This is a genomic window from Microbacterium sp. MRS-1 (assembly GCF_000585455.1).
Lineage (GTDB): Bacteria > Actinomycetota > Actinomycetes > Actinomycetales > Microbacteriaceae > Microbacterium > Microbacterium laevaniformans.
Window position 1 is genome coordinate 57,348 of sequence record NZ_JAUF01000030.1, and the last position, 57,671, is coordinate 115,018.

Here is a 57,671-nt window from a genome sequence, read left to right on the forward strand (position 1 = left end):
CCTTCGTCTGCTGGTGTTCGTCGTGCCGTTCGCGATCATGATGCTCTTCCCGATCATGCGCGAGTACTACTGGCTGTCGGCGATCTTCGCCGCGCTCATCGGGCTCAGCCTCTCGGTGCTCTTCCTGCGCCGCCCGCTCGACGATCTGACCGCCGGTCTCGCCGCGCGGCGCCGCACCCGTCGCGACCGCGACGAGGACGCCGAGGATGCCGCGGCCGACCAGGTCACCTCGACGCCCTCGGAGTGAGCTCCTCGGCCGCCCCGCGAGGGCGTGTGCTCAGCCGGTGAAGGCCCAGTAGAGCAGCAGCGACAGGGCCAGCGAGGTCAGCGAGGTCAGCCCCAGCGCGACGACCAGCTCGCGCGGTGCGCGGTACGTCCAGACGATCAGCACGGCGCACGCCGCGGGGATCAGCGCGAGCATCGCCAGCCATGCCAGCGGGTAGAACACCGCGAGGATGGCGACGAGGGCGAAGGCGATGACGACGAGCACCGTGAACAGCACTTGCGTGGCGCGCCGACCGATGCGCACGGTGAGGGTGCGCTTGCCGGCGAGACGGTCCTGATCGATGTCCCGAAGGTTGTTCGCCAGCAGCACGGCGCAGGCCAGCAGGCCGGCGATCACGGCGCCGAACCAGCTCTCCTGCGGCACCGTGCCGATCTGCACGAACGTGGTACCCACCGTGGCGACGAGACCGAAGAACACGAAGACGAACAGCTCGCCCAGTCCCGCGTAGCCGTAGGGACGCTTGCCGCCGGTGTAGAACCACGCGGCGACCAGGCAGGCGGCGCCGATGAGCGCCATCCACCAGTAGCCGGTGCGGACGATGATGGCCGAGCCCGCTGCCGCGGCGATCGCGAAGAAGACGAGGGCGACCGTGAGCACCGTGCGCGGCTTCGCCCGGCGCGAGGCGGTGAGTCGGGCGGGACCGACCCGATGGTCGTCCGTGCCGCGGATGCCGTCGCTGTAGTCGTTCGCGTAGTTGACGCCGATCTGAATCGCCACCGCCACGACCAGGCAGCACAGGGCCAGCACCCAGCGCAGCGGCGTCCCGTCGAGACGAGCCGCCCCCGTGCCGATGACCACGGGCGCGACGGCGAGCGGGAGCGTCCGTAGGCGCGCGGCGCCGATCCAGTCGCGCGCGGTGGCCCGTGTCACGTGCGCGGGATCGCCCGACACACGCGCGCGCTGCGGATTGCCGCGCGGCTTCTGCTTCGCGTGATGCGCCGCGCGCGACTTCTTCTTCCGGGTGCTGCCTGCCACGCCAGAATCCTATGCCCGGATGGGCATAGATCCGCTGTGACGCCGGCGGCCCGCATCAGCGGCTGTCGCCGGAGCTCTCCGCCCACGTGCGCGCGAGCGCCGTGAGGGCGGCCCGGTCGGGCTTACCGCTGGGGAGCGTCGGCAGTCGCGGCACCCGAAGGATGGCACGCGGCCGCGCCGGGGCGCCGAGCTCATCGCCGACGAGGTCGCGGACGGCCGGCAGGTCGGCATCGACCGGTGCATCCGACGATGAGGCGCCGACCGCGACGACGATCGACGCCTCACCCCAGCGCTCGTCGGCGACCGGCACCACGACCGCGTCGACGAATCCGGGCAGGGTGCGGACGATCCGCTCGACACGGTCGAGCGAGACGTTGACTCCACCCGACACGATGACGTTGTCGCGGCGGCCGGTGACCGTCAGCCGACCGTCGAAGCGACCGGCGTCGCCGGTGCGGTACCAGCGCACACCCGCGTCGTCGCGCACGAACGCGGCGGAGGTGCGCTCCGGCTCGCCGAGGTAGCCGTCCGCGAGTGTCGGCCCCGACACGTGCACCTCCCCGTCGACGATGCGCACGCCCACGCCGTCGAGCGGGATGCCGTCGTACACGCAGCCGCCGGCCGTCTCACTCGATCCGTACGTGCGCACGATACGGATGCCGGCCTCGTTCGCGCGCGCGGCGAGCGCCGGCGGCAGGGCCTGCCCACCCACGAGCACCGCCGCGAAGCCGGCGAGCGCGCGGCATCCGGCGGGCTCGTCGAGAAGCGTCTGCAGCTGTGCGGGGACGAGCGAGGTGAACGTCGGCACCCGCTCGCCCCCGCGACTGGACGCCATCGAGGATGCCGCCGCCACGAACGACGCGGTACGAAACGGTCCCGCGACGACAGCAGGCTCGTTGCCTGCGACGAGCGCGCGCACCAGCACCTGCACACCGGCGATGTAGCCGGGAGCCAGCGCGAGCAGCCACGATCCGCTGCCGATGCGCGCGGCCGTCGCCATCGCCGACGCCGTCAGCGCCGACCGGCTGAGCGCGACGGCCTTCGGGTAGCCGCTGGAACCGGACGTGGTGACCACCACCGCCGTCCCGGCCGGCACCTCCCGAGGCAGGTCGTCCTCTCCGCCGAGCGCGATCGCGGGCCCGGCGCCGAGCACCGCCGAGCGCAGACCGCGCAGCACCGCGCGGGCATCCGTCGCGTCGACCCTCTCCAGGCGCACGTTCGTCTCCGGGGAGGTCAGTAGTGGTACGGGTACGGCGACCAGTCGGGATCGCGCTTCTGTAGAAAGGCATCGCGGCCTTCGACGGCTTCGTCGGTGCCGTACGCGAGTCGGGTCGCCTCCCCCGCGAACACCTGCTGACCCACCATCCCGTCATCGATCGCGTTGAACGCGAACTTCAGCATGCGGATCGCCGTCGGCGACTTGCCGAGGATCGTCCGCGCCATCGCGACCGCCTCGCGCTCGAGTTCCGCATGCGGCACGACGCGATTGACCGCACCCATCTCGTAGGCACGGGCGGCCGAGTACTCCTCGGCGAGGAAGAACACCTCACGGGCGATCTTCTGGCCGACCTGGCGGGCCATGTACGCCGAGCCGTAACCCGCGTCGAACGATCCGACATCGGCATCCGTCTGCTTGAAACGGCCGTGCTCGGCGCTCGCGATCGACAGGTCGCACACGATGTGCAGCGAGTGCCCTCCGCCCGCGGCCCACCCCGGGATCACCGCGATGACGACCTTCGGCATGAAACGGATGAGGCGCTGCACCTCGAGGATGTGGAGGCGACCGGCGCGTGCCGGGTCGGGAGCGGTCGCGTCGTCGGCGGCGTACGTGTAGCCATCGCGACCGCGGATGCGCTGGTCGCCACCCGAGCAGAACGCCCAGCCGCCGTCCTTCGGGCTCGGACCGTTGCCCGTCAGCAGCACGACCCCGATGCGCGGGTCCTGGCGGGCGATGTCGAGGGCGCGGTAGAGCTCGTCGACGGTGTGCGGGCGGAAGGCGTTTCGCACCTCGGGACGGTCGAACGCGATGCGCGCGATGCGACCGTCGCGCGAGACGTGCGCCGTGATGTCGGTGTACGCGTCCGCACCCGCAGCGAGCATCCACTCCGCGGGATCGAACAGCTCGGAGACGAAGGAGTCGGTCACCCGCCCAGCCTACGCGCGGGGGCCGTGATCCGGCCGGGACGCACCTGCCGCTCCCCTACGCTGGAGCGGTGACGTCGACTCCCCGCATCCTGACCCTGCTCGCCGCCGGCACCCTCGCGCTCGGCCTGTCCGCCTGTGCGTCGACCGGTGGTGCTGGCTCATCGCCCACGCCCACACCGACTCCGACCAGCACCGCCTGCACCGGATCGGAGGGTGTCACGCTGACGGTCGATTCGTCGGCACTCAAGGGCGGCTCGTCCGAGACCTGGTGCATCATCGGGACGGGTCCCGTGACGATCTCGAACGCGCTGACGTACGTCGGCACGACCATCGAGGGCACGAAGCAGTACGGCGACCAGGTCATCTGCCGCGTCAACGGGCTGCCCTCGGCATCCGAGCCGGTCGGCTCGACGAAGGACCCCGCGTACATCGAGAAGTGCGAATCGATGCCCGCGGCCTTCGCGTACTGGGCTCTGTGGACCAAGACCGACGGCGGCACCTGGGACTATGCGCAGGAGGGCCTGTCGACGCTGACGGCGCAACCGGGTGAGAGCGTCGAGCTGCTCTTCACCCTCGACGGTGTCCCCGCCTCACCGGCGGCGTGAACGCGACCGCCGCTGATCGCTGCCGACGCGCGTAATCTCGGCGCGTGAGCTTCCGCCCCGGTCCCCTGCGCGCCGCCCTCGCGCTGGCGGTCGGCTTCGTGGCGGTCCGGGTCGTGTACCGGGTGCTCTTCCACGGCGTGGACGGCAGCGGCACGGTGCTGCTGCCGCTGCCGGTGTGGCGGCTCGCGCCGCCTCTCGCCCACGTCCAGATGTTCGGCCCGGTCACGGCCGACGGGCTGGCGTCGGCCGTCGTCGGCGCGATGCCGATCGCGCTGACGATCATCGCCTTCGGGGTGCTCAGCGCACTGCTCGATCTGCCGCGACTGCTCGCGCGCGGGGCACGGCGCGGTCCCTTCCAGGGGCTCGCGCGGGCGCTGTCGATCGCGTGGGCCACGCTTCCGTCGCTCGCCGCCGCGGCACGCACGGCCCGGCGCGCGCAACGCCTGCGCGGCGAGCGCGGGTTCGGCGCGGGCATCCGCGCGCTGGCGCCGCTGCTCGAGGCGACGATCGAGCGGGCCACCGCCGTCGGAGCGTCGCTGGAGTTGCGCGGCTACGCCGGTCGCGGGCTCGAGGGCGACTGCCGCCGCCCGGTCGCCCTCGCACCTCTCACCCTCGGCTTCGCCGGCGACGCGGTCGTGTCCCTCGACGGGTGGAGCGTCGGGGCGGATCGGGCCGGCGACGGCATCCGCGCCGGCTCGCTGACGGTGATCACCGGCGCCACCGGATCGGGTAAGACCACGCTGCTGCGCGCCCTGAGCGGGCTGCACACCCACCTGGACGGCGGGTGGCTCGACGGCGTCCTGCAGATCGCGGGACACGACCGCGTCCACACGCCGCCGCGCGACCTGTCGCGGCTCGTCGGCGTGGTGCTGCAGAACCCCCGCGTCGGGTTCGTGACGACGAACGTACGCGATGAGATCGGGCTGGCGCTGGAGCTGCGCGGGCTCGCCCGCGTGCTCGTCGACGAGCGTGTTCGCGACGTCGCCGGGCGGGCGGGTGTCGCCGGACTGCTCGACCGGCCGCTGCGGGAGCTCTCGGCCGGCCAGGCGACGCTCGTCGCCATCGCCGCCGCCATCATCGAGCAGCCGGTGCTGCTGCTCGTGGATGAACCCCTCGCCGACCTCGACCGCACCGCGCGCTCCCGGATCGTGACGCTGCTGGGCGCGCTGGCACACGAGGCCGGCATGTGCGTCGTCGTCGCCGAACACCGCGGCGCCGAGCTCGCCGGCGTTGCCGACGTGTGGCTGCATCTCACCGCGGCATCCGCAGCGACGCCCGCGACCGTCACCACCCGACCCGCGCCGTTCACAACTCCGGATTTTCCGCCTCCCCTCCCCGCCGAAGGGCCGTCGCGGGCCGCGACCGTAGCGGATCTCCGGAGTTGTGAACCGGCGCTCTCGACGCGGGTGACCGTCCGCTACGGGCAGCGCCTGGCCGTCGACGATGTCGCCGTGACGCTACACCCGGGCGAGGTGGTGGCGCTGGTCGGGCCCAACGGAGCCGGCAAGTCGAGCCTTCTGGTCGCCCTCGCCACGGGCGCGCACGCTCGCGACGTGCGGCTGGTGCCCGACGACGCCGACGCGCTGTTCGTGCGCGACACGGTCGCCGCCGACTGCCGACGAGCCGACCGGCGCGCGCACATGTCGGTGGGAACGACCCTCACGCGCGTCGCCGCGCTGCTCGGACGCGGCGACGAGGACGGAGAGCTGGGGCGTCGGCATCCGCGCGACCTGTCCGCCGGCGAGCGGCGATGCCTGGCTCTCGCGATCCAGACCGCGACGCGCCCCTCCGTGCTGCTGGTCGACGAGCCGACCCGCGGACTCGACCCCGACGCACGGCGGATGGTCGATGCCGCCCTCGCACGCGTCGCGGATGCCGGGACCGCCGTGCTGGTCGCGACCCACGACGCCGCGGTCATCTCCCGCGCCGACCGCGTGCTCGGCATGGATGCCGGTCGCCTCTCCCCCACCGCCACCGCCCCCGCCACCGCGCCGGGTGAAGACCGCGGCGCGACGCATCGGCCGCGCACCGAACTCCTCCACTCCGCGAGCACGCCGCCCTCGGAGGCGGCGACGACCGTCGAGCCGGACGAGATCGGAGGAGTTCGGAACACACGAGCGCAGACCACCGCCCGGGCACCGCGGCCACGCCCCGCGCTGACCGTCGCGCTGGTCACGGCGAACGTCGTCGCCGCCGCCGCGTTCCTGTGGCCGCTCGCCGCGACCGCCCTCCCCGCACAGGCGCAGGCCGCCATCGGTCCGATCGCGCTGGCCCTCGCTCCCCTGGCCGTGCTCACGGTGCTCGCGGCGCTCGACACGACGGTCCGCTCCGCCCAGACGCTGGCGCTGCTGGCGGTGCTCGCCGCCATCGGCGCAGCCGTCCGCATCGCGAGCACCGGCGTCGGCGGCGTGGAGGCACTGTTCGTGCTCCTCATCCTCGCCGGCCGCGCCTACGGCGCCCGTTTCGGGCTGCTGCTGGGTGCGGCATCCGTGGGGCTGTCGGCGTTGCTGTGGGGAGGCGTCGGGCCGTGGCTGCCGTTCCAGATGTTCGCCTGCGCGTGGGTCGCGGCCGGCGCGGGGCTCCTGCCGCGGCGCGTGCGCGGTGGGGCGGAGATCGCGATGCTCGTGGGCTACGGCGCCGCCGCCGCGTACGCGTTCGGGCTGATCATGAACATGTGGTTCTGGCCGTTCGCCGTCGGCGCCGGAACATCGATCTCGTATGTTCCGGGGGCGCCACTGCCGCAGAATCTGGGCACCTTCCTCGTCTACTCGCTCGTGACCTCGACCCTCAGCTGGGACACGGTGCGCGCGCTCACCACCATCATCGGCATCTGTCTCGTCGGTCGCACCGTGCTGCGATCGCTGCGCCGGGCGAAGCCGGTGGCAGCCGCGTCACCACACGGCCCCGGCGCACGCCCTCGGAGTGCTCTCGCTACAGTCGAATCGTGACAGCAACGGTGCGGCGTTTGAAGGCCGAGGAGATCGACACAGACGGATTCCTCGCCCTGCTCGGGGAGGCTGCGGATCTCGACACCGACGCCCTCATCCGCATTCGCGACGTCGAGCTGCCCACGATGACCGTGGTCGGGACGGTCGACGGCAGCGTGCTCGGCTTCGCCGCGTTCGGTGCCGACACGCACGGCGAAGATCGCGCGGAGCTGCACTACATCGCCGTCGCACACGAGGCACGCGGAACGGGGCTCGGCTCTCGTCTCGTGGATGCCGCGCGCCGCGCCGACCCGACGCGACCCCTGTATGCGAGCACCGATGACGACGCCGTGGACTTCTACCGTCGCCTCGGCTTCGTCGTCTCCGACGCGCCCGACGACCCGCGCTGGCCGGCGCGGCAGCGCTACGACTGCCTCCTGGAACCCCTGGGCGACCCGGCCGAGGCTTTGACGACCACAGCGCGCAACGGAGGCCGCGACTGATGCTCACCGTCGGGTCGGTGGTGATCCGCGTCGATGATCTGGCGCGAGAGATCGCCTTCTGGACGGCGGCACTCGACTATGCGGCGCGCGAGCCCGTCGGCGACGACTTCGCACTGCTGCATCCGCGCGACGGCGACGGCGTCAACGTGTCGCTCGACGCCGTCGCGACTCCGCGCGTGCTGCCGCCGCGCATTCATCTCGATCTCTACGCGGATGATCAGGATGCCGAGGTGCGCCGACTCGAAGCGCTCGGGGCCCGTCGGGTGCACGGGGACACGCAACCGCCGGATGCCGACTACGTCATCATGGAGGACCCCGAAGGCAACCGCTTCTGCGTCGTCGCGGCCGGTGAGGCGGGGACGGGCGTCCACGCGGCGTGGGAGAATGGGGCACGGCGTGATCCACCCGAGGATGCCGCCGGAAGGACGAATCGTGCAGATCAGGAACTCCTCGGACTGGCGCGATGCCCTCCCCTTCGAGCTGCCCGTCGCCGCAGCCGAGGCCGTGCCCGGCGATGCCACGCGATGCTCCGGCTGCGGTCCCACGAGTGAGCCGTGGCCGCGCGAGGCATTGTGGGTGGTGAAGCACCGGCATCCGACCAACCCCGCCGGTTTCGTGCGCTTCTACTGCGCCGATCACAAGCCGGCCGCGAAAATGGCTCCGGCCGCCGCGGCGGCGCCCGAACGCGCTCGCCGCACGCGGGCTGCCGCCGGTTCTGATGCGCCGCGCAAGGCACCCGCCCCGATCATCCCCGAGCGCGAGACCGTGCTCTGCCCCGACTGCTTCGTACAGGTTCCCGCCACGGGCGTGTGCGGCATGTGCGGCGCTCGCGTCGGCTGACGCCTGGCCCTCATCCCCGGCTTCGCCGTCGGCGCCGGCAACGCGTCGCCGGCGCCAGCCGCTAGCATCGCGGCATGGTCGTCCTGCACCGCCTCACCCCGGCCATGGATGGCGCGCGCAGAGCCGCCCTGCTGCCCGGGCGCGGATACACGGCGCAGGCGCCCCTGCTCTCCTGGAGCGGATTGCTGCTCGCCGAGGAGGGGTGGGACGTCTACGCCGTCGAGTGGACGGATGCCGCGGCCGAAGATCCGGCGGTGTTCCTCCACGGAGCCTGGGCAGAGGTGACGGCAGTGCTCGACGGCGTCCCCGATCTCGTCGTCGCCAAGTCGCTGGGCACCTTCGCCGCACCGCTCGCGATCGCCGCCGGCATCCCGGGTGTCTGGCTCACCCCGTCGGTGCGTCACGACGTCGTCGCGGATGCGCTGGGTGCGGCATCCGAGGATCATCTCGTCGTGGCGGGAACCGCGGATGCCGCGTGGCGCCGAGACCTCATCGCCGGCACACGAGCTGCCGTCACCGAGATCGCCGACGCCGACCACGGCCTGCTGATCCCGGGCGATTGGCGCGCCTCGTACGCCGCTCATCAGGCGGTTTTCCGCCGCATCTCGGCCCACGTCGCCGCCCTACCGCCGATCTGAGCACCGACGGATGCCGCGGCCCGTTCAGACCGAGAAGTACTTCGCTTCGGGGTGGTGGAAGACGAACGCGTCGGTGGACTGCTCGGGGTGCAGCTGCAGCTCTTCGCTGAGCTCGACGCCCATCCGCTCCGGACGCAGCAGCTCGACGACCTTGCGGCGGTCCTCCATGTCGGGGCACGCCGGGTAGCCGAGCGAGAACCGCGCGCCGCGGTAGTCGAGCGTGAACAGACCGGCGGTGTCGGTGGGGTCCTCCGCGGCGAAGCCGAGCTCGGCGCGGATGCGGGCGTGCCAGAACTCGGCGAGCGCCTCGGTCAGCTGCATGACCAGGCCGTTGAGCTCGTAGTAGTCGCGGTAGCGGTCTTCGGCGAACATCTTCGCGGTCACGGCGTCGATCGCCCCGCCGGCGGTCACGAGCTGCACGGGCAGGACGTCGACCTGGCCCGACTCGCGCGCGCGCACGAAGTCGGCGAGGTTCAGGTGCCGGTCGCGGCGCTGGCGTGGAAAGTGGAAGCGCAGCCGGTCGGCTCCGAGCGGGCCGCCCGAGCCGCCGTCGGGTGCGAGCAGCCCCGGCACACCGAGCGCACCGGTCGGGTCATCCCCGTGGTGCAGCACCACGATGTCATCGCCTTCGGAGACGACCGGGAAGTACCCGTAGGCGACCGAGGCGTCGAGCATGCGCTCGGCGAGGATGCGGTCGCGCCAGTACCGCAGGCGCGGCCGGCCCTCGGTCTCGACGAGCTGCTCATATGACAGTCCGCCCTCGCCGCGGCCGGGCTTCAGCCCCCACTGCCCCATGAAGGTCGCCCGCTCGTCGAGGAACGCGGCGTAGTCGGCGAGCGCGATGCCGCGGACGATGCGGGTTCCCCAAAACGGCGGGGCGGGCACGGGATTGTCGGATGCCACGTCCGACCGCGCTGGCATCGCCTCGGGCTCGGTGAGGGTCAGACGCGACCCCGCGGCATGGATGCGCTTCTTCAGCGGCGGCAGGCCGACGGCATCCGGTGCTTCGCCGCGCGCGATCCGCACGAGCGGCTCCATGAGGGCGAGCCCCTCGAACGCATCCTTCGCGTAGCGCACTTCGCCCTCGAACAATTCGGCGAGGTCCTGCTCGACGTATGCGCGGGTGAGAGCCGCGCCGCCGAGGATCACCGGCCACCTCGAGCCGAGGCCTCGGGCCATGAGCTCCTCGAGGTTCTCCTTCATCACGACGGTAGACTTCACGAGCAGGCCGCTCATGCCGATGACGTCGGCATTGTGTTCCTCGACGGCGGCGATGATGTCGGCGATCGGCTGCTTGATGCCGAGGTTGATGACGGTGTAGCCGTTGTTGGTGAGGATGATGTCGACGAGGTTCTTGCCGATGTCGTGCACGTCGCCGCGCACGGTCGCCAGCACGATCGTGCCCTTGCCGGCCTCGTCGGTCTTCTCCATGTGCGGCTCGAGCAAGGCCACCGCGGTCTTCATGACCTCGGCGGACTGCAGCACGAACGGCAGCTGCATCTGACCCGACCCGAACCGTTCGCCGACGACCTTCATGCCCTCCAGGAGGTGGTCGTTGATGATCTGCAGCGGCGTGAGCGGGGCCGCGTCCGGGCCGCCCGCGCGCGCCAGATCGAGATCGGCCTCGAGACCCTTCAGCTCGCCGTCGATGATCCGGCGTTCCAGTCGCTCGCCGACCGGCAGGGCCGCGAGCTCCGCGGCCCGCTGATCGCGCAGGGCCGCCGTGTCGACCCCGGCGAACAGGTCGAGCATCGTCGCGAGCGGGTCGTAGGTGAGGGTGCCGTCGGCATCCCATTCGCGCCGGTCCCAGACGAGGTCGAGCGCGACCTTCCGCTGCTCGTCGGGGAGAGAGGCCAGCGGCACGATCTTCGCGGCGTCGATGATGCCGCTGGTCAGCCCCGCCTGCGTCGCCTCGTGCAGGAACACCGAGTTGAGCACCGAGCGGGCGGCGGGGTTGAGCCCGAACGAGACGTTCGAGACGCCGAGCGTCGTGTTGATGCCCGGGTATTTCGCGACCAGCCCGCGGATCGCCTCGATCGTCTCGATCGCGTCGCGACGGGTCTCCTCCTGGCCGGTCGCGATCGGGAAGGTGAGGCAGTCGACGATGATGTCCTCGACGCGCATCCCCCACGCGCCGACCAGCTCGTCGACGAGGCGCGACGCGATGCGCAGCTTGTCTTCGGCCGTTCGCGCCTGCCCCTGTTCGTCGATCGTCAGGGCGATGACCGCGGTGCCGTGCTCCTTGACGAGCGGCATGATGCGCCCGAAGCGGGATGCCGCGCCGTCGCCGTCCTCGTAGTTCACCGAGTTGACAACGGGCCGGCCGCCGATCAGCTCGAGGCCCGCCTGGATGACGGCCGGCTCGGTCGAGTCGATCACAAGAGGAAGAGTGGATGCCGAGGCGAACCGCGACACGACCTCGCGGATGTCCGCAACGCCGTCGCGGCCGACGTAGTCGACGCACACGTCGAGCAGGTGCGCACCGACGCGGATCTGCCGGCGTGCGATCTCGACGCAGTCGTCCCACCGAGCCTCGAGCATCGCTTCGCGGAAAGCCTTCGACCCGTTCGCGTTGGTCCGCTCCCCGATCGCGAGGTAGCTGGCATCCTGCCGGAACGGCACGTGCTGATACAGCGACGCGACGCCGGGCTCCGTCTCGATCGCCGGTGTCAGCGAGACACCGTTCTCGCGCCGAGACACCGGTGCACTCTCGGTGTCTCGGTGCCCCGGCGGTGTCTCGCGGTCAGGGGTGCGGGTCGCCACGGGGAGATGGCCGACCCGCTCCACGACGGCGGCCAGGTGCTCGGGCGTCGTGCCGCAGCATCCGCCGATGAGGCCGATCCCGAACTCGCGGACGAACTGCTCGTGCGCGGTCGCGAGCTCCGCCGGCGTCAAGGGATAGTGGGCGCCGTCGGCGGTCAGCACCGGCAGCCCGGCGTTGGGCATGCACGCGATCGTCACGGACGAGTGCTTCGAGAGGTGGCGCAGGTGCTCGCTCATCTCGGCCGGTCCCGTCGCACAGTTCAGGCCGATCGCGTCGACGCCCAGTGGCTCCAGCGCCGTGAGCGCCGCCCCGATCTCCGAGCCCATGAGCATGGTGCCCGTGGTCTCGACGGTCACCTCGACGAAGATCGGCAGCCGGATGCCGCGGGCCACGATCGCCTGCTTGCAGCCGTTGATCGCGGCTTTGGTCTGCAGCAGGTCCTGGCTCGTCTCGACCAGGAACGCGTCGGCGCCGCCGTCGATGAGGCCCTCGGCCTGCAGCGCGAACGTCTCCTTCAGATGGGCGTAGGTGGTGTGGCCGAGGCTCGGCAGCTTCGTCCCGGGCCCGATCGACCCGAGCACCCAGCGCATCCTCCCGTCGGCCGCTTCCGCCGCCTCCGCACGCTCGCGGGCGATCCGTGCCCCGGCGGCAGCGAGCTCCGTGATGCGGTCGTCGATGCCGTAGTCGGACAGGTTCGACCAGTTCGCGCCGAACGTGTTGGTCTCCACGGCATCCACGCCGACGGCGAAGTAGGCGTCGTGGATCGCACCGACCACATCGGGACGTGTGACGTTGAGGATCTCATTGCAGCCCTCGAGGCCCTGAAAGTCCGTGTCGATCTGCAGATCGTGGCGCTGCAGCATGGTTCCCATCGCACCGTCGGCGATGACGACCCGCTCCGACAGGGCGTCCAGCAGCGCCTGCGCGCGGGCGGTGCGGGGCACCCCGTCGATGTCGAGCGCGAAGCGGCCGGTGGGCGCGAGGGAGGCGGTCACCGCCCGATTGTCCCACGGCTGTCCGGCACCGGCGCAGCGCGGCAGGATAGGGGCATGAGTCTGCCCCGCGTCGCCGATCTCCTCGCCACGGCGCACGTGGTCTCACTCCCCCTCGTCACGCGCTTCCGCGGTGTCGAGCACCGCGAGGCCGTGCTGGTCGAAGGCCCCGAAGGATGGACGGAGTTCTCGCCGTTCCTCGAGTACGACGACGCGGAAGCCGCTGTCTGGCTGGCGGCCGCGATCGACTACGGCTGGCAGCGCCAGCCCGAGCCGGTGCGCGATCGAGTTCCGGTGAACGCGACCGTCCCCGCCGTGGCGGCGGCGGACGTGCCTGCGCTGCTCGCCCGCTTCGACGGCTGCCGCACCGCGAAGGTCAAGGTCGCCGAGCGCGGGCAGACGCTCGCCGACGATGTCGCGCGGGTGCGCGCGGTGCGGGCGGCGATGGGTCCCGAGGGTCGCGTGCGAGTCGACGCGAACGGCGGCTGGAACGTCGATGAGGCCGAACATGCCGCCCACGCCCTCGCCGGGTTCGACCTGGAGTACCTCGAGCAGCCCTGCGCGTCGGTCGCCGAGCTCGCCGAGCTGCGCGAGCGCCTCGCCGACTGGGACCTGCCCATCGCCGCCGACGAATCGGTGCGCAAGGCGGCGGACCCCCTCGACGTTGCGCGCCGGGGCGCCGCCGACCTGCTCGTCGTCAAGGCGCAGCCGCTCGGCGGGGTCGCGCGCGCCCTGTCGATCGTCGCCGACGCGGGCCTTCCCGCGGTCGTCTCCAGCGCCCTCGACACGAGCATCGGCCTAGCGATGGGTGTGACCTTGGCGGCCGCGCTCCCTGAACTGCCCTACGACTGCGGCCTCGGTACGGCATCGCTGCTCGCCGCCGACGTCACGCGCGCACCGCTGCGGCCCGTCGACGGCAGCCTGCCGCTCGGGCGTGTGACACCGGATGCCGCGCTTCTGGCCCGCCACGCGGCATCCCCCGATCGTCGCACCTGGTGGCTCGAACGCCTCGAGCGCTGCGCCGCGCTGATCTAGGAGCGTTTAGGAGCGGAAGACCGCGGCGCCGCCGTCGGCGACGATCGCCGGCACGAGGGCTTCGATACGGCGACGAAGGTCGTCCGTGATGCGACCGGAGGACTTGCCCTCCAGGGTGGCCGTCGTGCAGGTCTCATTCGAGACGTCCAGAAGCACGCGCGCCGCATCGGGGATCGGCATCCGGAGCGTGAGCCCGTAGGTGGCGACGATGTGCTGGAGAAAGCCCTCGATCCGCTCGAGTACGCGTCGCTGCAGCGTGAGGAAAGCGTCGGCCAGACGCTCATCGCGCAGAGCCTGGGCGCGGATCTCGGTCAGCAGGTGGGGGTCCATCTCCTCACCGAAGGGCGCTCCGAGGTGACCGACGAGATCGGAGATGTCGATCTGGCCATCGGGTGAGAGGCGCTGCACCCGGCTCTCCACCGCGTCCAGCTTGGCGTCGGACAGGCGCGTGACGAGCGCCAGGAACAGCTCATCTTTGGACTCGAAGTTCGAGTAGAACGCGCCGCGCGTGAAGCCGGCCCGTTCGCAGATCGCCTCCACGGAGGCGGCGTCCATGCCGACCTCCGAGAAGACCTCGTGGGCGGCATCCAGCAGGCGAGCGCGGGTCTGCTCCCGGCGTTGGCTGGGCGGGCGGCCGGCATCAGTGCGGTCGGCAATGTCGGTCACGGTTCCTCCCTCCCTCGACGACGGCGCCGCCGCCGTCGTTATCGCGTCTCAGTTCACATCGAGTGCTCAGGATTGCGCGAATCCCTGCTCTTAGGATACATCTGTGTATCGGATACAGCGGTGTATCGAACATTCCCTGTCCGTCACTGTCCCGAACGTCTGAACCGGAGCACCCCGTGTCCACACTTCTGTTTTCGCTCGGCCGCTGGTCATACCGCCACTCCTGGCGCGTCCTCGTGTCGTGGCTGCTGCTGCTCGGCGTAATCGGCGGTGCCGTCGGGGTGGGTGTCGCCACGGGCGCCGTGAAGGGGTTCGACAACTCCTTCTCCATTCCGGGGACGGAGGGCCAGGAAGGCCTGGAGCTCCTCAACCGCACCTTCCCCCAGGCAGCCGGCACCAGTGCGCAGTACGTGATCGTGGCGGCGCCCGGTCAACACGTCGACGACGCGCCCTACAACGACCAGATCGCGACGACCGTCACCGATCTCGGAAAGCTCGACGGCGTGCTGGCGGTCACCGATCCGTTCAACAAGAACGTGACCGGCATGGTCAGCGACGACGGCCAGGCCGCGCTCATCCGCCTGCAGTTCGAGGGCAGTGTCACCAACGTCCCCGCCGCCACGAAGACCGCCCTTCAAGACATGGCCACGAGTCTCGGCACGGCGCTCCCGGCCGGGTCGACGGTCGTGGTCGGTGGTGATCTGTTCTCGACCTCGCTGCCCAGCCTGTCGGTGACGGAGATCATCGGCGTGCTCGTGGCGCTGTTCGTGCTCATCATCACGTTCCGATCGCTCGCCGTCGCGTGGTTCCCCCTCGTCAGCGCGATCATCGGGGTGGTGCTCTCGGTGGTGCTGATCTTCGCCTCGACGGCCTTCGCGACGGTGTCCTCCACGACGCCGATGCTCGCGATCATGCTCGGGTTGGCCGTCGGCATCGACTACGCGCTGTTCATCGTCGCGCGACATCAAGACCAGGTGCGCGCCGGTATCGATCCCGAGGAGTCCGCCGCGCGCGCGACCGGGACGGCCGGCTCCGCCGTCATGTTCGCCGGTGTCACGGTGCTGATCGCCCTCGTCGGTCTGGGTTTTGCCGGCATCCCCTTCCTCACCACGATGGGTCTGGCCGCCGCGGGCGCCGTCGCCGTCGCGGTCGCCGTCGCCGTCACCCTCACCCCGGCGCTCCTCGGCTTCGCCAAGGGCCGCGTCGCCGGCTGGCCGCGGGGTCTGGGGCGCGGCATCCCGTTCGGGCGCCGCCGCCGCGCGGCGCGCACGCGGGGGGATGCCGAGGACAGCGCCGCACCGGCGGCGTCGGCAGCTTCGAAGAAGACGAACCCGTGGGTGGCGCTCGTGACCCGGCATCCGGTCGTCAGCGCCCTGTCGGTGATCCTGGTGCTCGGCATCGCGGCGATTCCCGCGTCGAGCCTGCAGCTCGCCCTGCCGAACGCGGGAATGCAGCCCGCCTCCAGCGAAGCGCGGCAGGCCTACGACCTGACCGCCGAGCACTTCGGGCCGGGCGCGAACGGACCACTCATCCTCGCCGGCACGATCGTCACCTCGACCGACCCACTGACGCTCATGGCGGACCTGAAGGCCGACGTCGAGAAGATCCCCGGCGTGAAGACGGTCGCCCTCGCCACTCCGAACCAGACCGCCGACACGGGTCTCGTCCAGATCGTGCCGACCACGGCACCGGATGCCCCGCAGACGGCCGACCTCGTGCGGGAGCTGCGCGCCCACCACGACGAATGGCTGCAGAAGTACGGCATCGACCTCAAGGTCACCGGCTTCACGGCGATCGCGATCGACATCTCCGACCGCCTGGGGGCCGCCCTGCTGCCGTTCGGCCTTTTCGTCGTCGGCCTGTCGTTCATCCTGCTGATGATCGTGTTCCGCTCGATCTGGGTGCCGCTGAAGGCGACCCTGGGCTACCTGCTGTCGATCCTCGCCGCATTCGGCGCCGTCGCGGCGGTGTTCGAGTGGGGCTGGCTGGCCGACGCGCTGCACGTGACGCGCACCGGTCCGGTGATCAGCTTCATGCCGATCATCCTCATGGGCGTGCTGTTCGGGCTCGCGATGGACTACGAGGTCTTCCTCGTCTCCCGCATGCGCGAGGACTACGTGCACACCCGACGCGCTCGCGGCGGACGGGCCGATCGGCAGACGGCCGTCGGGGCGGTGCGCAGCGGCTTCACGGCGTCGGCGCGCGTGGTGACCGCCGCCGCGGTCATCATGTTCGCGGTCTTCGCGGCCTTCATCCCCGAAGGCGATACGTCGATCAAACCGATCGCGCTCGGACTCGCCGTCGGCATCGCCGTCGATGCCTTCCTCGTGCGTATGACGCTCGGACCGGCGATCATGGCACTGCTGGGCGAGAAGGCATGGTGGATGCCGAGGTGGCTCGACCGTGCACTGCCGCACTTCGACATCGAGGGCGAGGCCGTCGAACGCGAGCTCGCACTGACCGCGTGGCCGGAGCCCGACTACACCGGCGCGCTGGCCGCAGACGACCTGTCCGTCCGCGTCGAGGGCGGCAAGGGGGTCGGCGACATCACGCTCTTCCGCTCCTCCTCCATCCGCCTCGAGCAGGGCGGCACGCTCCTGGCGACCGCGGCCGATCCGCGCGCCGGTCGCGCCTTCGTCCTCACCGTCGCGGGCCGGGTCGACCCGAGCGAGGGACGCCTGCGCGTCGCGGGTCACCTGCTGCCCGGACGCGGCGCCTGGGTGCGCGCGCACGTCGGTGTCGCCCTGCTCGAGGGCGCCGCCGCGCCCCTCACCGAGCTGCGCCGGGCGCTCGCCGGCGGAACCACGATGGTCGTCATCGACGGTCTCGACACCTTGACCGGCGCCGATCGCGATCAGGCTGCCGCGCTGCTGCGCGACGCGCAGGAGCGCGCCGCCGCCCGCACCACCCGCAGCGGTGCTCCCGCCCATCCGCTCACCATCGTCGCCTCCGCCCGTCGCGAGGGCCCCGCCCTCGACGTGCTCGCCGACGCCCACCGCCAGAGCGTGACCGCGCTGGCCCTCACCACCGGCACCGCCGACTCTCCCACGCAGGTGATCTCCGCATGACTCTCTCCCTCGAACGCGCCCGCTCCCGTCGCCCCGTCACCTGGCTCACGCTGCTCGGCGTGCTCCTGCTGCCCGTGCTAATCGGCGGCATCCTGCTCGCGGCGCTCTACAACCCCACCGAGCGCCTCGACAACGTGCGCGCCGCGATCGTCAACAACGACAAGCCGGTCACGATCAACGGGCAGACGGCTCCGCTGGGCCGCCAGCTCACCGCGGGTCTGGTGGAGGGCTCTCCCGATGTGCCCAGCAACCTCGACTGGGTGATCTCCAACACCGACGACGCGGCCGCCGGCCTCGCCAACGGCAGCTACGACGCGGTGATCACGATTCCGGAGAACTTCTCCGCCGCCGCGACCTCGACCGCACCGGGGAAGACGCCCGAGAAGGCCACGATCCAGGTCCAGACCGCTCCGGACGGCCGCGTCGTCGACGGCGCGATCACCGCGACGATCACGCAGACCGCGGCATCCGTGTTCGGCAGCGCCGTGTCACAGCAGTACCTCACCAACGTGCTCATGGGCTTCACGAACCTGCACGACCAGCTCGGTCAGGCCGCCGGCGGTGCCGACCAGCTCGCCAGCGGCGCGCAGCAGGCGGCCAACGGAGCCGCTCAGCTGCCCAGCGGCGCGACCGCTCTCGCCTCGGGCGCAGGTCAGCTCGGCACGGGGGCGAGCGACCTGTCGTCGGGTCTCGACAAGCTGGCGACCGGGGCCACCGGCTCCGCGGCGGGAGCAGGTCAGCTCGCCGACGGGCTGAACCAGCTGTCGGCGCAGTTCACCGCCACGACTCCGAACACTCTCGGCGGCACGGTGTCGACCACGGCGCAGTACGCGTCGGCGGCAGCGGCGGCGACGCAAGAGCTCGCGGCGAAGTACCAGAAGCAGCTCGTGGAGAACGCCTGCAACCCGGCGTCGCCGGTCCAGACGCCCACCTGCGCCGCGCTGCTGACGTTGGCGACGGACGTCCAGAGCTCCGCGACCAACGCCGGCTACGCGGCGGGGTACGCGAACGGCCTGAAGAACGAGGCCGTCCCCGAGGCGGTGAAGGGCGTGAACCAGCTCGCCGGAGGGGCGCAGTCGCTGCAGTCCGGCCTCGGCCAGCTCGCCGGCGGCATCGGCCAGGCCGCCACCGGCGCCACAGGACTGTCGACGGGCGCCTCGCAGCTCGCCGACGGAGCTTCGCAGCTCGCCGACGGCGCGACCCAGCTCAGCACCGGTGTGAATCAGCTCGCCACCGGGTCCAGCTCGCTGGCGCAGGGCCTGGACTCGGCGGTCTCGCAGATCCCCACCTACTCGCAGCAGCAGGCCGACGCGACCGCCAAGGTCGTCGCGAACCCGGTGAGCGCGGACGGCATCGGCACCAACCTCTTCGGCGCGTCGGCGATCCCGCTCCTGGCGATTCTCGCGCTGTGGTTCGGGGGTCTCGGCTCGTTCATCGCACTTCAGGCCGTGCCGCGGCACGCGCTGAGCTCGCGGCGTCCGTCGGTGCTCCTGGCCCTGCGCAGTCTCGCACCGGCCGCCGGCATCGGGGCCGCCCAGGGCCTGCTGGTCGCGGGGGTCGCCCAGATCGCGGCGAACTACGACGCCGGCACCTGGTTCGCCTTCGCCGGTCTCGCCGTCGTCGCGGGCATCTCCTTCGCGGCGGTCAACCAGGCGCTCGTCGCGATCTTCGGGGGCGCGGGTCGCTGGATCTCGACGCTCGTGGGGGTGCTCGCGGTGGCGACCGGCATCGTCTCGACCATCCCCGGCATCCTCGCCTCGGTCGCCGCAGTCATGCCCACCGCCCCCGCCTACACCGCGCTGCTGGCGGCGATCACCTCCGCCGGTGGGCTCGGTGCGGGGCTCGCCGGCATGATCGCGTGGGCGGCACTGGCGTTCGTCGCGACGACGATCGCGGTGACCCGCCGCCGGACGGCGAACACGCGGGCATTGCTCGCCGCACCCCCCGCCCTGGCCTGACAGCCCGCCCAGCGGACCCGCGAAGGGCTGAGTTGGCGCGGGCGCCGGAAAGAACTCCCCGGATGCCGGCGCGCGCGCCAACTGAACGCGCGCGCCGCCGGCGGCGCGGGCTCAGTTCAGGCCGCTGTAGACGTGCAGGCCTTTGAAGAAGAGGTTCACGATCGTGAAGTTGAACATCACCGCGGCGAAGCCGACGATGGACAGCCACGCCGAACGCGTGCCTCGCCAGCCGCGCGTCGCCCGCGCGTGGATGTAACCGGCGTAGAGCACCCAGATGACGAAGGTCCACACTTCCTTCGTGTCGAAGCCCCAGTAGCGTCCCCACGCGTCGTTGGCCCAGATCGAGCCGGCGATGAGGGTGAAGGTCCAGAAGATGAAGCCGATGATCGTGAACCGGTAGGCGAGCGCCTCCAGGACATCGCCGGCCGGCAGCGTCCGCAGGAAGCGCAGGCCACGGCGGCGCGGCGCGGAGGTGGCCGCAGCGGCTCCGCCCTCCTCCGGCGCCGACAGGGCGGCGATCGCCAGCCGCTCCCGGCGGGTCTGCATCAGCTGCAGCACCGACAGCGCGAAGGCGAGCGCGAACAGGGCCGTCGCGAGCGACGCCACGAACACGTGGATCACGAGCCACACGCTCTTCAGCGGATCCGAGAGGGGAACGACCGCCGTGTAGAACCAGATCACGGTGCCGCCGAGCAGCACGACGACGAGCCCGGTGATGAAGGTGCCGAGGAAGCGCAGGTCGTACTTGAACAGCACCACCAGGTAGACGGCGACGATCAGCATCGTTCCCGTGAGGGCGAACTCGTACATGTTCGACCACGGCACACGCCCCGAGGCGACGCCGCGCAGCACGTCGCCGGCGACGTGGAAGAGGAAGCCGAGCACCGTCAACGAGGTTCCGATGCGCGCCCACAGGTAGCGCGCGCGGCGGGCGAGCGGCGCTTCCAGCTCCGCCTTGGCCGCCTGCTGCTCGGCCCGCATCTCGTCGAGAGACCCGCCGAGAGCAGTGGATGCGGATGCCGAGACGCCCGCGCCGACGAGCTCGCGCTGCTTCGCGGCATCCTTCTGCTGGATCGCGATGTCGGAGCGGCGCCCGAGGTCGATCGCGTAGGCGATGAACGCGAGCGCGTAGATTGCCACTGCGGTCCACACGAGGAGCCGGGAGATTTCGTCGAGAGGGAGGCCGTCGGGCATGACGATCAGTCTACGTCGGCGTGCTGCACGCTGGACCGGTCACGACCGGCCGGCGCCGCCGTCCTGACCCGCGGATGCCGCGCCCTGCGCACGCGCCGACCCGGCCGTGCCCGCGGCATCCATCGCGGCGCCGTGGTCGCGGACGAGGTCGGCGACGGCCACCGCGATCGCGGGGTCCTCCCCGCGCGCGAGGCCCGCGTACTCCAGGTGCACGACGCCGTCGCCGGGCGTCGCCTTGACCCACATGCGCCGGCGCGGGATGAACAGCGCCGCGAGCAGCCCCGTCAGGGCGACGATCGCGAAGCCGAGCACCCACGGCGCGCCGACGTCGCGGTGGATCGACAGGGACACGTAGCGCTTGACCTGCTCGCGGGCCCCGCTGGCGGTCGCGTCGTCGAACGTGATCGTGCCGAGACCGTTCGGCAGATCGACGGTCTGCCCCGGCGCCAGCTCGAGCGAGGGGACGTCGATCTTGCGGCCCGTCAGCTGCGTCATGCCGCTGACATCCAGCGCGTAGACGTTGCGGGGCGTGCCGTCGTCGATGCCGAGGTCGCCCGTGTACACGTCGAGGGTGAGCAGCGGGTTCGCCAGCGACGGGTACGCCGACGTCAACGCGCCCGAGTGCAGTTTTGCCGCCGTCGGATAGAAGAACCCGACGAGACCGACCTGCTGCGACAGCCCGTCGGGAATTTTGATGACGCCGAGCGAGGTCATCGTCGCGCCCTGCGGCAGGAACTCGACGTCCTCGTGCAGCACGACGTCGCCCGCGGGGTTTCGCACCGTGATGGTCGGCGCGTAGCCGTTGCCCATGAGGTAGACGCGGTCGCCGGCCATGTCGATGGGGTGGTTGACCCGCACGGTCCGCTGCTGCGGGTCGTGGCCCGGCTCGCGGGTGGTGAGGTTCGCGGCGAAGTCGCCGGCCTGTCCCTGGCCCGCCTCCCCGACCGGCACATAGTTCACGTCGAAGCTGTCGAGGGTCAGCGAATACGGCGGCAGCGCGTTCGTGTCGACGAAGCGCCCGGGGTTGAACGAGGTGTAGCCGAGGCCGAGGGAGTTGACGAAGCTGTCGCCCTCGACGATGACGGTCTGGCCCGTATAGGTGAGGCCGCCCCCGACGCCGACCGAGATGAGCACGCCGACGAGCGCAGCGTGGAAGACGAGGTTGCCGGTCTCACGGGCGTAGCCGCGTTCGGCCGACACGGATGCCGTCGCGGGCCGCTTCGCCGTCGCGGCGGTGTCATAGCGCTCGACGCGGTAGCCGGCCTTGCGCAGCTGGGCCTGAGCGAGCTCGACCGCGGCGACGGCGGCCGCCGCGGCATCCTGTCCCGGGGCGACGATGCGCTCCGCCTCGGCGTGGTCGTCCAGGCGCGACAGGCGCGCGGGCGTGCGCGGCGGGCGGGCACGCAGCGCGTTGAAGTGGTGCTTGGTGCGCGGGATCACGCAGCCGATCAGCGAGATGAACAGCAGGATGTAGATCGCCGAGAACCACACCGACGAGTACACGTCGAACAGCTGCAGACCGTCGAGGATCGGGAACAGGCCCGGGTTGTCGGTCTTGTACTGCAGCACGCCGTTGGGGTCGGCGGTGCGCTGCGGCACGATCGACCCGGGAATCGCCGCGATCGCGAGCAGCAACAGCAGCACGAGCGCCGTGCGCATGCTCGTCAGCTGCCGCCAGCCCCACCGCAGCCAGCCGATCAGGCCCAGCTGCGGCTGGGCGATGGCGGCGGCGGGCGTCGCGGCATCCGCGTGGTCGGCCGGACGCAGCGGATCGCTGGTGCCCGTGCCGTCAGAGCGGGAGTTCGACACCGCCGATCACCCCCGTGAGCTGCGACATCGCCGCGGTCCAGAGCCCGGTGACCATGAGCAGCCCGAGCACGATCAGAAGCACGCCGCCGATGATGTTGACGACGCGGATGTGGCGACGCAGGAACGCCACCGAGCGGGTCGCCCAGCCGAAGCCCACCGCGAGCAGCAGGAACGGGATGCCGAGTCCCAGCGAGTACGCGACGGCGAGCAGCACCGCGCGGGTCGGGTCGGCCTGGGTGAGGGAGATCGAGAGGATCGCCGCGTAGGTCGGGCCGATGCACGGCGCCCAGCCGATGCCCATCGCCACGCCCAGCAGCGGCGCGCCGACCAGTCCCAGACCGCTGCGCACCTGCGGCTTCATCGTGCGCTGCGCGAAGCCGAACAGCCCGAGGAAGACGAGGCCCATGATGATCACGACGACGCCCAGCACGCGGGTGAGCACCTCGCCGTACTGGAGGAAGAAGCGGCCGAGGGTTCCGGCGAGCACCCCCATCGCGACGAAGACGACCGTGAACCCGGCGATGAACAGCACCACCCCCAGCAGCAACCGGCCGCGGCCCGTGCGAGTGAGGCGACCGCCGCGGCTGCCCACGCTGCCCGACGCCCCGCCGAGGAACCCGAGGTAGCCGGGCACGAGCGGCAGCACGCACGGCGACAGGAACGACACGAGACCCGCGAGCATCGCGATGGGGATCGCGAGCCAGAGCGCGCCGCTGAAGACGACGTCGCTCACGTGGTCTCCGCGACGACGTCGTTGATGATCGTCTTGAGGATCGACTCGCTCTCGACGCGGCCGATGAATCGCGCCGCGACGCGGCCCTGCCGGTCGAGCACGAGGGTGATCGGCACCGACTGCAGCGGCGTCCACGACGCGAACGCGAGCTTGAGGTCGGCGTCGTCCTTGGCGAGCAGCGACGGGTAGGTGATGCCGTACTTCTCGTCGAACGCCTTCGCGCCCTCGGGGCCGTCGTAGATGTTCACACCGAGGAACTGCGCGCCCGCGGGCTGTACCGCCTGGTAGGTGCTCTCGAGGGTGGGCGCCTCGGCGCGGCAGGGTCCACAGTTGGCGTACCAGAAGTTGAGGACCAGCACCTTGTCGGCGTAGTCGGCGTTGGTGACGGTTGCGCCGTCGACCGCGGTGCCGGTGAACGAGACCGCACCGCCGCGGTCGGCGGGCGCGATCTCCTGCACGCTGCCGTCGCCGGAGATGTAACCCTTGCCGTCGCCCTGCTTGTACTGGTTGGCGAGGTCGTCATTCGCGCTGCTGCATCCCGCCAGGCCCGCACCGAGCGCCAGGGCGAGAAGGGATGCCGCGACGCGAGCGATCGTCCGATGCTTCATACCGCTCCCACATCCACCGCGTGAGCCGTCGAGGCCGGCCCGGCGTAGTCGACTTCGCGCCAGCCGCTGCCGGCGCGCTCGAAACTGGTGATGCTCGAGAGGGCACAGCGGCGCTTGCGCGGGTCGTGGCGCAGCGGCTGACCGGCCACCGACAGATGCGTGACCCAGATCGGCAGCTGGTGGGAGACGATGACGACGTCGCCCCCGTCGGCATCGTTCCAGGCTTCGTTCATCGCGGCATCCATGCGGGCGACGACCTCGGCGTACGGCTCGCCCCAGCTGGGGATCTCGGGGCGCGCGAGGTGTCGCCAGTTGAGGGGATTGAGCACGGCACGTGTCATGCGCTTGCCCTCGAAGACGTTGGTGGGTTCGATGACGCGCTCATCGATGATCGGGTCGAGCGCGAAGGCCTCGGCGAAGGGCTCCGCCGATTCCTGGGTGCGCTGCAGCGGCGAGGCGTAGAGGGCGCTGACGGGCCTGGCCGAGCCCTGCAGGTAGACGGCGGCGCTGCGAGCCATCTCGCGCCCCGCGGCACTCAACCGGAAGTTCGGAAGTCGCCCGTACAGCACCCGCCCCGGGTTGTGGACCTCGCCATGGCGCACGAGGTGGAGGCGGTCAGCGGGCACCCCGTCAGTCTACGCGGGGCACATCTGTGGCCGGGCTGAGAGCGGACGACGGTCCCGGGCGGCGGACGTTCAGGCCGGGTCGCTGTCGGCCGCCACGCCCCGCACCTGCCGCACGCGGTTCACCGTGAACCAGACCAGCGCCGCGGCGGCCACGCCGATCACCGCGTACTGCAGCACGCCCGCGTACTCCTCGACGATGTGCCACTGATCGCCCAGCAGATACCCGGACAAGACGAAGACGGCGTTCCAGATGAACGATCCCGCCAGCGTCAACAGGCCGAAGCGCCAGAGCGGCATGCGGGTGACACCCGCGGGGATGGAGATGAGACTCCGGAAGATCGGGAGCATGCGCCCGAAGAACACGGCTTTGCCCCCGTGGCGCTGGAACCACGCGACGGTGCGGTCGACGTCATCGACCTTCAGCAGCGGCATCCGTCGCACGAGCGCGCGGAGGCGATCGATGCCGAGCCACGCGCCCAGGGCGTAGAGCGCGAAGGCGCCGACGACCGAGCCGGCGGTGGTCCACGCCAGCGCCTCGAACAGCGTGAACGACCCGCGGGCGGCGGCCAGGCCCGCCATCGGGAGGATGACCTCGCTGGGAAGCGGTGGGAACAGGTTCTCGAGGGCGATCGCCAGCCCCGCGCCGGGAGCGCCGATGAGGTTCATGAGGCCGACGACGGCGTCGACGAGGGTGGTGAGCCAGGAGCCGTCCGATGCCATCGCCATACAGCGACGGTAGCGAGGGCGGGCGATGAGAACCTGGGCGGATGCCGGGACACCCCACCCACGTAGACTGGTCCCTCGTGAGTGAACGCACCCTCGTCAGCCAGCTGCAGTCCCGCGAAGACGGCACCGTCTCGGTGTCCGGATGGGTGGAGACCGTCCGCGATCAGAAGAAGGTGCAGTTCGTCATCCTCCGCGACGAGACCGGCGCCGTCCAGCTCGTGAACCCCGCGACCCGTCCCGACCCGGACGGGGCGGAGCAGGATGCCGCGGCTCTCGCGCTCACCGCGCTCATCTCGGAACTGTCCACCGGCACCTTCCTGACGGTCACCGGCGAGCTCAAGCACGACGAGCGCGTCAAGCTCGGCGGCGTCGAGATCAAGATCGCGACCCTGGAGATCGCCGCCGCGGCGTTGCCCGAGACGCCGATCGCCGCCGACAGCGGCCTCGACAAGCGCATGGACTGGCGCTTCATCGACCTGCGTCAGCGCCGCAACAACCTCGTCTTCCGCATCCAGACGACGCTCGAGCATGCGATGCGCACCTACTGGATCGAGCGCGACTACGTCGAGATCCACTCCCCCAAGCTCATGTCGACCCCCGCCGAGGGCAACGCCGAGCTGTTCGCCCTGGAGTACTTCGGCGACCAGACGGCCTACCTCGCGCAGAGCCCGCAGCACTTCAAGCAGATGGCCCAGGCCGCCGGCTTCGGCAAGGTGTTCGAGATCGGCGACGTCTTCCGCGCCGACCCGAGCTTCACGAGCCGCCACGCGACCGAGTTCACCTCGATCGACGCCGAGATCAGCTGGATCGACTCCTACGAAGACGTGGCCGCGATGCAGGAGGAGCTACTCGCCGCCGCCTTCCAGGCCGTCAAGGACAAGCACGGCGACGAGATCGCGGAGCTGTTCGACATCGACGTCGTCGTGCCGACGCTCCCCTTCCCGCGGATTCCGCTCGCCGAGGCGCGCGAGATCGTCAAGGCCCGCGGCTACGACATCCCCCGCACCGACGGCGACCTCGACCCCGAGGGCGAGCGTCAGATCTCGGCCCACGTCCGTGAGACCTACGGGCACCAGTTCGTGTTCATCACCGACTACCACCCCGAGATCCGCCCGTTCTACCACATGCGCAACCCCGAGACCGGGCTCACGAACAGCTACGACCTGCTGTTCCAGGGCACCGAGATCACCACGGGTGCCCAGCGCGAGCACCGCATCGAGGTGCTGGAGGCCCAGGCGCTCGAGAAGGGCCTGTCGCTGGAGGGCCTCGAGCACTACCTCGACTTCTTCCGCTACGGCATCCCGCCCCACGGCGGCTTCGGCATGGGCCTCGCGCGGGTGCTGATGCTCATGCTCGGCCAGGACTCGATCCGCGAGGTGACGTTCCTCTTCCGCGGGCCGACGCGCCTCGCCCCCTGACCGACAGCCCGCGGTGATGTCTCCCCGCGACCCGCAAGACGTCACCGCTCCGTCACCGGCGGTTCACCGCCGCTTCGAATGCTCGACACGGCGCAGCCGTACGTTCCTCGCATCCCCCTCGCGCCGCACGCATCGTCGTGCCCGCGGGGATGACCCGAGAGGAACAGCATGTCCCGAACCCTTGCGCGCCGCACGATCGCGGTCACGGCCGTCGCAGCCGTCGCAGCCCTCGCCCTCAGTGCGTGCGCCGGCACGTCGGAGGCCGCCACCAGCGGAGGCGCCTCGGCATCCGCCGCGACGAGCGTCGCCGATTTCGGCACCTTCGCCGACCTGGAGAAGGCCGCCAAGGCAGAGGGCCAGCTCAACGTGATCGCACTGCCGCACGACTGGGCAAACTACGGCGAGATCATCTCGCTGTTCTCGAAGCGCTATCCCGATATCACCGTCAACGAACAGTCGCCCGACGCCTCGAGCGCCGAAGAGATCCAGGCGGCCAAGACAAATGAGGGCCTCGACACCGCGCCGGACGTGTTCGATCTGGGCCTGTCGGTCACCCTCCAGAACACCGACCGCTTCGCTCCCTACAAGGTTCAGACGTGGGCCGACGTGCCCGACACCCTGAAGGATCCGTCCGGCCTGTTCGTCGGCGACTACGGCGGGTACATGTCGATCGGCTACGACTCCTCCAAGTTCCCGGCCCCGACCAAGCTCACCGATCTGCTCAGCCCGACCTACAAGGGCGCGGTCGCGCTCAACGGCGACCCCACCCAGGCCGGAGCGGCCTTCGCGGCGGTCGGAATGGCCACCGTGCAGTCCGGCGGAACGCTCGACGACTTCCAGCCCGGCATCGACTTCTTCAGCTCGCTGCAGAAGGCCGGCAACCTGCTGAAGGTCGACGTGACGACCTCCACGGTGGCCAGCGGCGAAACACCCGTAGTCTTCGACTGGGACTACCTCAACGCGGCACACCGCAAGGACAACCCGAACTGGAAGGTCGTCGTCTTCGACGGCACCGGCTACGCCGGCTACTACAACCAAGCCATCAACAAGACGGCTCCCCACCCAGCGGCAGCCCGCCTGTGGCAGGAGTTCCTCTACAGCGACGAGGTGCAGAACCTCTGGCTCAAGGGTGGCGCCCGCCCGGCCCGCATGGCCGCGATGACCACGGCCGGCACCATCGATGCGACCCTCGCCGCGGCGCTGCCGAAGGCTCCGGCCGACACGGTGGTTCCCACCGAGGCGCAGTCCAAGGCCGCCGGCACGCTGCTCGGTCAGAAGTGGGCGACGGCGGTCCAGTGACCGTCGTCACCACGGCGGGGGTGGATGCCGCGGCATCCGCATCCACCCCCGCCCGTCGCGGTTCGTGGTCGTGGCTGGGCCTGGTTCCGTTCGCCGCCTACGTGCTGCTGTTTCTCGCATTGCCCTCGGTACTCGCGGTCGCTTCGGGGTTCTTCGATCGCCGCGGCGCGTTCACCTGGGACAACATCACGGCGCTCGGCGATCCATTGATCGTCGAGACCTTCGCCAACTCTGCGGGCCTGTCCCTGCTGACCGCGGTCATCGGCGCACTCGCGGGCGCACTGGTCTGCTACGCGATGCTCGGCCTTCATCCCGAAGGCCTCGTGCGCTCGGCAGTGGATGCCGCGGCCGGTGTGCTCGCGCAGTTCGGCGGCGTCATGCTGGCCTTCGCGTTCATCGCGACGATCGGCCTGCAAGGCGTCGTCAGGTTGTTTCTGCTCGACGCGTTCGGCATCGACATCTTCGCCAACGGCACCTGGCTGTACGACCTGCCGGGATTGGTCCTGCCGTACATCTACTTCCAGATCCCGCTCATGGTCATCACGTTCATGCCGGCCCTCTCGGCGCTGCGTCCGCAGTGGGCCGAAGCGACGCTCACGCTCGGGGGCTCGCGCCGCGCGTTCTGGAGCTATGTCGGCATCCCCGTGCTGGCGCCCTCCTTCTTCGCGAGCCTGCTGCTGCTGTTCGCCAATGCGTTCTCGTCGTACGCCACCGCGGCCGCCCTTGCCAGCCAAGGAGCCGAGATCGTGCCGCTACGCATCCGCAGCGCGCTGACGAGCGAGACGGTGCTCGGGCGCGAGAACCTCGCCGGCGCGCTGGCCCTCGGGATGATCGTCGTGGTCGGCATCGTCATGTTCGTCTACTCCGCTGTCCAGCGGCGCGCAGCTCGGTGGTACCAGGCATGAATCGGCTCACTCCTTCGCCCCTCACCCGCACGATCGTCGGCATCGTCGTCGGAGCGTTCTTCGCGATCCCACTCGTCTCGACCCTGATCTACACGTTGCGGATGCCGGATGGCAGCCTCTCGTGGAGCCGATGGACGGGCCTGTTCGATCCGCACACCGTCGCCGCCCTCAAGCCGCTGTGGACGGGCCTGGGTAACTCCCTCGTGCTCTGCGTGGTGACGGTGGCCATCGTGCTGCTGCTGCTGGCGCCGACGATGGTGCTGGTCGCGCTGCGCTTTGCCCGGTTGCGGCGGGCGTTCGAATTCGCCGTCCTGCTGCCCATCTCGATCCCGGCGATCGTGCTGGTCGTGGGTCTGGCGCCGATCTATCAGCAGATCGGCCGGCTGTTCGGTACCGGCGTGTGGACGCTGGCGTTCGCCTACGGCATCACCGTGCTTCCCTTCGCCTATCGCGCGATCCAGGCGTCGATCGACGCCGTCGATCTCCGCACGCTCGCCGAGGCGGCACGGTCGCTCGGCGCCGGCTGGACAGCCGTGATCGTGCGGGTGCTCGCGCCCAACCTGCGACAGGGGCTCCTGGCGGCGTCGCTCATCTCGATCGCCGTCGTGCTCGGCGAGTTCACCATCGCCTCCCTGCTCAACCGTCAGGTCTTCCAGACCGCCATGGTGGTCGTGCAGAAACAAGATCCCTATACGCCCGCGATCTTCACTCTGCTGGCGCTCGTGCTGGCCTTCACCCTCCTGCTCCTCATCGGCCGTGCCGCGCGCGGCACGCGAAAGGCCCGTCCATGACCATCGACCGAGCCCTCCCCCGCACCGCCGACAACCTGCTGCTCACCGGGGCCGGCACCGGCACGCGCGTGCAGCTGCAGAGCATCGTGAAGAGCTTCGGCGGGACACGCGTCCTGCACGGGGTCGACCTCGACGTCGCTCCCGGAGAGTTCGTCTCGCTGCTCGGACCGTCGGGATGCGGTAAGACGACGGCCCTCCGTGTGCTCGCCGGTCTCGAAACCGCCGACAGCGGATCGGTGATGCTGGGCGGCGGCGACGTCTCGCGTGTGCCCACGAACAAGCGTGACATCGGCATGGTGTTCCAGTCGTACTCGCTGTTCCCGCACCTGCGGGTGCTCGAGAACACCGCTTTCGGGCTGCGCCGGCGAGGAGTCGCCCGCGCCGCTGCGGCGGCGCGGGCCGCCGCAGCGCTCGAGCTCGTCGGCCTCGCGAACCTGGCCGACCGCTTCCCGCATCAGCTGTCCGGCGGCCAGCAACAGCGTGTCGCGCTCGCCCGCGCTCTCGTCACCGAGCCGCGCGTGCTGCTGCTGGACGAGCCGCTGTCGGCGCTCGATGCCAAGGTGCGCGTCCAGCTGCGCGATGAGATCCGCCGTCTGCAGCTGCGCCTGGGCATCACGACAGTCTTCGTCACGCACGACCAGGAGGAGGCGCTGGCCGTATCCGACCGCATCGCCGTCATGGACAGCGGACGCATCGAGCAGATCGGAACGCCGGAAGATCTGTATCTGCGCCCGCAGACGCCCGCCGTCGCCGCCTTCGTGGGGCTCTCCAGCGCCCTTCCAGGGCTCGCCACCGGTAGCAGCGTCACGGTGTGGGGCACGCGCCTACCCATACAAGGCGACCCGGCCGAGGGCCCGGTCGAGGCGCTCGTACGCCCGGAGAACGTCCGCGTGGCACCCGACACGTCGTCCGCATCCGATGCCGGCGTCAGCGCACAGGTGGAGGAGTGCACTTTCCTGGGCAGCTTCCGGCGGACGGTGCTGCGTACCACCGACGGCATCATGGTGCACGCCCAGCACAGCGCCGAGGAGCGGCTGGAGTACGGCCAGCGCGTGCGGGTGAGACTGGTTCCCGCGCCCGTCACCGTGCGGCGGGTCTGAGTGCCGGATGCCCGCGGACCTCGACATCCACCGACCGACTGACAGTCCGCACCGGATGCCTCGCACCCCGGCGCCGCGCCTAACCTGGATGCTCCCCCACCGAAGGAGACCTCCATGTGGGACAACTTGCTCGAACTCGCCATCGCCGTGGCCATCGCGGTGGTCGCCGCGCTGCTGTTCACCGTCGCGATCACGCTGATCGTCCGCTTCATGGCACGGCGCGCCGACTGGCCGACGCGCCTCATCCGGCACGGCCGACGGCCGTTCCGCGTGCTCATCCTGGTGTTCGCGCTGTGGATCGCGGTCGCGGTGGTCGCTCCCGGCGACGCCACGTGGATGCCGCTGGCCAGCCAGCTCTTCACGATCGCCTCGATCCTCGCCAGCGCCTGGCTGCTCGCCGGTCTGGTCGCCTTCGCCGGCGACCTCGCGCTCGGACGCTACCGCATCGACGTGCCGAACAACCGGGTCGCCCGGCGGATCAGGACCCAGGTCCTCATCCTGCGCCGGCTGGCCATCGCGTTGATCGTCATCATCGCGATCGGTGCGATGCTCCTGACCTTCCCCGCCGTCCGCGCCGTCGGCGCGAGTGTGCTCGCCTCGGCAGGCATCGCCTCGGTCGTCGCGGGACTGGCCGCGCAGTCGGTGCTGGCCAACATCTTCGCCGGAGTGCAGCTCGTCTTCAGCGATGCGCTGCGCGTCGACGACGTCGTCGTGGTGGAGGGAGAGTGGGGCCGGATCGGGGAGATCACGCTCAGCTACGTCGTCGTCGACATCTGGGACGATCGCCGGCTCGTGCTTCCCTGCACGTACTTCACCACCAAGCCGTTCCAGAACTGGACGCGCACCGGCAGCGAGCTGCTGGGCTCCGTCGAGCTCGACCTGGACTGGCGCGTGTCGCCGGCGCGCATGCGCGAGGAGCTCGCGCGGGTTCTCGAGCAGACCCCGCTGTGGGACCGGCGCGCGTCTGTTCTGCAGGTCACCGATGCGACGAACGGATTCGTCCGCGTGCGGGTGCTGGTCACGGCGATCGATGCGCCGACGCTGTTCGACCTGCGCTGCTACGTGCGCGAGCACCTGGTCGACTGGGTGCACCGTGAGACGCCCGGGGCTCTCCCTGTGCAGCGTGTGCTGATCGAGGATGCCGAGACCCCGCCGGCGGCATCGGCACAGCACGATGCCGCCCCCGACACCGGCTCGACCGGACTGTTCACCGGATCCCCCGAGGCGGAGCAGCGCGCCCGCGCGTTCACGCAGGCGATCCACATCGTCCCCGGCGCCGCCGACGACGGCGCCGAGCGCCCCGCCTGACGAGTTCCCCCCGCGCGCCGCGGGGGTCGCATGCCGCCGGACGAATCCCTCAGGGCGTAGCCTGACCGAGTGCCTCACGCGGATGACATGACGACTTCCCCCATCCGACCCGCCACCGACGCCACCGACGCCACCGAGAAGGTACGCGCTGCACGCGATCACCTGTTCGCGCACCGCGACGACTACGACGGCGCCGTGTCGGGCTTCGCCTGGCCGGAGCTGTCCGCCTTCAACTTCGCACTGGAATGGTTCGACGTGGTCGCCGGCGAGCACCCCGACCGCGCCGCCGTCACGATCGTCGACGCCGACCTCACGGCGCGCTCGTGGAGCTACGGCGAGCTCTCCCGCCGCTCCGACGCCGTCGCCGTCTGGCTCGCACAGCAGGGACTCCAGCGCGGCGATCACGTCATCGTGATGCTCGGCAACACGATCGAGCTGTGGGAGGTCATGCTCGGCCTCACCAAGCTCGGCGCCGTCGCCATCCCCACCACGACCCTCCTCTCGTCCGACGATCTCGCCTACCGCATCGCGCACAGCAGCGCCCGGGCAGTCATCGCCCCGGGCGAAACGGCGAGCGCGGTGGATGCCGCGACCTCCGGCATCCTGCGCATCGCCGTCGCGGTCGACGCGCCGGCGGGCTGGGTCTCGTTCGACGGCTCGCGTGCGGTCACGGCGGCGTTCGTCCCGCCGGGGCCGACGCCGGCCGACGACCTCAATCTGCTGTACTTCACCTCCGGCACCACCTCCGCCACCCCGAAGCTCGTGCGGCACACGCACGTCTCCTACCCGGTGGGCCACCTCTCGACGCTCTGGTGGCTGGGGCTGCGCCCCGGAGACGTCCACATGAACATCTCCTCGCCCGGCTGGGGCAAGCATGCCTGGAGCAACTTCTTCGCGCCTTTCCTCGCCGAGGCGACGGTGTTCGTCTACACGTACGACCGCTTCGACGCCGCCGCGCTCATGCAGGTGATGGACACCCACCAGGTGACTACCTTCTGCGCCCCGCCGACGGTCTGGCGCATGCTGATCCAGGCCGACCTCAGCCTGCTCACGAAGCCGCCGCGCGAGCTGCTGGGTGCGGGAGAGCCACTGAACCCCGAGGTGATCTCGCGCGTGCGCGCGGCCTGGGGCCCGACGATCCGCGACGGATACGGCCAGACCGAGATGACCTGCGCGATCGGGAACTCTCCGGGTCAGGTGGTGAAGGACGGTTCGATGGGGCGCCCTCTGCCCGGCTACCCCGTCGTGCTCGTCGACCCCGAGACCGGCGAACGCGGTGTGGAGGAGGGGGAGATCTGCCTCGACGTGTCCACGCCGATCCTGGGCCTGATGGACGGGTATCACGATGCCCCGGAGCGCACCGCCCGGGCCCTGCACGACGGGCTCTACCACACGGGCGACATCGCGTCCCGCGACGAGGACGGCTACCTCTCGTACGTCGGGCGCAGCGACGATGTGTTCAAGGCCTCCGACTACAAGATCTCGCCGTTCGAGCTCGAGTCGGTGCTGCTCGAGCACCCGGCGGTGGCAGAGGCCGCCGTGGTGCCGAGTCCCGACCCGCTCCGCCTCGCGGTGCCGAAGGCCTTCGTGCGCCTGAACGCGGCGGCCGCCGCGGACCCGGGCGCGGCGGCGGGCGAGATCTTCGCGCACGCCCGCGCCCGCCTCTCCGCCTACCAGCGCGTGCGCCGTCTCGAGTTCGTGGAGGAGCTTCCGAAGACGATCTCGGGAAAGATCCGCCGCGTCGAGCTGCGTGCGGCGGAAGCCGCAACGCGCGAACGGCCTGCGGGCGAGTTCAGCGACCGTGACTTCCGCTGAGGCGACGGCTCAGATCTCGACCGCTCAGATCTCGATGTCGACGGCGACCCGCTCGGCGCGGATCGTGCCGATGAACGCCGCGACATCCTCGTGGGCGGGGTGCACCTGATACGCGTCGAGACCCGCGACGTCGTCGAAGTCGGCGACGAGCACGAGATCCCAGTTCTGATCGGGGAAGAGGACGTTCGCCCCGGCGCTCATCGCGCGTAGCGTCGAAACGACGCCGACGAGGGCGTTGAGTCGGCGAGCCGCTTCCGCGGCGTGCGCGGCGCGGTCGGCGGGATCGGCGGCGGCCATGCGGAAGGCGACCACGTGGCGAAGGGTCATCGGAGGGTGTCCTCTCGGTCAGGGGCCGACAGCGCAGCCCGAAGGCGCTCCGGCGACAGACGCCAATGGGCGTGCAGGCGATCGTCGATGAGCACGACGGGGATCTTCTCCCACCACTGCGCGTAGAGGGCGGGATCGTCCAGGATCGACAGCTCCCGGACGTCGACGGCATCCTCCGGCAGGTCGGCGACCACGGTCTCGACGATCTCCCGTGCGACGTCGCACAGATGGCAATCCGGTTTGGAGATGATCGTGAGGGTGGTCACGCAATCCATTCTGCCGGAGAACACGAAGCGCCCGTCCCGGATCGGTGATCTCGGGGACAGGCGCTCGGTGTCGTTTGCAGCGCGCCGCGACGAATTACTTCTTGTTGCGACGCTGGTGGCGAGTCTTGCGAAGCAGCTTGCGGTGCTTCTTCTTCGCCATGCGCTTGCGGCGCTTCTTGATGACAGAACCCACGGAAAACCTCACTATGTCAGGGGTCTGGACGCGGGTGGCCGCGTCCGGGAACGGGCATCTCGAAAAATGCCCTCGGATCAGTCTAGCCGACGTCGGCGATAGGACGTTGCACGGCCTCGGTGACCGCCGTCTCGGGCACCCGGTAGCTGCGACCGAATCGCACGGCGGGCAGTTCGCCGGAATGGACCAGACGGTACACGGTCATCTTCGACACGCGCATGATCTCGGCCACCTCCGCGACCGTCAGAAAACGCACGTCAGAAAGGTCCGGCATCCCATTCCCCCACCGATACCCGATGCGGTGCCTCCGCATTGCTGTGAACCAACATTAGGGTCTCTGTGCGCCGCGTGTAAACCCGTGTGATCGGTGTGACTCGTGTGCTCAGCGACCGGGGAAGCGCTTGAACGCGGTGTCCCACGCATGCTTCGCGGATGCCGCCGCGCGCCCGACCAGGTCGGCCGCCGCGACCGCGGGCTCGGGAAGCGTCGAGGGGCCCGCAGGAGCGGGGAGGAGATCTTCGTCCAGGAAGGGGACGAGCCAGTCATCGACCGCGTCCAGCGGCGCCGGCGACAGGCTGTAATAGCGGTGCTGACCCTCTTCGCGCACCGTCACCAGCTCTGCCTCGCGAAGCACCTTGAGGTGCTTGGAGACCGTCGGCTGGCTGACACCCAGCTCGGTGACGATGTGGGACACGCTCGTGCCGCGCTCGCCCGCCGACGCGCGCTCGCGCAGAAGCTGCAGAATGTCCCGACGGGTACCGTCGGCGATCACGTCGAAGATGTCCGCCATGACGATAGGTTAGCCCGCGTCGCGGCCCGGAGTACCATGTCAACGGTTCTTCGTCAGAGAGGGGCGGACCATGACGGGCGACACCGCGGGTGCCCGTGCATGGCGCTCCCTGCGCACCTCACTCGCAGCCACCCGTGATCGACTGCGCGACGCGACCACGGCCTCGCCGTCGCGGTTCGCCGTCGGCATCTTCCTCGCGCTGATCCTGCTGTTCACCGCACTGTTCTCGCTGCCCGCGGCATCCGCCGACGGTCGGGTCACGCCGTTCGCCGATGCCCTGTTCACCGCGGTGTCGACGATCTGCGTGACGGGGCTTTCGACCGTCAACATGGGGACGCACTGGAGCGCGTTCGGTCACCTGATCGTCTATATCGGCGTGAACGTGGGCGCGATGGGGGTGCTGACCCTGGCATCCATTCTGGGCCTGGTGATCTCCAAGCGCCTGGGCCTGCGGGCGAAGCTGATCGCCGCCGGCGACACGAACCCCCTGCGCGCCCACGGCGGACCGGTGAACGAAGGTCAGGCGGTGCGACTGGGCGAGGTCGGCCAGCTTCTGGCCACCGTGGCGCTGTCGACGCTCGTGATCGAGGCCGGGCTCGCCGTGCTGCTGTACCCGTCGCTGCTCGCGAGCGGTGTCGACCCGTGGAGCGCACTGTGGGAGGCGCCGTATTACGCGGCGATGTCGTTCACCAACACCGGGTTCGCCCCGAATGCCGAGGGCATCGCCCCGTTCGCGCACAACTACCTGTTCCTCACACTCCTGATGGCGGGAGTGTTCCTGGGCTCCATCGGCTTCCCCGTGATCTTCGCGCTGTGGCGCCACCACTTCCATGTCCGTCGCTGGTCGCTGCACGCCAAGCTCACCCTCATCACCACGGTCATCCTCTTCTTCGCCGGCGCCGCGGTCTTCCTGCTGCTCGAGTACGACAACCCGAAGACGTTCGGCGGGATGGATGCCTGGGACACGACCTTCCAGGCGTTCTTCCTGTCCGCGATGACGCGCTCGGGGGGCTTCTCGATCGTCGACATCGGGCAGCTGCACGGATCGTCTCTCGTCGTGGGCTCGATGCTCATGTTCATCGGCGGCGGCTCGGCATCCACCGCCGGCGGCATCAAGGTGACGACGCTGGCCGTCCTCGCCCTCGCCGTGTGGTCGGAGGCGAAGGGCCGGCCGAGCGTGCAGGCCTTCGGCCGCCGCATCCCCAGCGACGTGCAGCGCGTGGCGTTGTCGGTCGTCGCGTGGGGGTCGACGATCGTCGCGGTGTCGACCATCACGATCGCCCAGATCACGCGATATCCGATCGAGTACGTGCTCTTCGACGTCGTCTCGGGCTTCGCGACCGTCGGACTGTCCACCGGGATCACGCAGGACCTGCCCGATCTCGCCGTCTACGTCATGGCGGCGACGATGTTCATGGGCCGTGTGGGTACCGTCACTCTCGCCGCGGCCGTCGCCGCGACGAGCCGATCGCAGCACTACTCGCTGCCCGTCGAAAGGCCGATCGTTGGTTGAGCAGATCCGGAGCGATGCTCCCGTCCTGGTGATCGGCCTCGGCCGCTTCGGAGCCGCGTGCGCCGGCGAACTCGACCGCCTCGACCGCGAAGTCCTCGCGATCGACGACAACCTCGAGCTCGTGCAGAAGTGGTCCGAGCGCGTCACCCACACGGTGCAGGCCGATGCCAAGAACATCGAAGCGCTCAAGCAGATCGGCGCCCAGGACTTCCAGGTGGCCGTCGTCGCCGTCGGCTCGTCGATCGAGGCTTCGGTGCTCATCACGGCGAACCTGGTCGATCTGAAGGTGCCGCAGATCTGGGCGAAAGCCGTCTCGCAGAGCCACGGCAAGATCCTCGCCCGCGTCGGCGCGAATCACGTCATCTACCCCGAGCGCGAGGCCGGCGAGCGCGTCGCGCACCTGGTCAGCGGCCGGATGCTCGACTTCATCCGCTTCGACGACGACTTCGTGCTCGCCAAGATGTACCCGCCGAAGTTCATCCGCGGCATCGGTCTGAACGAGTCGGGGGTGCGCTCGAAGTACAACGTCACGGTCGTCGGCGTGAAGAGCCCGGGCAAGCCCTTCCGCTACGCCGAGGCCGACACCGTCGTCACGAACCACGACCTCATCATCGTGTCGGGGACCAACAGCGACATCGAGCGTTTCGCCTCCCTCGACCGCTGACCGCGGCATCCGGGCCCGCCCGCCCACCCGCCGCGCCCGCCCGCCCGCCGCGCCCGCGAGAAACCATCTGCGGCGCGAGAAACCCTGCCGCGCGTGGTTTCTCGACGCGCCGGTGGTTTCTCGCCGCCGCACGGGGGCTCCTCCCCAGGCGGCGCGGGAGGGGACGGCCGCGGGGAGGGTGGGGATGTGGGCGCGCGGGCGCGGGTGCCGGGGCATGATCTGCGGATGCCGCACCTGCCGACGGACCGTGCCACCACCCGGTCACCGCTTCCGCTCGTCACCTCCGCCGAGGCCCGCGTGCTGCAGCTGGGGGTGAGCGGACCCGGCTTCGCGCGGGTGCGCCGCGGCGTGTACGTGGATGCTGCCGCGGCGGCGCGGCTGGCGCCGTGGCAGCGGTACGCGCTGCGGGTGCACGCGTTCGCGCTCGCCCACCCGGACGCCGTGCTGTGCCTTGAGTCTGCCGCGGTGCTGCTCGGCCTGCCGCTGTTCGGCGAGACGCGCGACATCCACGTGTTCGATCCCGACCGCACGGCGTCCCGACGGTTCGGCGACGTGTGCGTGCACACCAGCACCGACGCGCGGGAGATCGTGCGCGTCGACGGCATCCTGTGCACCTCGCCGGCGGATGCCGTCGTCGATCTCGCCCGCGTGCTTCCGCCCGCGCAGGCGCTCGCCGTCGTGGATGCCGCGATCTCGCCCCGACAGAGCGGCATGCTCGTCGTCGACGATCTCCGCGAGCGGGCCGCGTCGCAGGTCTCGCGTCGGGGCGTCGCTCGACTCGCGTGGGTCTGGGCACACGCGGATGCGCGCGCCGAATCGCCCGGCGAAAGCGTCAGCCGCGCCGTCATCCGCTGGTGCGGCTTCGAAGACCCGGTGCTGCAGGCCGAGTTCCGCTACGAGGGGGTGACGGACCGCACGGATTTCCTGTTCCCGTCGAGCCGCACGGTCGGCGAGAGCGACGGCTGGGGCAAGTACGGGATCGGCGACAACGACGCGCTCGAGGGAGCCGCGCTGCGCTTCCGTGACGAGAAGCGCCGCGAGGACCGTCTGCGCCGCGCGGGGCATCCGGTCGCGCGCTGGGAGATGGCGGATGCGGTGCGGGTCGAACCGTTGGCCACCGCCCTGCAGAGCGCGTACGTGCGGCTCGTCCGCCCGCGCGACCGCGGCGGACTGGCGAGCCTGCGCCACACGCCCCGTACCCTCCCTCACCGACCGCAGTGAGAAACCACAACGGCGACGACACACACCTGCAGTGGTGGTTTCTCGTGCCGAAGGTGGTTTCTCGGGGGCAGGGGGTCAGGCGCCGGCGGCCATCTCCTTGGCGCGGGCGAGGGCGGCGTCGGTCGCCTCGGCGAACACGCCGTCCAGGCGGGCGCCCTGCAGTACCGCGATCGCCCGCTCGGTGGTGCCCTTGGGGCTGGTGACGCGCCGCCGCAGCTCGGCGGGGTCCTCCCCCGTGGCATCCAGCAGCGCCGCGGCGCCGATGAAGGTCTGCTCGGCCATCAGGCGCGCGTCGGCGTCGGAGAAGCCCTTGCCGCGCGCGGCCTCGGTGAGCTCCTCGACCAGCAGGAAGAAGTAGGCCGGCCCCGACCCCGAGATCGTCGACAGGGCGTCGATCTGCGACTCGGGCACCTCGATGACCGCCCCGCACGTCTCGAAAAGCCGGCGCACCAGTGCGAGCTCGTCCGCGGATGCCGTGGGGCCCGCCGACAGGCCGGTCACCGCCTTGCCGACCACCGCGGGGGTGTTCGGCATGGAGCGGATCACCGAGACATCCTCACCCACGATGGACGCGAATGTCGCGATCGTGACACCCGCGGCGAGGCTCACGATGATCGTCCCCGGACGCAGCACGGGCGCGATCTCGCGGAGCAGATCGGGCACCATCACGGGCTTCACGCCGATGAGCACGATGTCGGCGGCTGCGGCGGCGGCCGTGTTCGCGTCGCCGTCGGCCTCGAGCGAGAGGCTCGTGACGCCGTCGAGCCCCACCAAGGCTTCAGCGCGCGCAGCGGTGCGGTTGGTCACGGTGATCGCGGAGGCATCACCCGAGCGGACGAGGCCCTGCAAGATCGCGCCTCCCATCGAGCCGGCACCGAGGATCGCGATCGAAGGGAGGGGGGAAGCCATGCCCTCATCCTCGCAGAGGAACGCAAGGCGTGCAGAGAAACCACTGCCCGCGTGCTCGCCGACGGCGCCGACGTGATCGTGCTCGGCTGCGCCGGTTTCGCCGGATTGGATGCCGAGTTGGAGCGCCGGCTGGGGGTACCCGTGATCGACGGGGTCGCCGCCGCCGTCCGGTGGGCGGAGGGCCTCGTCGCCCTCGGCAAGCGCACGAGCACGGCGGGGCCGTACGCGCCGCGAGACCGCGGAAAGGTGTGGTCAGGTCCGCCCCTCGGCGCACTCCGACTCTTCACATGAAAGCCCGTTCATGAAGACAGGTCGTCGGAGTAGGATGCGGTCATGACGCTCCTCGACGGCATCACCTCCCGGATCATCGACACAGAGCGCCTGCGCGTCGGCATCCTCGAACGCCGCGGCGACAACCCGGCCGCGACCGCGGATCAGACCGTGATCCTGGTGCACGGCAACGTGTCGTCCAGCCTGTTCTGGCAGGAGCTCATGCAGGATCTGCCCAGCGATCTGCGGGTCGTCGCCATCGACCTCCGCGGCTTCGGCGAGACCGAGAGCGCGCCCGTCGACGCGACGCGCGGCGTCCGTGACTTCAGCGACGACGTGTTCGCCACGCTGCAGGCGCTGGGCATCGAGACGGCCCACCTCGTCGGCTGGTCGATGGGCGGCGGCGTGGTCATGCAGTACGCGATCGACCACCCCGCACGCTCCCTCACGCTGCAGGCTCCGGTCTCGCCCTACGGCTTCGGCGGCACCCGCCGCGACGGATCGCGCGTGACCGCCGACGATGCGGGTTGCGGTGCGGGCGGCGCCAACCCCGACTTCGTCCAGCGCCTCACCGACCGCGACACGACCGACGAGGCCCCCACGTCGCCGCGCAGCGTCTTCCGCTCGGGTTACGTCGCGCCCGGCTACGCAAGCGAGCACGAGGACATCTGGGTCGAGTCGATGAACACCACCTCCACCGCGACGGGCAACTACCCCGGCGACAGCGTCGCCAGCGAGAACTGGCCGGGATTCGCCGCCGGACGGCTGGGCGTGCTGAACACCATGGCGCCGCAGTACTTCGACACGTCGGCGATCGTGGAGATCAGTCCCAAGCCGCCCGTCCTCTGGGTGCGCGGCTCCGCCGACGCGATCGTCTCGGACGCCTCGTTCTTCGACACCAACCACCTCGGCGCGCTCGGCGTGATCCCGGGGTGGCCGGGCGCTGAGCTCGCCCCCGCGCAGGAGATGGTGTCGCAGACCCGCGACGTGCTCGACGCCTACCGCGCGGCGGGAGGCACCGTCACCGAAGTGGTCTTCGAGGGCGTCGGCCACGCGCCGCACCTGGAGCGGCCTGCACAGTTCCGCCGCGCCCTGCTGGAGAACATCGGCTACATCGGCCGGCCGGCCGATCCCGCCCCGCCCACCGAGGCGATCATCCTCAGCTCCTCCGACTGAGCCGGGCCACCTCGTCAGCGACGGGCGTCGAAGAAGGTGCGCAGCAGAGCGCGCGCGTCGTCCTCGAGGATGCCGCCGACCACCTCGGCCCGCACCGGCAGCCGCCGGTCACGCAGCACGTCGTACACCGATCCCGCAGCTCCCGCCTTCTCGTCCCACGCGCCGAACACGACCCGGCCGACGCGGGCCTGCAGGATCGCGCCCGCGCACATCAGACACGGCTCGAGGGTGACCGTCAGCGTGCACCCCTCCAGATTCCAGGTGCCGAGGGATGCCGCGGCCTCGCGCAGCGCCACGATCTCCGCGTGGGCGGTGGGATCGGCCGTGGCCTCGCGCCGATTGCGTCCGACGCCGATCACGGTGCCCGCGGCATCCCTCACGACGGCACCCACCGGGATCTCGCCCGCGGCAGCGGCCTCGGCGGCGAGCGCGAGCGCGCGACGCAGCGCGTTCTCGTCGTCGGCACGCACGGGCAGGCTCATGCCTTCAGCGTAGGCTGAGATCATGCGCGTGCACGTTGCCGATCACCCCCTCATCACCCACAAGCTGACCGTGCTGCGCGACGAGCGCACACCGTCGCCGGTGTTCCGTCAGCTCACCGAGGAGCTGCTGACGCTGCTCGCCTACGAGGCGACCCGCAGCGTGCGCGTCGAAGAGGTCGAGATCCAGACGCCCGTCACGACGACGACCGGGGTGCGCATCTCCGAGCCGCGACCCCTCGTGGTGCCGATCCTGCGCGCCGGCCTCGGCATGCTCGACGGCATGGTGAAGCTGCTGCCCACCGCCGAGATCGGCTTCCTCGGCATGGCGCGCAACGAGCAGACCCTGCAGCCCTACACGTACGCCGAGCGCCTTCCAGACGACCTCAGCGACCGCCAGTGCTTCGTTCTCGACCCGATGCTCGCGACCGGTGGATCGCTCGGCGCGGCGATCGACTTCCTCTTCGCCCGCGGCGCGCAGGACGTGACCGCGATCTGCATCCTCGGCGCGCCCGAGGGCGTCGCGAAGATCGAGGAGCTCGTCGGGGACCGCGACGTGACCCTCGTGCTCGGTGCGCTCGACGAGCGCCTCAACGAGAAGGGCTACATCGTTCCCGGCCTCGGCGACGCCGGCGACCGCCTCTACGGCACCGTCTGAGCGGCTTCATCCGCCCCGTGTCGTCGCTATCGGATGCCGAGAGTGACGTAACGGGACGGACGAACGAGGCTCACAGCCACCGCCGCCGCTTGAAGATCAGGTAGAGCACGGTGGGGAAAGCCACCATCACGCCGAGAGCGACGGGGTAGCCGTACTCCCAGTGCAGTTCGGGCATGACGTCGAAGTTCATGCCGTAGACCGTGCCGATCAGCGTCGGGGCGAAGATGATCGCCGCCCACGAGGAGATCTTCTTCACCTGTTCGTTCTGGGCCAGATTCACCTCGGTCTGGCGCCGCGAGACGAGCGCGGAATGCACGATGAGCGCCTTGTCGAGCACCGCACGGAAACCGTCGATGCGCTCCGTGACGCGGAGGGCATGGTCGCGGACGTCGCGCAGCCGCCGCTGCAACTCGATGTCGACGTGGTAGGCGTCGTGGCCGCGCTGCAGCCACTCGATGATCGGGACGAGCGGGTGCGTGGCCCGCGCGAAGCGGTTCAGCTCGCCCGACAGCTCGTAGATGCGGCGGGACAGCGCATCGTCGTCCGCGTCGCCGAACAGGTCGTCCTCGATCTCGTCGATGTCGTTTTCGATGCCGGCGACCAGAGGCTCGTACTCGTCGACGACACGGTCGAGTACGGCGTACAGCACCGCTTCCGATCCCAGCGCCAGCAGTTCCGGCTGCTGTTCGAGGCGCCGCCGCACGGCCCCGAGATCGGGCGATTCGGCGTGACGGATGGTGATGACGAAGTCGGGGCCGACGAACAGATGCAGCTCGCCGATGTCGAGCTCTTCGCGCTCGTCGTCGTAGCGCGCGGGACGCAGCACGACGAACAGCGTGTCGCCGTACCGCTCGACCTTCGAACGCTGGTGCCCCAGAGCCGCGTCCTCGATGGCGAGGGGATGCAGTTCGAACTCCGTCGCGACCGATGCCAACTCTTCGTCCGACGGACGGTACAGGCCGATCCACGCGAAACCCGCGTGCGCCTCCTGGAGGGCATAGGCCTCGTCGAGCGAGGCGGGGGTGGCGACGCGCACGCCGTCCTTGTAGACGGCGTTGTCGATCAGGGTCATGGGTCTCTCCTCGAGGACACGCGGTCGCCGGGCGCCGCAGGCGGGCACGCGCGAAGGATCGCGCGCACGTCCGTGCGTGCCGGGGCGGCACACACGAGAGCGCCGCGGGTGCGCCGGCCTCAGAGCGAGAGGATGCCGGCGGCGAGCACCGCGGCGCGCCTACTATCGTCTGCCATGGTGTCTCACCGCCTCTGATCACGGCTCGTCGTGATCGGATGCACGGGGGCGAGCCTCCGGGAGTATATCCCCCCAAGATGACGCGCACCGGCACGACCGTGCGCGGCCGCGGAGACGGGCTGCCTCACGCTTCGGCGCGTCGTCCGGTCTCCTGTTCCCAGAACTCCAGCTGCTGGGTGAGCGCCTTCGCGAGTTCGAACACCTGCTGCGGCGGGATGCGCACCCGCTGCACCACCCGCCCGGGAACGACGGTGACGGGAGCGCCATCGGCATCCACCCCGGCTTGCGGGGGCCGCACGAGCGAGACGAAATCCATCACGAAGACGTCGGGCGTGTGCCAGACGTTGGCGAAGTCGGCGAAGCTGCCGGCGATCGCCTCCGGCGGCAGATCGATCTCGAACTGCCGGGGCATCTCATCGCTCATGTCGCGCTCCTGTTCGCCGCGTCGCGGAGGCATCGTCCGGCGGGACGCGACCGGTGAGCCTCGAGCGGTACGCCGAGTCTACGGCGCGTCCGCGCCGACGAGACGGGCGAAGGCGCTGAGCCGGGCGACACCGTCGGGGGTGCGGGGCAGGTCGTCGAGCAAGCCCGTGCCGTACACCACGAACGCGGTGTGCTCGGCTCGCGAGACGGCCACGTTCAGACGGTTCTGCAGCAGCAGGAACTCGAGTCCTCGGGGTGCATCACGACCGCTGGATGCCGCGAGCGACACGATCGCGACGGCCGCCTCCTGGCCCTGGAACTTGTCGACGGTTCCGACCGGGATCTCTCCGAGCCCGGCGTCCGCCAGAACGGACTCGACGAGCACCTGCTGCGCGTTGTACGGCGTGACGACGATCAGATCCGCTGCCGTGAGCGGTCGCGGCGGCACATGCGCGGACGGTGTCCAGGCCCGACCGAGCAGATCGCGGGCGAGGGCGAGGACGGCGTCGGCCTCCTCCGGCGACTGCGTGGCGTTGCCCGCATGCGTCAGCGCCACCGGAACGACGCCGGCCGCGACCCCCTCGAGGCGACGAGCCGAGGTGGAGTGGTGGGCAGCGAGTCGTCCCTCGTAGGAGAGCTGGGAAACGGGACCGGCGACCTCGGGGCGCATGCGCCGGGTCTGCGCGAGGAAGAAGCCCCGGTCGTCAGGGACGACGGCGGCACCGTCCATCACCCATCCGAGCGCGGAGGTGTCGACCGGCTCGGGGTGGGTTCCCTGGCTCACCTGCGGCAACTGCTGCGGATCGCCGAGCAGCAGCAGACGCGGTGCCGCGACCGACACCGCAATGGTGGAGGCGAGCGAGAACTGTCCCGCTTCGTCGATGACGAGCAGGTCCAGGCTCGCGCGGGGCACGCGCCCGGCGTGACTCAGGTCCCACGCCGTGCCCCCGATGACGAAACCCTCCGGGTGGGCTGCGGCGAACGCCGCGTAGCCGTCCTTCGCGATGACGGTGAAGCTCTCGGCGCCGGATGCCGTGCCCTTCGTCGCCTTCGCGACGCGCTCACCCGGCACGCCCGCATCGACGATGCGCGCGAGCATGTTCTCCACGACCGCGTGCGACTGCGCCACGACACCGACGCGGTATCCCTTCTCGCGGACGAGCCGTGCAACCACGTGCGAGCCGACATAGGTCTTGCCGGTGCCCGGCGGACCCTGCACGGCCAGATAGCTGCGGTCGAGGTCGTCGACCGCGCGGGCGATCTCGTCGACCGCGTCGCCGAGGCCCTCACCGCGGGCGAGCGCGCCCGAGCGCGTGCGCGGAACCCTGCGCAGCAGCAGATCGGTCGCGGCGTCGGACGGGAACGCTGCGGAGTGCAGGGGCGCAGCCTGGATGATCGCGTCGGCCCACTGGTCGATGGCCGCCTGTTGCGACCCGGCCTGCGGCGGCGCGGGCGGTGTGGAGGCGATCGGCAGCTCCTGCCAGGTGAACCCCTGAATGGAGTTCTCCTCCACGACCATGCCGTCATCGAGGACGTCGACGACGCGGACCGTACGTGCAGCGTGGATCCATCGCGGGCTGGCGTCGACCGGGAACGGTGTCGGCAGCTCGTACAGCAGGAAGACCGCGCCCCCCGCGGACAGCTTCGTGCCCGGCGCGAGATCGCCGCGCAGCTCGATCACGCGACGCTGGACGCGTCCGCCCTCCGGTACGTGCCAGTCGCTCAGGACTCGGCACCGATCGTGATCGAAGACGACGACGTCGCGGGTGTCCTCCCAGATCGAGACGGGCTCACGCAGCCGCAGGAAGTGCGTCGCCCAGAAGGTCTTCGCCTCGCGGGGGTAGTAGTCGATCGCCGCGGCGGCGAGCTTGAGCGCGGTGACCGCGGCCACATCGGGGGCATCGTCCCTCTCGGCAGCGCCCGCCATCCGCGTGAGCGCATCGGCACGCGGGGAGGGTTCGTAGGGACGCTCTGCGGCGTCGACGTCTGCCGAGGGCAGGAGCTTGGACTCCCGGGCCCGCTCGACCAGCCAGTTGCGCAAGCGCCGGGTCGAGACGCAGTCGTAGCGGTTGTAGTCGGCGAGATCGTCGAGAATCGCCGCTCCCGCGGCATCCGCCCCCGCGTCCATCAGCTCGCGCGCCTCGACATACTTGACGATCGAGTCGTCGCCGCGCTGCACGTCGCTGGTGCGCACCTCGGCGCCCATGTAGAGCGGCTCGAGCTTCTTGATCGAGTACGAGCGCGATCCCACGCGAAGGGCGCGCCGGACGATCGGGTAGAGGTCGACGAAGACGCCCTCACGCAACAGCGTGTCGACCTCGGCCTCGCGCACACCGTAGCGGGCGGCCATCGCCAGCAGATGCGTCGGTTCGTACGGCGCGTAGTGGTAGATGTGCATTCCGGGGTGGGCGCGCCGGCGCAGCGCCACCACATCCAGGAAATCCTCGAGCGCCCGCTTCTCGTCGGCAAAGGAATGCGCCCACAGCGCCGCGTATTGCTCGTCGTCATCGACCCAGCCGAACAGGTAGTCGATGCCCCACATCGCTCCCACCCCGTCGGCGGTTTCGGTGTAGAGCGGGTCTCCCTCGAAGTCGAAGAAGAGGTCGCCGCGGTCGGGCCGGGGCAGCGCTCCGATCGCCTTCGGAAAGACCACCTCGAAGGTCGGCACCGGCGGCGCGGCCGCGGTTGCCGTCTCCCCCACGCCGCCCGCCGGGCTGTCCAGCTGCAGGCGCGCCTGCGTACGCAGGCCGGCGAACGTGTCACCCGACATCCGCTCGGGAGGCGCGCTCGCGGCGGCCAGGTCGTCGATGGTATGGATGCCGGCGGCGCGCAGCCGGTCACGCTGCACGGGTCGCATCCCCGCGACGAGCAGCAGGTCGCGATGGGCGACGACCTCCGCATCGCAGGTCGCGCATCGGCCGCACGCCACGATCCTGAGCTCACCCCGGTCGTCTCCCCACGCGATCGGAGCGCCCGTGGCGCCCGCCGCGATGTCGCGGTCGGCGACGAGCGCCCGCAGTCGCTGCCTGCGCAACCGGAAGACGGGCAGGAGGTCGCTGACGGCGTGCGTCGAGGTCGTGCCGTCGCCGAGCAGCAACTCCACCCGGCCGCTGCGCGGCACTCCTAGCCGGTCGAGCTGGTCGGCATATGCCGCAAGCTGCATCAACGCCGTCACGCGTGCGTGACGCGCGAGTTTGGTGTCCTGCACGACCCACGGGTTGGCGGCGGTATCCGCGGGGCGAGCGGGGTCGTCGCGCACGAGGAAGTCGGCGAATCCGACGAACTCCTCGGTGGCGAACACCGCCTGATAGATGACCGCGACGGCGGGGTCGGCCAGCGCCGCCGTCGTCGCGGCCACCGCAGCCGCGACGGCCGCGGCATCCGACGATCGCGTCTCGGGCAGTTCCACGACACGTCCGGGATACTGCGCGCGGTAGGCCTCCAGCTGGCGCAGCTCGTGCTGGGTGCCGAGCCGACCGGCGCGCTCGAGGGTGAGGTCTTCGGGTTCGACGACCGCCGGCACCCGTCCGAGCTTGGCGTCGATCGCACGCAGCCACGCGAACTCGCACTCGGCGGCTGCTTTCAAATCGCTCGCGCTCCAGACGATGCGCGCGCCGTCGCCGGTGTCCTCGATGTATCGCATGTCACCCTTCCGCCTTCGACGCTAGTCGGCGCCGCCGACATCGCCCAGCGCCGGCGCACCTGCCAGACTGGAGGGGTGAGCGAGAACCTGCCGTTCGAGAGCGTCTATCGGCACGGGTTCGCCCGGGTCGCCGCCTGTACGATCCCCGTCGCGATCGCCGACCCGGCGCGAAACGCCGAGGCGGTCATCGACGCGGCCCGCGCGCTCAGCGACGATGCCGTCGCCGTCGCCGTCTTCCCGGAGCTCTGCCTGACCGGATACGCCATCGACGACCTCGTGATGCAGGATGCCGTGCTCGACGCCGTCCACGCCGCCATCGCCACCCTCGTCTCGGCCTCGCAGCAGCTGCGTCCGCTGCTGGTCGTCGGCGCACCGCTGCGGCTGGGGCCACGCCTCTACAACTGCGCGGTGATCATCCACGGCGGCCGCGTGCTCGGCGTCGCACCGAAGAGCTATCTGCCGACCTATCGCGAGTTCTACGAGGCCCGCTGGTACGCGGCCGGAACGGATGCCCCGGAATCCACCGTGCTGGTCGGCCAGGAGGTGCCCGTCGGCACCGACCTGCTGTTCGCCGCGGACGACGTGCCGGGCCTGGTGGTCCACGCGGAGGTGTGCGAGGACATGTGGGTGCCCGTGCCGCCGTCGTCCACCGCCGCTCTCGCCGGTGCGACCGTGCTCCTGAACCTCTCCGGCAGCCCGATCACCGTCGCGCGGGCCGATGATCGTCACCTTCTCGCGAAGTCTCAGTCGTTCCGCTGCATCGCCGCCTACGTCTACGCGGCCGCGGGCCTGGGCGAGTCGACCAACGACGTGTCGTGGGACGGACAGACGATGATCTACGAGTCGGGCGCCCTCCTGGCCGAAACCGAGCGCTTCCCGGACGGCCCGCGCAGCGCCATCGCCGACATCGACCTCGACCGCATCCGCCAGGACCGCCTTCGCCAGGGCACGTTCGACGACAACCGCCGCGCGGTTGCACCGGCAGCGGCGCCGATGCGCACGGTGGCATTCACGGTCGATCCCCCGGCATCCGACATCGGGCTGCGTCGCCCGCTCGACCGCTTCCCCTTCGTGCCCGACGACCCGGCACGACTCGACCAGGACTGCTACGAAGCGTTCAACATCCAGGTGTCCGCGCTCGAGCAGCGGATGCGCGCGATCGGGTCACCGAAGCCCGTGATCGGCGTCTCCGGCGGCCTCGATTCGACGCACGCCCTCCTCGTCGTCGCGCGGGCGATGGACCGCATGGGTCGCCCGCGCAGCGACATCCTCGCCTACACGATGCCGGGATTCGCGACGAGCGATCACACGAAGTCGAACGCCATCGCCCTCGCCGAAGCGATCGGCGCATCGATCCAGACGATCGACATCCGGCCGATGGCCACCGAGCTGCTGACGGGCATCGGACACCCCTTCGCGAACGGCGAGCCCGTGTACGACGTGACGTTCGAGAACGTGCAGGCCGGGGCGCGCACCGACTTCCTGTTCCGACTCGCGAATCAGAACGGCGGATTCGTCGTGGGCACCTCCGACCTGTCGGAGCTCGCCCTGGGATGGGCCACCTACGGCGTCGGTGACCAGATGAGCCACTACGCGGTGAACGCCGGGGTGCCCAAGACACTCATCCAGCACCTCATCCGATGGGTCATCGCCCACGCCGCCGACGACGGCATGAGCCTGTCGCCGGCGGCGAAGGACGTGCTGCAGGCGGTGCTGGACACCGAGATCAGCCCCGAGCTGGTGCCCGCGGGCCAGGACGGCAAGGTCCAATCGACCGAGGACACCATCGGCCCTTATGCGCTGCACGATTTCGCGCTGTTCCACGTGCTGCGCTACGGCTTCCGGCCGTCGAAGATCGTCTTCCTCGCGGAGCACGCCTGGCGCGACGCCGATGCCGGTGCGTGGCCGCCGGGCTTCCCGGCATCCGACCGCTACGGTTACGACCGCGAGACGATCGTGCGCTGGCTGCGGGTGTTCCTGACGCGCTACTTCGGCTTCGCGCAGTTCAAGCGCACCGCGATCCCCAACGGGCCGAAGGTGCTTCCGTCGGGGTCGCTCTCGCCGCGCGGCGACTGGCGAGCGCCCAGCGACGGCAACGCCGCGGTGTGGCTCGCCGAGCTCGACCGCGCGTTCCCGGCCGCCTGAGCCCACCCGCGCCCCGCGGCGTTCATCCGTCCGCTCTGGTCGCTTCACCCCGTCGGATGCGGCAGCAAGGGACGGATGAACACGGGACTCAGGCCGCGGGAAGGGTTCCGATCGCGATCGTGATCACCCAGCTGTCGCGCGAGGCGTCGACGAGCGTGTACTTCATGTTGCGGTCCGGGATCCATCCCTTCAGCCGCCCCATGTCCAGCCGCACGTTGTCGGGCGCGACGCGCACCCCGCGACCGTCGGCCTCGAGCACCGCCTGCACCCGCACCCAGTGCTGGAGCAGGTCGGGGATGTTGTCCGGGTCGAACAGGTGCGAGTGCTTCTGCATGAAGCGGATGTCGGCGGGTTCCGGTGTCATGTCACGGATGTCGATGCCCAGCGGAAGGCCCGGGTCGCAGATGGCGACGATCGTCGCGGCGCGGAAGCTCGCCGTGACGATGGCGATCGGCAGCTCCTCACCGTCACGCGAGGCGATCAGGCGCGTGTGGTAGCCGAAGCCGCGCGGCGCCTCGCGCTCGATACGGATGTCGTTCACGTCACAGCCGAGGCGAGCGGCAATGAGCTCCTTCGCGAGAATGCGGCGACGATCGTGGACGGTCGTGGCCGGGTCCCAGCCGAGTCGCGCGGCCACCGAGGGCGGAGTGTCGAGCAGAACCGAGGTGAGTGTCATGGCGTCCCTTTCATCGGGCGTCCCGCCGCGTGCTCGCACCGGCGGGATGCCGCCTGCTCCCATCCTGTCTCAGGATGGCATGTCGCGGTCATCGGATGCGACGTGAGAAACGTCGCGGACAGCTCACCGAGAACAAAGTCACCGTGAGTCGATAGGGTCGACATACCGCCGCCACGCCGACGTCTCCCGGACCAGGCCCCGCGATGATCGGACAAAACGAAGGAAGAACAGATGTCGACACCCCCGCCCACGAATCCTCAGGATCCGGACGGCTCGGCCGCCGACGTCCCCGACGCGGTCGCTCCCGACGCGGTGGACTCCACCCCCACCGAGGTCTACCCGCCCGCAGCCCCGCCTGCCGCACCCGCCCCGACCGGCGGCTACGGGGATGCCTACGTCGCACCGACGGCGCCCCCTCTCCCGCCCGCGGCCGGCCAGCCCACCGTGCCCTACGGCGCACCCACCGCCCCCTACGGCGCGCCGACCCCGCCGTACCTCGCACCCTCGGGCCCGCCGGTGCCCGACACGCGCTCGAAGGCCATCGCGTGGACGGCACTCGGCCTCGCCGCCGGGGGCACGCTCCTCAGCATCATCGGCATCGTGCCGGTGCCGTGGGTGGGTCTGGTGGCCGTGCTGATCGGCGGTCTGCTGCTGCTGGCGGGCTTCATCTTCTCCATCGTCGGGCTCGCGGGCAAGCGCTACGGCGGAAAGCCCCTCAGCATCACGGCCCTCGTGCTGTCGCTGGTGGGCGCGACGATCGGCTCGTTCGCTCTCATCTGGTCGATCATCCTCGTCGGCGTCTCCTCGGCGGGCTCATCGATCGACGAGATGATGAGCACCCCGACGCCCATCCCCTCCGTCGAGGTCAGCCCCGGCGACATCCTGCCCGGCGAGGGCGACGATTCTGCAACGGCGACGGAGTCGGCGGCGCAGCAGCAGTTCATCGCCGATGTCCGCCCGAAGGTCAACCAGATCCTCACGGAGGTCGACCCGACGGCGACGCCCGAGATCATCGAGCAGGTCCTCCCCGACGAAACGCTGATCCTTATCGGCGAGACGCTGCTCACGACCGGCGAGGCGGGAATCGACGACCTCGTGCAGCAGACGATCACCAGCGTGGGAGCCGACGAGAGCTCCGCCGACCTGCTGCGAACCCTCTACGGTGAGATCCTGACCTCTGCCCGCACCTACCTGCAGTAGGTCACCGCGCGCGTTTGACCACGGGGGCTCGAGCGGCATCCTGATGGATGACGCTCGGGCCCTCCGGCGTCGATGCGACCAGCAGCTGGGCCGGCAGCTGCTCCTTCATCGCCTCGACGTGGCTGATGACACCGACGGTACGCCCGCCCGCCCGCAGGTCGTCGAGAGTCCGCAGCGCGAGTTCGAGTGTCTCGGGGTCGAGCGATCCGAAGCCTTCGTCGACGAAGAGCGTGTCCAGACGGATGCCGCCGGCCCGGGCCGTGACGACCTCTCCAAGACCGAGCGCGAGGGCGAGCGAGGCGAGAAAGGTCTCGCCGCCCGACAGGGACTGCGGCGGACGCCGCCGGCCGGTGTGCGCGTCGAGCACGTCGAGGCCCAGGCCCGACGCGCGCCCGCGCGCGGCACGGGCGTCGGAGTGGTGCAGGGTGTAGCGTCCCGACGACATCTCCGCCAGACGCACGTTGGCGGCCGCGACGATCTCCTCCAGTTCGGCGGCCAGCACGAAGGTCTCGAGGTCCATCCGCATCGTGTTCGGCGCCCGCCCGGCCACACTGTCGGCCAGACGGATCACGGCGGCGGCCTCGTCGGCGCTCTCCTGCACCTCCGCCAGGGCACGGTCGACCTGCTGCAGCAGATCCTGGAGCGCCTCGGCCGTGCGGACGGCGCCGGCGTGAGCGGAGATCGCATCGGTGCGCGCGGCATCGGCGAGCTCGACGGCATCGCGAGAAACGTCGACGTCGTGGGCCGAGGGGTCATCGCCGCCGGCGTCGAGTTCGAGTTCGAGAAGTCGAGAGCGCGTCGCCGACAGCTGCGCCGCATGGTCGGCGATCGCGATGTCGATCCCCTCGATCTCCTCGTCGGAGATGAGCGCCGCCCGGGCCGCGTCGAGATCGTCGAAACCGGAGGCCGCGAGCAGCGCGTCGAGTTCCTGTCGGGCGTCGAGGTGCGCACGAGCGCGCTCATCACGTGCGGCATCAGCCACGACGACCGCGCGCGCCCGATCGCGCTCCTCGGCGACGGCGTCGATTCTCGCCGCCACCGTCGCGAACGACCCGCGCGCCGCGGTGACGACCGCGTCGAGGCGGGAGATGTCGGACTCGGCCGCGCGGGCACGCTCGCGCGCCGTCGCAAGTTGTTCGACGCACGCCGCGCGCCGCTCGTCGTCGGCCGCGGCGGCCTGCTCGGCACGCGCGCGGCGCTGCGAGAGGCCGGCGAGTTCCGCGGCCGCACGCTCGGCCTCGGCCTGCGCCGCGGACGTGGCGGCGAGCCTCTCCTCGGCCTCGGCTCCGTCGAGGCCGCCGGCGGCGATGCGGGCCGCAGCGACAGCTTCCCGTGCGAGACCGGCACGCTTGCGCGCGTCGGCCTCGGCGACGGACGCCTCGTCTCGCGCGCGCTCGGCCGCCACCAGCAGGTCATCGGTGACGGGCTCGTCGGCGGGCGGCGAGGGGTGGGGATGCTCGGTGGAGCCACAGACCGGGCACGGCTCCCCGGGAACGAGCGCGGCCGCAAGGTCCGCCGCGACGCCGGCGACACGTCGACGCAGCAGCGCACCGAGCGCAGCCGAGGCGGCCTCGGAGTCCGTCAGCGCCGTCGCGTACGCAGCCTCGGCCGCGGCGAGCGCGGCCGCGAGGTCGTCGGCACGGTGGGCCGCAGCGACGACCTCGCGCAGACGCAGGTGTTCGGCACGCAGATCGTCGAGACGCGCCGCGGCGACCGACACGGCGGCGATCTCGGCGTCGATCTGGGCACGCTCGGCGGGACGGGCGGCGCGGCGGTCATCGATGTCCGCGAGGTCGTGCTCGCGCGCCACGATCGCGGCGATCGCAGCCTCGTGCTCGACCCGACGCGCGACGAGGTCCCGCTCCTGAGCGGCTGCGATCTCCCACCGGGCGAGATCACCGGTGAGCTGCTCGACCGCGCGAGCGGCATCGGCTGAAGCGTCCGTGCGGCCCGCACGCCACCGATCCCGAGCCGTGTCGGCGTCGTGCGCCGCCGCCGCCGCAGCGCGCTCGGCACGCTCGAGAGAGTCGAGAGGGGCGCGCAGCACCGCGGCGGCACGCCCGCCATCCAGCCGGCGGCGCGCACGTGCGATCTCGTCGGCGCGGGCCTCGAGTTCACCGAGGCGGTGGCGCAGCGTCTGTCGCTCCTGCGCGCGCGCCGCGGCGGCCACGACCGCGGCGTGCGCAGCGGCCGCGGCGGCGAAACGCTCCTCGGTCGCCGTGCGCGCGAACTCCGCCTGTTCGACGCGGTACCGCGCGCGGCGGTGCGCCCGCGCGAGATCCTCGCGACGGGTCGCCACGGGCGCCGGCGCGGGATCCGCGCGCCGAGGGTCGGGGTGCGCTGCAAGCTCCGATCCGCCCGCGTGCTCGTCAGCGAGGTCGCCGGCGCCGTCCTGCGCCTCGCGGATATCGAGATCGTGAGCTCGGGCCAGCCTCTCACCCTCCTCGACGAGCGTGCGCGCACGTGAGTCGACAGCGGCCAGAGCCGTCTCCGCCTCTCGGCGCCGGCTATCGAGCTCATCACGGTACTGCTCGAATCGACGCGTACCGAAGAGCGTGCGCAGCAGGCCCTGGCGCTCCTCACCGGAGGCGAGCAGAAACCGCGAGAACTTGTTCTGCGCCAGAAGGATCACCTGCTGGAACTGCTGCGCGTTCAGACCGAGGATCTCGCCGAGAGCCTCGCCGACCGTGCGCGGTTTCGCCGCGCGCCCGACCCACCTTCCCTCGACCAGCTCCTCCAGCTCCGCCCGCGGCGGCTCCGTCGTCAATCCGCCCCCGCGCTTGGCGGGGCGGTCGTATTCCGGCGCCCGCGTCACGCGCCAGCGTCGCGCGCCGACGGTGAATTCCAATCGCACCTCGGTCGGGTCGGAGAGATCCGCGTGGTCGCTGCGCAGACGCTTCTCCCCGCCGTCATAGCGAGGCACGCTGCCATACAGGGCGAAGCTGACCCCGTCGAGAATGCTCGATTTGCCGGTGCCGGTGCGCCCGGAGATCAGGAAGAGTCCGTCGGCATCGAACGCGTCGAAGTCGACGACCTGCGTCTCACGGAAGGGCCCGAAGCCGGTGAGCTCCAAACGGTGGAGCTTCATGCCAACGCCTCGACGACGACGCGCTCCTCGAGCACGTCACGCAGCACCTCGCGCTCTCGCTCCGTCAGCCCCTCGCCGTCACGCACATGTGACAGGAACGCATCGAACAGCTCGAGGTCGCTGCGTGCGGCCCGGACACGATCGGTGTAGCCCCGCCCATCGCTGTGGCGTGCGACGTCCGGCACGTGCACGACCTTTGCGCAGTACGGAAAGCGCTGCTGCAGCCGACGCAGCGGATCGCGCACCGGAAGATCATCGGTGTACTCGACGCTGACCCACGCGTCGCGAGCATCGTCGGACGAGGTCGCCGCCAGGATCTCCTCGAACGGCCCGCGCAGGGTGATGAGGCGTCGAGGAACCGGCAGCTCGACCCACACCGCCTCCGACGCTCCCTCGGCATCCATCTCGATGAGCCACGACCCGCGCGGCTTGTGCCCTTCACCGAAGCTGTAGTGCAGCGGCGCGCCGGCGTAGCGCACATGCTCAGCCAGCTTCTGGCGACCGTGGATGTGACCGAGGGCGACGTAGTCCACACCGTCGAAGACCGACAGCGGGACGACGTCGAGTCCGCCCTGCTGGATATCGCGCTCGAGGTGCGGGGTGGGCTCGACGCCGGCCGCGAAGCAGTGCGCGATCGCCACCGTCCGTCCGCCGCGGGAGGCGTGGTCGACGCGGACGACGTCCATCGCACGGCGAAGCGCATCGGCCTGCGTACGCACCCCGGGCCACACTGCACGCACGAGGGCGGGTTCGAGGAAGGGGATGCCGTAGAAGTGCACCGGACCGTGCTCGTCCGACACCGTGATCGGCTCGCCGATCGCCGCCGGGTCGGTGCGCACGTGGATGCCGTCGCGCAGCAGCGCCGCCTGGAAGCCGAGCCGCGCCGCGGAGTCGTGGTTGCCGCTGGTGACGATGACCTGCGCGCCGGTGTCGGCCAGTGCCCGCAGCGTCTCGGACAGCAGCGTGTAGCAGGCGGCGGCCGGCGTCGCGGAATCGAAGACGTCGCCGGCCACGATGACGACGTCGACCGCGTGGGTGCGGACCTGTTCGGTGAGCGTCTCGAGCACACCCCGCAGCGCGTCGAGCGTCGAATGACCGTGGAAGGTCCGCCCGATGTGCCAGTCCGAGGTATGCAGGATGCGCATGGCTCCACGGTAGGCGCAGCCGCCGACATCGCACGGAAGGCCCGCGGGTGGGCTCAGTCCTGGGCCGCTCTGCGCCGCGCGCCGAGGTCGATGACCCCCAGCAGCAGCGCGATGCCCAGGAAGACGCCGACGGCCACCATGCCGTAGGCGTACGCATCGTGGAAGACCGCGAGCGCGTCGCCCCCGCCGTCCTTCTCGCGATAGACCGTCGAGTAGAACAGCGAGAGCCCGATCGCGGTGCCCACTGCCGTGCCGACGCGCTGGCCGAGCTGGCCGACCGAACCGGCGAGGCCCCCCTCGCGCGTCGGGATCTCGGCGAGGGTGAGCGTCTGGTTCGGCGCGACGACGAAGCCGGCGCCGACACCGGCGAGGACCATGACCCCCGCCATGGCGTACTCCACGACTCCGGCCGGCACCGTGTACGCGACGATCGCGAGCGCGACGACGCTCACGAGCACCACGATCAGCCCGCCGACCACGAGCGGGCGGCCGAGTTTGCCGACGAGCGAGCCGCCGAACCACGCGGTGATGGCGCTGGCCACGGCGAAGCCGATGGACACCATGCCGGCGAAGACGGGCTCGGTGCCGATGCCGATCTGCAGGAACAGCGTGGTCAGCAGGAACATCGCCGGGATCGCCGTGAAGTAGGTGGTCACGACGAGGGTGCCGTTGCGGAACGACGAGATCGAGAAGAGGGAGAACGGCACGAGAGGTGAACGACCGGATGCCGCGTACCGCCGCTCCCACCAGGTGAACGCGCTCACGAAGACGACGAAGAGAACGAGGCTCCACCACCGGCGGGGATCGTCGGTCGGGGCGCCGGTCGTGAAGAGGAAGGGCCACATGAGGGTCACGATCGTGAACGCGAGCAGCATGAGGCCGACGGGGTCCAGCTGCAGGCGACCGGGCGTCGATCGACGCGTTCGCGGGAGCAGGCCCAGCACGCCGGCGATGACCAGTGCACACAGCGGCACGTTGATCCAGAAGATCCACCGCCAGCCGTCCTGCACCCCGCCGACGGCGATCATCAGGCCACCGAAGGTGGGGCCGATCGCAGTGGCGACACCGATCGTGGCTCCGAACAGTCCGAAGGCGCGACCGCGCTCCTTGCCGACGAAGATCTGCTGGATGGTTCCCAGCACCTGCGGCATCTGGATGCCGGCGGCGAGGCCCTGGACGAGGCGGGCAGCGATCAGCACCTCGATCGTGGGCGCCAGGGCGCAGACGACACTGGTGACGAGGAACAGGCTCAACCCGACGAGGAACAGGGCTTTGCGCGAGCGTTGATCGCCGAGCCGCCCGAAGGGCACGAGCGCGAGACCGAACATGAGCACGTAGCCGGAGACGACGATCTGCAGCTGGGTCGAACCGGCCCCCAGCGCCTTCTCGATCGAGGGCAGCGCGACGTTCACCTTGCTCAGATCGAGGATCGTGAGCGCCGCGACGGATACGCAGACCCAGAACGCGCGCCAGCGCTGCCCGCCGTTGAGGGAGATGCTCGCGGTACCCGGACTGGTCATCCGTCCACGTTATCGCCCCCTCACGCGTGGCCACCGTCCCACGACACAGCGGACGGGGGGCTCGGAGACCGTCTCCGAGCCGCCCGTCGCGGTGGGTGCGGACTCAGCCGTTTCGGATGCGGCGGCGTCCGATCAGCAGGACGGCTCCGGCCACCAGCAGCAGCGCTGCGAGCATGCTCGCCGCCGTGATCAGCACCGGGCTCTGACCGCTCGTGGCCAGCGAGGCCGCGCCGGGGTCCGGTCTCGCAGCTGACGGATGCCGTCGATCGCGCGATCGACGAGATCACGGGCGTACCGACCGATGACGGGCGCATCGAGGTCTTCGCACACGGCGGCGCGAGCATCGTGGCGGAGCGCCGAGGCGATGCCGCGTCCGTCCGCA

At 70.7% G+C, this 57,671-nt stretch carries 51 protein-coding genes (2 of these 51 cut by a window edge); 25 read left to right on the forward strand and 26 right to left on the reverse strand.

Annotated features, from left to right (window positions below):
- Positions 1 to 247 carry the 3' portion of a DUF4229 domain-containing protein gene (locus tag AS96_RS06930; RefSeq protein ID WP_036287421.1) on the forward strand. It extends 32 nt beyond the left edge of the window, so the window shows 247 of its 279 coding nt (coding positions 33-279); its start codon lies off the left edge, out of view; it ends in the stop codon at positions 245 to 247.
- A 30-nt stretch (positions 248 to 277) separates the two neighbouring features.
- On the opposite strand, the gene AS96_RS06935 is transcribed toward AS96_RS06930, so the two are convergent.
- Genes AS96_RS06935 through AS96_RS06945 form a run of 3 tightly spaced genes read right to left on the reverse strand, consistent with a single transcriptional unit; the run spans position 278 to position 3,406 of the window.
- Entirely contained in the window at positions 278 to 1,261 is a 984-nt protein-coding gene (locus AS96_RS06935; protein WP_036287423.1) for a 1,4-dihydroxy-2-naphthoate polyprenyltransferase, read from the reverse strand.
- Positions 1,262 to 1,316: 55 nt separating this feature from the next.
- Positions 1,317 to 2,477 (reverse strand): AMP-binding protein, encoded by a 1,161-nt coding sequence (locus AS96_RS06940; RefSeq protein ID WP_036287426.1) that lies wholly within the window; start codon positions 2,475 to 2,477, stop codon positions 1,317 to 1,319.
- 17 nt (positions 2,478 to 2,494) lie between these two features.
- Positions 2,495 to 3,406 carry a 1,4-dihydroxy-2-naphthoyl-CoA synthase gene (locus AS96_RS06945; RefSeq protein WP_036287428.1) on the reverse strand — a complete coding sequence of 304 codons (912 nt, stop codon included), beginning with the start codon at positions 3,404 to 3,406 and terminating at the stop codon, positions 2,495 to 2,497.
- Between the two features lie 68 nt (positions 3,407 to 3,474).
- Here AS96_RS06945 and AS96_RS06950 point away from each other — a divergent pair, with 68 nt between their 5' ends.
- The 6 genes from AS96_RS06950 to AS96_RS06975 all read left to right on the forward strand — a co-directional run bounded on the left by AS96_RS06950 (position 3,475) and on the right by AS96_RS06975 (position 8,919).
- Positions 3,475 to 4,011, forward strand: coding sequence for a hypothetical protein (locus AS96_RS06950; RefSeq protein WP_036287430.1), 537 nt, complete (start codon positions 3,475 to 3,477; stop codon positions 4,009 to 4,011).
- A 44-nt stretch (positions 4,012 to 4,055) separates the two neighbouring features.
- A complete protein-coding gene (locus tag AS96_RS06955; RefSeq protein ID WP_036287432.1) occupies positions 4,056 to 6,959 on the forward strand; it encodes an ATP-binding cassette domain-containing protein in 2,904 nt (967 codons plus the stop codon).
- Positions 6,956 to 7,441 carry a GNAT family N-acetyltransferase gene (locus AS96_RS06960; RefSeq protein WP_197017272.1) on the forward strand — a complete coding sequence of 162 codons (486 nt, stop codon included), beginning with the start codon at positions 6,956 to 6,958 and terminating at the stop codon, positions 7,439 to 7,441. Before AS96_RS06955 ends, AS96_RS06960 begins: the two co-directional genes overlap by 4 nt.
- Positions 7,441 to 7,992, forward strand: coding sequence for a VOC family protein (locus tag AS96_RS15960; protein ID WP_197017273.1), 552 nt, complete (start codon positions 7,441 to 7,443; stop codon positions 7,990 to 7,992). The genes AS96_RS06960 and AS96_RS15960 overlap by 1 nt, the downstream gene beginning before the upstream one ends.
- A gap of 25 nt (positions 7,993 to 8,017) precedes the next feature.
- A complete protein-coding gene (locus tag AS96_RS15680; protein ID WP_231477149.1) occupies positions 8,018 to 8,281 on the forward strand; it encodes a hypothetical protein in 264 nt (87 codons plus the stop codon).
- 74 nt (positions 8,282 to 8,355) lie between these two features.
- The gene (locus tag AS96_RS06975; RefSeq protein ID WP_036287436.1) at positions 8,356 to 8,919 is read left to right on the forward strand and encodes a hypothetical protein; all 564 of its coding nucleotides are present in this window, start codon (positions 8,356 to 8,358) and stop codon (positions 8,917 to 8,919) included.
- Between the two features lie 24 nt (positions 8,920 to 8,943).
- Here the strand turns inward: AS96_RS06975 and AS96_RS06980 are convergent, their stop codons facing one another.
- Positions 8,944 to 12,678 (reverse strand): homocysteine S-methyltransferase family protein, encoded by a 3,735-nt coding sequence (locus tag AS96_RS06980; RefSeq protein ID WP_036287438.1) that lies wholly within the window; start codon positions 12,676 to 12,678, stop codon positions 8,944 to 8,946.
- Positions 12,679 to 12,732: 54 nt separating this feature from the next.
- Here AS96_RS06980 and AS96_RS06985 point away from each other — a divergent pair, with 54 nt between their 5' ends.
- Entirely contained in the window at positions 12,733 to 13,710 is a 978-nt protein-coding gene (locus AS96_RS06985; protein WP_036287441.1) for an o-succinylbenzoate synthase, read from the forward strand.
- A 6-nt stretch (positions 13,711 to 13,716) separates the two neighbouring features.
- Here the strand turns inward: AS96_RS06985 and AS96_RS06990 are convergent, their stop codons facing one another.
- The gene (locus tag AS96_RS06990; RefSeq protein ID WP_036287443.1) at positions 13,717 to 14,376 is read right to left on the reverse strand and encodes a TetR/AcrR family transcriptional regulator; all 660 of its coding nucleotides are present in this window, start codon (positions 14,374 to 14,376) and stop codon (positions 13,717 to 13,719) included.
- A gap of 176 nt (positions 14,377 to 14,552) precedes the next feature.
- Here AS96_RS06990 and AS96_RS06995 point away from each other — a divergent pair, with 176 nt between their 5' ends.
- Together AS96_RS06995 and AS96_RS07000 are read left to right on the forward strand one after the other, a co-directional pair.
- Positions 14,553 to 17,444, forward strand: a complete 2,892-nt coding sequence (locus AS96_RS06995; protein ID WP_036287446.1) for an MMPL family transporter — start codon at positions 14,553 to 14,555, stop codon at positions 17,442 to 17,444.
- Positions 17,441 to 19,402 carry a YhgE/Pip family protein gene (locus AS96_RS07000; protein WP_036287449.1) on the forward strand — a complete coding sequence of 654 codons (1,962 nt, stop codon included), beginning with the start codon at positions 17,441 to 17,443 and terminating at the stop codon, positions 19,400 to 19,402. The genes AS96_RS06995 and AS96_RS07000 overlap by 4 nt, the downstream gene beginning before the upstream one ends.
- A gap of 111 nt (positions 19,403 to 19,513) precedes the next feature.
- Here AS96_RS07000 and ccsB read toward each other — a convergent pair whose 3' ends face one another.
- The 6 genes from ccsB to AS96_RS07030 all read right to left on the reverse strand — a co-directional run bounded on the left by ccsB (position 19,514) and on the right by AS96_RS07030 (position 25,098).
- On the reverse strand, positions 19,514 to 20,596 hold the full coding sequence (ccsB, locus tag AS96_RS07005; RefSeq protein WP_036287452.1) for a c-type cytochrome biogenesis protein CcsB: 1,083 nt from the start codon (positions 20,594 to 20,596) through the stop codon (positions 19,514 to 19,516).
- A 39-nt stretch (positions 20,597 to 20,635) separates the two neighbouring features.
- Positions 20,636 to 22,405 (reverse strand): cytochrome c biogenesis protein ResB, encoded by a 1,770-nt coding sequence (gene resB / locus AS96_RS07010; RefSeq protein WP_036287453.1) that lies wholly within the window; start codon positions 22,403 to 22,405, stop codon positions 20,636 to 20,638.
- On the reverse strand, positions 22,386 to 23,138 hold the full coding sequence (locus AS96_RS07015) for a cytochrome c biogenesis CcdA family protein (protein WP_036287456.1): 753 nt from the start codon (positions 23,136 to 23,138) through the stop codon (positions 22,386 to 22,388). Before AS96_RS07015 ends, resB begins: the two co-directional genes overlap by 20 nt.
- Positions 23,135 to 23,746, reverse strand: coding sequence for a TlpA family protein disulfide reductase (locus AS96_RS07020; RefSeq protein WP_036287459.1), 612 nt, complete (start codon positions 23,744 to 23,746; stop codon positions 23,135 to 23,137). Before AS96_RS07020 ends, AS96_RS07015 begins: the two co-directional genes overlap by 4 nt.
- On the reverse strand, positions 23,743 to 24,372 hold the full coding sequence (locus AS96_RS07025; RefSeq protein WP_036287462.1) for a histidine phosphatase family protein: 630 nt from the start codon (positions 24,370 to 24,372) through the stop codon (positions 23,743 to 23,745). Before AS96_RS07025 ends, AS96_RS07020 begins: the two co-directional genes overlap by 4 nt.
- 69 nt (positions 24,373 to 24,441) lie before the next feature.
- Positions 24,442 to 25,098 (reverse strand): DedA family protein, encoded by a 657-nt coding sequence (locus AS96_RS07030; protein ID WP_036287465.1) that lies wholly within the window; start codon positions 25,096 to 25,098, stop codon positions 24,442 to 24,444.
- 77 nt (positions 25,099 to 25,175) lie between these two features.
- Between AS96_RS07030 and aspS the strand changes: the two genes are divergently transcribed.
- The 7 genes from aspS to AS96_RS07065 all read left to right on the forward strand — a co-directional run bounded on the left by aspS (position 25,176) and on the right by AS96_RS07065 (position 33,734).
- A complete protein-coding gene (gene aspS, locus AS96_RS07035; RefSeq protein ID WP_036287468.1) occupies positions 25,176 to 26,516 on the forward strand; it encodes an aspartate--tRNA(Asn) ligase in 1,341 nt (446 codons plus the stop codon).
- Between the two features lie 168 nt (positions 26,517 to 26,684).
- Complete coding sequence (locus AS96_RS07040) at positions 26,685 to 27,815, forward strand: ABC transporter substrate-binding protein (RefSeq protein WP_005049795.1); 1,131 nt, start codon at positions 26,685 to 26,687, stop codon at positions 27,813 to 27,815.
- Positions 27,812 to 28,720: an ABC transporter permease gene (locus tag AS96_RS07045; RefSeq protein ID WP_016464305.1), complete on the forward strand. Its 909-nt coding sequence runs from the start codon at positions 27,812 to 27,814 to the stop codon at positions 28,718 to 28,720. Before AS96_RS07040 ends, AS96_RS07045 begins: the two co-directional genes overlap by 4 nt.
- Positions 28,717 to 29,511: an ABC transporter permease gene (locus AS96_RS07050; RefSeq protein ID WP_036287470.1), complete on the forward strand. Its 795-nt coding sequence runs from the start codon at positions 28,717 to 28,719 to the stop codon at positions 29,509 to 29,511. The genes AS96_RS07045 and AS96_RS07050 overlap by 4 nt, the downstream gene beginning before the upstream one ends.
- Positions 29,508 to 30,611, forward strand: coding sequence for an ABC transporter ATP-binding protein (locus tag AS96_RS07055; protein ID WP_036287473.1), 1,104 nt, complete (start codon positions 29,508 to 29,510; stop codon positions 30,609 to 30,611). Before AS96_RS07050 ends, AS96_RS07055 begins: the two co-directional genes overlap by 4 nt.
- Positions 30,612 to 30,725: 114 nt before the next feature.
- Positions 30,726 to 31,919 (forward strand): mechanosensitive ion channel family protein, encoded by a 1,194-nt coding sequence (locus AS96_RS07060; protein ID WP_036287476.1) that lies wholly within the window; start codon positions 30,726 to 30,728, stop codon positions 31,917 to 31,919.
- An 87-nt stretch (positions 31,920 to 32,006) separates the two neighbouring features.
- A complete protein-coding gene (locus AS96_RS07065) occupies positions 32,007 to 33,734 on the forward strand; it encodes an AMP-binding protein (RefSeq protein WP_036287478.1) in 1,728 nt (575 codons plus the stop codon).
- Between the two features lie 24 nt (positions 33,735 to 33,758).
- On the opposite strand, the gene AS96_RS07070 is transcribed toward AS96_RS07065, so the two are convergent.
- The 5 genes from AS96_RS07070 to AS96_RS07085 all read right to left on the reverse strand — a co-directional run bounded on the left by AS96_RS07070 (position 33,759) and on the right by AS96_RS07085 (position 35,310).
- Entirely contained in the window at positions 33,759 to 34,061 is a 303-nt protein-coding gene (locus AS96_RS07070; protein ID WP_036287482.1) for a Dabb family protein, read from the reverse strand.
- Positions 34,058 to 34,327, reverse strand: coding sequence for a glutaredoxin family protein (locus AS96_RS07075; RefSeq protein ID WP_197017274.1), 270 nt, complete (start codon positions 34,325 to 34,327; stop codon positions 34,058 to 34,060). Before AS96_RS07075 ends, AS96_RS07070 begins: the two co-directional genes overlap by 4 nt.
- 94 nt (positions 34,328 to 34,421) lie before the next feature.
- Positions 34,422 to 34,520 carry a 30S ribosomal protein bS22 gene (locus AS96_RS14935; RefSeq protein ID WP_003792170.1) on the reverse strand — a complete coding sequence of 33 codons (99 nt, stop codon included), beginning with the start codon at positions 34,518 to 34,520 and terminating at the stop codon, positions 34,422 to 34,424.
- Between the two features lie 82 nt (positions 34,521 to 34,602).
- Positions 34,603 to 34,794 (reverse strand): helix-turn-helix domain-containing protein, encoded by a 192-nt coding sequence (locus AS96_RS07080; RefSeq protein WP_036287487.1) that lies wholly within the window; start codon positions 34,792 to 34,794, stop codon positions 34,603 to 34,605.
- Between the two features lie 108 nt (positions 34,795 to 34,902).
- On the reverse strand, positions 34,903 to 35,310 hold the full coding sequence (locus AS96_RS07085) for an ArsR/SmtB family transcription factor (protein ID WP_036287490.1): 408 nt from the start codon (positions 35,308 to 35,310) through the stop codon (positions 34,903 to 34,905).
- Between the two features lie 70 nt (positions 35,311 to 35,380).
- Between AS96_RS07085 and AS96_RS07090 the strand changes: the two genes are divergently transcribed.
- The 3 genes from AS96_RS07090 (at position 35,381) to AS96_RS07100 (ending at position 38,708) form a co-directional block, all read left to right on the forward strand.
- Positions 35,381 to 36,823 (forward strand): TrkH family potassium uptake protein, encoded by a 1,443-nt coding sequence (locus tag AS96_RS07090; protein ID WP_036287493.1) that lies wholly within the window; start codon positions 35,381 to 35,383, stop codon positions 36,821 to 36,823.
- Positions 36,816 to 37,487 carry a potassium channel family protein gene (locus AS96_RS07095; RefSeq protein WP_036287495.1) on the forward strand — a complete coding sequence of 224 codons (672 nt, stop codon included), beginning with the start codon at positions 36,816 to 36,818 and terminating at the stop codon, positions 37,485 to 37,487. The genes AS96_RS07090 and AS96_RS07095 overlap by 8 nt, the downstream gene beginning before the upstream one ends.
- Positions 37,488 to 37,712: 225 nt before the next feature.
- A complete protein-coding gene (locus AS96_RS07100) occupies positions 37,713 to 38,708 on the forward strand; it encodes a hypothetical protein (RefSeq protein WP_036287599.1) in 996 nt (331 codons plus the stop codon).
- Between the two features lie 75 nt (positions 38,709 to 38,783).
- Here the strand turns inward: AS96_RS07100 and proC are convergent, their stop codons facing one another.
- Positions 38,784 to 39,617 (reverse strand): pyrroline-5-carboxylate reductase, encoded by an 834-nt coding sequence (gene proC, locus AS96_RS07105; RefSeq protein ID WP_036287498.1) that lies wholly within the window; start codon positions 39,615 to 39,617, stop codon positions 38,784 to 38,786.
- A gap of 51 nt (positions 39,618 to 39,668) precedes the next feature.
- Here proC and AS96_RS15685 point away from each other — a divergent pair, with 51 nt between their 5' ends.
- Together AS96_RS15685 and AS96_RS07115 are read left to right on the forward strand one after the other, a co-directional pair.
- Entirely contained in the window at positions 39,669 to 39,908 is a 240-nt protein-coding gene (locus AS96_RS15685; RefSeq protein WP_051498784.1) for an aspartate/glutamate racemase family protein, read from the forward strand.
- A 42-nt stretch (positions 39,909 to 39,950) separates the two neighbouring features.
- On the forward strand, positions 39,951 to 41,063 hold the full coding sequence (locus AS96_RS07115; protein WP_036287501.1) for an alpha/beta hydrolase: 1,113 nt from the start codon (positions 39,951 to 39,953) through the stop codon (positions 41,061 to 41,063).
- Between the two features lie 14 nt (positions 41,064 to 41,077).
- Here the strand turns inward: AS96_RS07115 and tadA are convergent, their stop codons facing one another.
- Complete coding sequence (gene tadA / locus AS96_RS07120; RefSeq protein WP_036287504.1) at positions 41,078 to 41,545, reverse strand: tRNA adenosine(34) deaminase TadA; 468 nt, start codon at positions 41,543 to 41,545, stop codon at positions 41,078 to 41,080.
- Between the two features lie 22 nt (positions 41,546 to 41,567).
- Here tadA and upp point away from each other — a divergent pair, with 22 nt between their 5' ends.
- The gene (upp, locus tag AS96_RS07125) at positions 41,568 to 42,200 is read left to right on the forward strand and encodes a uracil phosphoribosyltransferase (RefSeq protein WP_036287507.1); all 633 of its coding nucleotides are present in this window, start codon (positions 41,568 to 41,570) and stop codon (positions 42,198 to 42,200) included.
- A 70-nt stretch (positions 42,201 to 42,270) separates the two neighbouring features.
- Here the strand turns inward: upp and AS96_RS07130 are convergent, their stop codons facing one another.
- From AS96_RS07130 to AS96_RS07140, 3 genes are all read right to left on the reverse strand, one after another.
- Positions 42,271 to 43,272, reverse strand: coding sequence for a magnesium and cobalt transport protein CorA (locus tag AS96_RS07130; protein ID WP_036287510.1), 1,002 nt, complete (start codon positions 43,270 to 43,272; stop codon positions 42,271 to 42,273).
- Between the two features lie 301 nt (positions 43,273 to 43,573).
- Positions 43,574 to 43,873: a DUF3467 domain-containing protein gene (locus tag AS96_RS07135; protein WP_036287605.1), complete on the reverse strand. Its 300-nt coding sequence runs from the start codon at positions 43,871 to 43,873 to the stop codon at positions 43,574 to 43,576.
- A gap of 78 nt (positions 43,874 to 43,951) precedes the next feature.
- Entirely contained in the window at positions 43,952 to 47,515 is a 3,564-nt protein-coding gene (locus AS96_RS07140; RefSeq protein WP_036287513.1) for a TM0106 family RecB-like putative nuclease, read from the reverse strand.
- 75 nt (positions 47,516 to 47,590) lie between these two features.
- Here AS96_RS07140 and AS96_RS07145 point away from each other — a divergent pair, with 75 nt between their 5' ends.
- On the forward strand, positions 47,591 to 49,660 hold the full coding sequence (locus tag AS96_RS07145; RefSeq protein ID WP_036287516.1) for an NAD(+) synthase: 2,070 nt from the start codon (positions 47,591 to 47,593) through the stop codon (positions 49,658 to 49,660).
- A gap of 88 nt (positions 49,661 to 49,748) precedes the next feature.
- Here AS96_RS07145 and AS96_RS07150 read toward each other — a convergent pair whose 3' ends face one another.
- On the reverse strand, positions 49,749 to 50,336 hold the full coding sequence (locus tag AS96_RS07150; RefSeq protein ID WP_036287519.1) for a hypothetical protein: 588 nt from the start codon (positions 50,334 to 50,336) through the stop codon (positions 49,749 to 49,751).
- Positions 50,337 to 50,567: 231 nt separating this feature from the next.
- Here AS96_RS07150 and AS96_RS07155 point away from each other — a divergent pair, with 231 nt between their 5' ends.
- A complete protein-coding gene (locus AS96_RS07155; RefSeq protein WP_036287522.1) occupies positions 50,568 to 51,536 on the forward strand; it encodes a hypothetical protein in 969 nt (322 codons plus the stop codon).
- Between the two features lies 1 nt (position 51,537).
- Here AS96_RS07155 and AS96_RS07160 read toward each other — a convergent pair whose 3' ends face one another.
- The 4 genes from AS96_RS07160 to AS96_RS15690 all read right to left on the reverse strand — a co-directional run.
- The gene (locus AS96_RS07160; protein WP_036287524.1) at positions 51,538 to 54,624 is read right to left on the reverse strand and encodes an AAA family ATPase; all 3,087 of its coding nucleotides are present in this window, start codon (positions 54,622 to 54,624) and stop codon (positions 51,538 to 51,540) included.
- Entirely contained in the window at positions 54,621 to 55,769 is a 1,149-nt protein-coding gene (locus AS96_RS07165; protein WP_036287527.1) for an exonuclease SbcCD subunit D, read from the reverse strand. Before AS96_RS07165 ends, AS96_RS07160 begins: the two co-directional genes overlap by 4 nt.
- Before the next feature lie 53 nt (positions 55,770 to 55,822).
- Entirely contained in the window at positions 55,823 to 57,289 is a 1,467-nt protein-coding gene (locus AS96_RS07170) for an MFS transporter (RefSeq protein ID WP_036287530.1), read from the reverse strand.
- A 189-nt stretch (positions 57,290 to 57,478) separates the two neighbouring features.
- Positions 57,479 to 57,671, reverse strand: partial view of a hypothetical protein gene (locus AS96_RS15690; protein ID WP_231477151.1) — the 3' portion only. It continues 134 nt past the right edge of the window; the window shows 193 of its 327 coding nt (coding positions 135-327); its start codon lies off the right edge, out of view — the gene reads right to left on this strand; the stop codon is at positions 57,479 to 57,481.

Coding starts and splice junctions, on each gene's coding strand:
- proC (WP_036287498.1), bottom strand. CDS start 39,617: ATGGCTTCCCCCCTCCCTTCGATCGCGATCCTCGGTGCCGGCTCGATG.
- AS96_RS06975 (WP_036287436.1), top strand. CDS start 8,356: ATGGTCGTCCTGCACCGCCTCACCCCGGCCATGGATGGCGCGCGCAGA.
- AS96_RS07055 (WP_036287473.1), top strand. CDS start 29,508: ATGACCATCGACCGAGCCCTCCCCCGCACCGCCGACAACCTGCTGCTC.
- ccsB (WP_036287452.1), bottom strand. CDS start 20,596: ATGCCCGACGGCCTCCCTCTCGACGAAATCTCCCGGCTCCTCGTGTGG.
- AS96_RS06985 (WP_036287441.1), top strand. CDS start 12,733: ATGAGTCTGCCCCGCGTCGCCGATCTCCTCGCCACGGCGCACGTGGTC.
- AS96_RS15960 (WP_197017273.1), top strand. CDS start 7,441: ATGCTCACCGTCGGGTCGGTGGTGATCCGCGTCGATGATCTGGCGCGA.
- AS96_RS07090 (WP_036287493.1), top strand. CDS start 35,381: ATGACGGGCGACACCGCGGGTGCCCGTGCATGGCGCTCCCTGCGCACC.
- upp (WP_036287507.1), top strand. CDS start 41,568: ATGCGCGTGCACGTTGCCGATCACCCCCTCATCACCCACAAGCTGACC.
- AS96_RS07170 (WP_036287530.1), bottom strand. CDS start 57,289: ATGACCAGTCCGGGTACCGCGAGCATCTCCCTCAACGGCGGGCAGCGC.
- AS96_RS07050 (WP_036287470.1), top strand. CDS start 28,717: ATGAATCGGCTCACTCCTTCGCCCCTCACCCGCACGATCGTCGGCATC.
- AS96_RS07070 (WP_036287482.1), bottom strand. CDS start 34,061: ATGACCCTTCGCCACGTGGTCGCCTTCCGCATGGCCGCCGCCGATCCC.
- AS96_RS07020 (WP_036287459.1), bottom strand. CDS start 23,746: ATGAAGCATCGGACGATCGCTCGCGTCGCGGCATCCCTTCTCGCCCTG.
- AS96_RS07160 (WP_036287524.1), bottom strand. CDS start 54,624: ATGAAGCTCCACCGTTTGGAGCTCACCGGCTTCGGGCCCTTCCGTGAG.
- AS96_RS07065 (WP_036287478.1), top strand. CDS start 32,007: ATGACGACTTCCCCCATCCGACCCGCCACCGACGCCACCGACGCCACC.
- AS96_RS07040 (WP_005049795.1), top strand. CDS start 26,685: ATGTCCCGAACCCTTGCGCGCCGCACGATCGCGGTCACGGCCGTCGCA.
- AS96_RS07155 (WP_036287522.1), top strand. CDS start 50,568: ATGTCGACACCCCCGCCCACGAATCCTCAGGATCCGGACGGCTCGGCC.
- AS96_RS07100 (WP_036287599.1), top strand. CDS start 37,713: ATGCCGCACCTGCCGACGGACCGTGCCACCACCCGGTCACCGCTTCCG.
- AS96_RS07150 (WP_036287519.1), bottom strand. CDS start 50,336: ATGACACTCACCTCGGTTCTGCTCGACACTCCGCCCTCGGTGGCCGCG.
- AS96_RS07000 (WP_036287449.1), top strand. CDS start 17,441: ATGACTCTCTCCCTCGAACGCGCCCGCTCCCGTCGCCCCGTCACCTGG.
- AS96_RS07080 (WP_036287487.1), bottom strand. CDS start 34,794: ATGCCGGACCTTTCTGACGTGCGTTTTCTGACGGTCGCGGAGGTGGCC.
- AS96_RS07115 (WP_036287501.1), top strand. CDS start 39,951: ATGACGCTCCTCGACGGCATCACCTCCCGGATCATCGACACAGAGCGC.
- AS96_RS07060 (WP_036287476.1), top strand. CDS start 30,726: ATGTGGGACAACTTGCTCGAACTCGCCATCGCCGTGGCCATCGCGGTG.
- AS96_RS07165 (WP_036287527.1), bottom strand. CDS start 55,769: ATGCGCATCCTGCATACCTCGGACTGGCACATCGGGCGGACCTTCCAC.
- AS96_RS07030 (WP_036287465.1), bottom strand. CDS start 25,098: ATGGCGATGGCATCGGACGGCTCCTGGCTCACCACCCTCGTCGACGCC.
- AS96_RS07085 (WP_036287490.1), bottom strand. CDS start 35,310: ATGGCGGACATCTTCGACGTGATCGCCGACGGTACCCGTCGGGACATT.
- tadA (WP_036287504.1), bottom strand. CDS start 41,545: ATGAGCCTGCCCGTGCGTGCCGACGACGAGAACGCGCTGCGTCGCGCG.
- AS96_RS07135 (WP_036287605.1), bottom strand. CDS start 43,873: ATGAGCGATGAGATGCCCCGGCAGTTCGAGATCGATCTGCCGCCGGAG.
- AS96_RS07140 (WP_036287513.1), bottom strand. CDS start 47,515: ATGCGATACATCGAGGACACCGGCGACGGCGCGCGCATCGTCTGGAGC.
- AS96_RS07130 (WP_036287510.1), bottom strand. CDS start 43,272: ATGACCCTGATCGACAACGCCGTCTACAAGGACGGCGTGCGCGTCGCC.